Below are 57,671 nucleotides of genomic sequence, written 5' to 3' on the forward strand. Positions count from 1 at the left end.
CAGAATGCGTTGAATTTTCCTTAAAAACACAATTGTATATGAAATTTCATATACAAATGGTCGACGTCACTCCAAAGGTCAACTTATTCGAAACTCTATACAGTACCGCTCGGCGTTTCCTCTTATCAAGAAGTTTGCAATGGAAGCGAGACAGTTACCTGGACAGACGTTCCGCTAAAGCACGAAAATAAGTCAAAATGCCAATTAAAAGGACAGACGTTCCGCTATTGCTCAAAAAACAGCCGATAAACGGCGGAAATTGGGCTGATAGCGGAACGTCTGTCCGCGAAACTTCGAAAATCGTATTTTTGGGGCCAATAACGGAACGAGTGTCCTCTAACACCGCAAACGAAGCTTGTTGCTTAGCATGGAATCTTCCAGCACTAGCCCAGCTGCACGTTTGATTTGCTTCTCAGCATGGTATCTTCCAGCACAAGCCTAGCCGCACGTTTGATTTGCTATCTTGGCACGGCATCTTCCAGCACAAGCTCAGCTGCACGTTTGATTTGTTTCTTAGCACGGAATCTTCCAGCACAAGCTCAGCTGCACGTTTGATTTGCTATCTTAGCACGGAATCTTCCGGCACAAGACCGGTCGCACGTTTGATTGCTTCTTAGCACGGCATCTTCCGGCACAAGCCCGGTCGCACGTTTGATTGCTTCTTAGCACGGCATCTTCCGGCACAAGCCCGGTCGCACGTTTGATTTACTTTATGCTCTCATACAACGCTTCAACATAAGCATCGGCGAGACGCGATAAGGTTACGTTTTTATGCGAAATCCAGCCTACATCGATCTGATCGTCAAGCTCGAGCGGAACGGGGATAATATCATTACCGTTCAAATCCTTGCTCAGCACACCCGTTGAAATTGTATATCCGTTAAGGCCGATCAACAGATTAAACAAGGTTGCCCTATCCGTTACACGAATGCTTTTCGGTCTGGATAAGGTGCTCAGAATCTCCTCCGAGAAGTAGAATGAATTATACTCGCCTTGATCAAACGACAAATAAGGGTATTGCTCCAGCTGCTCGATCGTTACGCTCTTCTGCCTCGCAAGCGGATTATAAACGCTAATAAAAATATGCGGGTCCGCTACAAACAAGCGCGTGAAGTTCAGATTAGCTTCCTTCAACAGCTTTGTAATTACTTTTCGGTTGAATTCATTCATAAACAAAATGCCGATTTCGCTCCGCATCGTCCTTACATCTTCAATAATGTCGTACGTTTTCGTTTCTCTTAAAGACAGCTCATATTCTTCTTGACCATGCTCGCGTACTAGCTTTACGAATGCGTTAACTGCGAATGCATAGTGCTGTGTCGACACAGAAAAATGCTGGCGCGACGGCTTCACGTTCAAATAACGACTCTCAAGCAGCTCTGCCTGCTCTACAACCTGCCTCGCGTAGCTTAAAAATTCAACGCCTTCCTTCGTTAGCGATATCCCTTTATTCGTCCGCTCAAAGATCGTCAAGTTAAGCTCAACCTCAAGCTCTTTGACAGCGTTGGACAAGCTCGGCTGTGAAATGAACAGATGCTTGGCCGCTTCATTCATTGAGCCGCGCTTATTAATTTCCAGCACATATTTCAGCTGCTGCAGCGTCATTGCTTTCTATTCCTCCCAAGAATAAACGGCTTCGCCGTCCTTCGCTTGAACGAAGGAGGCGCGTTTATCGATGAAATATAGGAACAGGTATAAGAGTGAAAACTTATACTTTCCTATATCTCAAGCAAATTACTTATATCTCAAGCAAATTACCTATATTTCAAGCAAACTACTTATATTTCAAGAAAATTACTTAAATTAATTTATGCTTATACCACTTATCGCCTCTCAAGCGCCATAAGAAAAATACGCCTCGAGCTGCCCATTCTCCTGTCATCGCTAGCCATATCCCCATTAAACCATATCCGAGCACGATTCCCAAATAATAGCCAAGCCCGATGCGAAGCAGCCACATCGTCAGCAAGGATACTAAAGATGTATACTTTGAATCGCCCGCCGAACGGAGGGCAGAAGGCAATATAAAGCTGCACGCCCACAGCAGCGGCTGAGATATCGAAATCAACACGATCAGTTCAAAAATCATTGGCACAATATCGGACGGCGGCGAGTAGAGCTTAACAAGCCATGGGAATAAAGGCAAAATGATAGCCGTTGCAATGACAAAAATAATGCTGGCAAGCCATAGAAATGATTTAATGAATTTTCGGGCATCCCCAATATTTTTACTGCCGATGCTTTGCCCCACTACTGTTACGATGCCTATGCTAAGCGCCATTCCGCCTATTTGGTACAGCATAGCAATCGAGTTGCCGATCGCATTAGCAGTAATGGAATACGTACCAAGCTGTACAATAAAGGTTTGCGTAAGCAGCTTTCCTCCATTGAAAAACAGCTGCTCCGCGGCAAACGGCAAGCCGATATACATAATCTTTTTTAACAAATCTATATTTGTTCTAAATGCATGCTTGATACGAAAGCGAAGGGTCTGATTATAACGCAATAGGTAGAATAACGAAATGAGCATTCCGAATATTCTTGCTGTAATCATGGAGATAGCAAGGCCAAGCACCCCCAAATCGCAAGCAATGATTAGAATATAATTCAATACGACAGCTGTTAAATTCATGATGACAGACAGCATCAAGCTTGCCTTCGTCTCGGCTACGCCGCGCAGCGCGCCTAATACAGCTTGATAGACAGCAAAGAACGGATAAGAAATACATATGCCTACCAGGTAAACTCTTGCATTTTGAAAAACGTCCGCCTCCGCATTGCCGAACAGCATCTGCAGCGTCCAGTTATGAAATATAATAACAAGCAGACTAATCACTAACGATACAGCCGCAACTGCCGAGATGGATTGCGCCGCTGCTTTGGAAACCATATCCGCGTTGCCGCTGCCCTTATACTGGGCTACTATTACGGTACCGCCCGTTGCAATCGCAACAAACAGGCTTATGATGAACATATTAAGAGAATCGACCATGCTCACGGCACTAATTGCCGCTATGCCTGAGGAACTGACCATCGCTGTGTTGAGCAGCGCCATTAGGACGATAAAAGCCTGATCCACAAAAATCGGAATTAATATTGAGAAAATTTGCTTGTAATCCATCGATTGCCCAGATAAATATTTGTTAAGGATTGTACTTTTCTTATGCTTCAATGCTGAGCCTATTCCAGACATCGACTATTCACTTCTTTATCTTTTTAGTTTAGCTATGTTCAGCTGTATTATTTACATTATAGCACCGTCTCTATGAAACTGCTGATTAAAACCAAAAAAAGCTCATACTCAGCCCAATTCGACTGAACACAAGCTTACTATTAATTACAATTGAAGAAGACGGCATCGTTACCCCAATGAATCAACTGTCTCATACGATTCCACTAATTCGACTTCCGTTACATGAAAAGGATGCAGCGTTTTTAGCAGCGCCATGCGGCGCAGTTCATAGAACGAGCTTTCAGCAGCAGACTTGTTTGCATAGCGAATTTCGATTCTGCCTTTTCCGTCTGAAAATTGCACACTGACAAGCTCAGAATGTGCTGGAAATACATTAGTCATATTATCCCGTCGTGCTTGCAATAAAGCAAAAATTGCATGTATACGAGGCGCAGCAATCGACGTTTCATTCGTATACGTTTGCTCGACAGCTGCAAGCTCATTATTCTCGAGCATATATACGGTATAGGTCTCTACAGTCTGCTCATTTTTCATCAGCTTTTCTGATTTCATAAATACACCTTCATTAAGCTGGTCTATATGTTGAATAATGACCTCGGTCTCTGCGAATCCTTCAACCCGATACAGCTCCTCGCCGCCATCATTGAGAAATAAAGTAGTCGGATTTTTTTTAATTCTAAAGTCATTTGCTTCCTGAGCGCTTAATTCCACATAAATCGTATCGATTTGCAGAGATGCATAGCGTCCCTGCACTTCATTCATTACCATGCCCATCGATTTTCCAAGAGGACATGCGCTGAGCGTAAACAGCTTTAAGGCCGTCACATTATTTTCCATATCTTTTTCACTCCTTCTTCTATATCTATTAGCTAAATATTGATAAAAGTATATTTTGCAAAAAAAGCGCTTATTTTTTGCAGTTGACCCGTAAATACGAGCAGTCCCATACCAATAAGAAGCCAGCCATTAATTTTGGACAGCAAGGGCAGCCAGCGGTTTATTTTTTTCAAAATAGACAGTGAATAAGTTAGTGCTAATGATATTAACAAAAAAGGAATGCCAAGTCCAATCGAATATATAAACAGCAGCCACATTCCGCTGTACAATGTTTCTGAGGAGCTGGCAAGCAACAAAATCGAGGATAAAGCGAGCCCGACACATGGCGTCCAGCCTGATCCGAACGCAAGCCCAAGAATAAAGGAGCTAATATTGCCTTTCCCCGAGCCCTTAGCCTGAAACAGCTTTTTATCGAACATTAGAAATCGCAGCGACAGCATGCCTGCCATTTGTAAGCCAAATATAACGATAAGCAAACCGCTTATTTTTTCGATCAAAATACGATTTCCTGTAAAAAATTGGCCCAGCAAGCTTGCTGACGCTCCCATAACGACAAAAATAATACTAAAACCCGCTATAAAAAAGACCGAGCGCATCATAAGCAGCTTTTTCTCTGCCTTTATTTTATTGTCCTGCACCAGCGCGCCTGTCAAATGTGAAACATATGCAGGCAGAAGCGGAAATACGCATGGCGATAAAAAAGATAAAACTCCTGCTAACAGCGCTACGAATATAGTTGCATTTTCCATCTTATATTTCACTTCCTCCTTGTTTAGAGCTATGTTGCTGAAGGGGAATGCTGAACCAGAACGAATGCCGGTTTCTATCCGTTTGAAGTCCCGCCTTACCGCTATGCAGCTTAACAATTTCATTCACAATAGCTAGCCCAAGGCCCGATCCGCCAGCTTCCCTGCGGCGTGAAGCGTCCAGCCGAATCAACCGGTTAAAAATAAGCTCCGCCTTGGAAGGCGGAATAGACTCCCCTTCATTGGTTATGGTTACCTTATAATCATGACCTGTTTTCTCGCCAGAAATATGAATCCAATCGCTCATATTGTACTGAATCGCATTATCTATTAGATTAATGAGCACCTGTCTGATTCCCGTCTCATTGCCTTCCACTTCTGCCGTTTCAATCGTGAGCTGACAGCTTATATGCTTGCTCGCAAGCTCCAGCTCAAAACTGCTCAACGCCTGATGGATCAGCTTATGCATGTCTACGATGTGCCAAATGGGCGTGGAAGCCTGCTTCATTTCCCACACAGCCAGCTGATGCATTTGATCAACCAGCTTAGTCAAATGCAGAGATTCCTCGTGCAGTGATTTGTACAGCTCCACATCTCCCTTAACTACCCCGGAGCTTAGTGCCTCCAAGTAACCGTTCAAATTGCTGAGCGGAGTTCGCAGCTCATGCGACAGATCGCCCAGCAGCTGCTTCCTGCTTTGCTCCGCTTGACGCAATGAATCTACCATTTGATTGAAATGATGACTAAGCTGTCCTACTTCATCATCTGATTTTACTTCAATTGGCTGCGGGTACTGCCCGGCCATCATCAGCTTGGTAGAGCCGTTCAGCTTGCGCAGCGGTACAAATATTTTTTTCATCAGCATGTAATAGATAATAATGCCCACAAAAACAGCAATTACGCTCGCACGCACCAAATAAAAATGCATAGTACTATTAAAAAAGCTCTGCTTTTCAGCATCCATATACTCATATTGTCCGACGAGCAAACAGGCAAAATCTTTTACAGATACACCTACAAGCCATATGACTACACCAATAACAAGCCCATTAACAAGCATCAGCTTCCATAAAATACTTTTTCGCCAGAAAAACAGCCTGTAATGCGCAATACCATCCAACGATTTAAAATGCAACAAAACGATACCCCATTCCTCTGATTGTTTCGATGAACTCTGGAGTGTCTTCTGTCAATTTCAATTTTTCTCTGAGCTTGCTCACATGCACGTCTACTGTTCGTTCTATGACGATTTTCTCGTCATTTGGATAAAGCTGCTCCAATATTTGTTCGCGAGTTACGATTTGGTTAGGGTGCTGCATGACATAATGCAAAAGACGGAATTCATGCTGCGTCAGCGGAATAAGTACGCCATTATATTTCGCTTCTCCGCGAATTGGCTTTACCGTTAAGCCTCTATAGCTGATTTTGCTGCAGCGATGCGCCGTTCTCCGCAATACCGTCTCCACCCTTGCGACGAGTTCCTTGGGACTGAAGGGTTTCGTTACATAGTCATCTGCCCCGATTTGCAGCCCATTGATTTTTTCCTGTTCATCCACCTTGGCCGTAAGCATAATAATCGGCACATCACTTCGCTGCTCACCGCGAATCCAAGTGCAAAGCTGCTCGCCGCTTTGTCCCGGTAGCATTAAATCCATAATGATAAAGCAGGGATCATAGGCATCAAATAACTGCTGTGCCTCCAGCCCGTCTCCTGTCTCCCAAATTTCAAAGCCTGCTTGCTCCAAATAGATTTTAATAAGCTGCCTAATCTTTTTATCATCCTCGACAACCAGGATCGTTTTCCCTCGTAATGACATTCCGATAATCCCCCGCTTTCCCTAAAACCTACTGCATCAACTGCTCCATGATCTCCAAATTCATTGGACCAATGATTTTTTGCTCAATTTCGCCTTCTGCATTCAATATATACGTTGTTGGAATTTGAAACACCTCATATCGGCTAGACACCTGATCGTCAGAATCAAGCAAAATAGGAAAGGACAGACCATTTCTTTGCACGAAGTTTTCTATATTTTCCATCGATTTCTCAGACGAAGTTAAATTAACGGCAAATATTTCCATATCATCGGATTGATACTGCTCATAATAGGCCTGCATATCCGGCATTTCCTCTCTGCATGGCGGACACCAAGTGGCCCATAGATTCACCATAACCTTTTTGCCTCTGTAGTCCGACAGCTTGCGTTTCTCTCCATCAAGCGACTCGAGTATGAAATCAGGGGCTACATTGCCCTTTTTCAGTCCAATTACAGGCACCTTCTTCTCTTTCTCCGCAATCGAAGCTTCCTCATTCAGCCCTCCTTTTATAAGCGGTGATACGTCCTGCTGCTTGTTTTGCTCTAATATTTTCTTTTCTTGCTCCTGCTGCAGCGAAGCTGCTTCCTTATCACGTGCTTGCTTGTCTTGTATATCCAAATAGCCCCATACAGCAAGTGCAACTATTGCGGCCGATACAACAGCTGTTCTTATTTTTTTCAAAACGGCACCTCCTTTATATGTAAGCCACATTATAGCAGTGCTTTGTTAAGATTCGTTAAAGCAGCCTTTCATCTACATCATTCCCATGATCCGCCCCCTGTAAAAGCGCCTTTATGCAGACAACGTAAGAAGCTGCCTCCAAGGACGAATTACACCCTTTGAGACAGCTTCCGACTGTTTACTGTTATTTTATTTTTACGAAATAAGTCAATTGACTTTCAAAAATTGATCTAAACGTTGATTAAACTTTTCTGCATGCTCCCAAAACATCAAATGACCGCCAAATACTTCCACTTCAGTCTTCGGAGCAATACGGTTCATAAACGCCTTTGCTGTATCGCCCCAATGCTCTGCTGCAATAGCAAGCGTCGGAACAGCTTCACTGGCAAGCTTGGCTTCTTCCCGATAATCAGAAAACATGCCTGAGGCAAATAAATTAGCCGCTATGTAGTGCGGCGTATTCATCGATTGGCTCACAAGCCAGTTCAATTCCTGCGGCTCAACCTCACGCTGAATCATTACGCCGGTTACATAGGCTTCGACAAATTCTCGCTGCTTGGCAGCATCCTGCGTGTATAAGCTGTAAGCCCCTGCAATATCATCGAGCGGTCCTTCCACCCAATCCTCTTCATGATTAGTAGAGAGCGGCTTTGGTGACAAGTCGATTTGCACAACAGCCTTTACTTTATCCAGCCCGTATTGTCTAATATATTCCCAAACAGCCAGACAGCCAAAGGACCAGCCGACCATAGTCACCTTATCCAGCTGCAATGCCTCGATTAGCTTGCCAATATCCGACCCATGTGTAACATAATTATTGCCATGCAGTGCGATGGATGATTTGCCCTGGCTTCTTGGATCTACGGCAATTACACGATTCGTTTTACTGTAATGCGCAAGCTGATGCTCAAAAACCTCACCTGTAAAAGTCCAGCCAGGAATAAACAAAATCGGCTCCCCGCTCCCGATATCTTGAATAAACAGCTCGACTCCTGAATCCATTTGAATATATTGGCCTGCACGCTCCGTCATAGCAATTCCTCCCATAAATGTATTACAGGTATAATTCTATGACTATTCCGATAAACCTGCTGGCATTGTCGATTTTTCAATCTTTTTGTATTAAAATTTGTAGGTCCAAAAACGCTCCTGACCAAATCTCTCCACGATTTGCTCATCATTTAATTGCTTGTTGCCCAGCAATTCAGCAGCTTGAAATTGAGAGCGATGAGCGGTAATGGAAGCAACCTTTTGCGGCAAATATTCACGAACATCATGGATAACGTCCGCCTTGCCGATTGCCTGCTCATGATTATTGGCAAAAGCTATACAGTGTACAGTTGGCCGCAAATGCGCAGGCAGCTTGGCGATTGTTCGAATAACAGCCGCACCGCATGCATCATGATCGGGATGAACCGCATACCCCGGATAAAAGGTAACGACCAGATCGGGAGAAAGCTCCTCAAGCAAATCTTCAATGCAGCCATCCAGTACCGCCGGGTCTTCAAATTCAATTGTTTTATCGTGGAATCCCATCAAACGAAGGTCCTGTATCCCTATTGCCCGGCAGGATTGCTCCAGCTCCAGCTTGCGGATGCCTGGCAACGTTACTCTTGTAGCGAACGGCGGCACGCCCATATTGCGCCCCATTTCTCCAAGCGTAAGGCAAGCGTATGTTACATGAGCGCCATGATCGATATACATGGCGAGCGTTCCCGCAAGGCCGAAAGCCTCGTCATCGGGATGCGGCAATATTACTAATACCTGTTTATATGACATATTGTCCTCTCTCCCAACTATTAGAATGGCTCTTTACTAAGCTGCAGGGCTACGACAAGCTTCCCTTGACTATCGTGACCGGCCAAAATTAATCTCTCGGTCTCACTTTCATCATAATGCGTCAAACCTTCTGAATAAATCCAGCCATATGCCATTTTGAGCCCTACTCGATAAGGGCCATTGCCGGAAATCGATCCATGCGAATAGCATATTTTTGTATTCGTTATAAAAGTGGCAGCGGGATGCTTGGTGCTGTCAAAGTGCGCGGCATATGCCCCTGTCGTCATTTCCAAATGAATATATAAATCCTGGTTTTTCAACTCTTCAATTCTGCGCTGTATTTCGTTAAGCTCAATAAGCTGCATCTGGATCCCTCCCTGTTCGGTTCCACTTCTCTCAATAGGTTGCTTACTTTACTTATTATAGTGTTTCTCGAAAAGTCCTTCAACACTTGCTTGTTCAAAAAAAAACGACTCCTGATGAACTCAGAAGCCGCATGCAGCCTTCCCCAACTATCGTCAACACCAGTTCAAGCAATGAAAAAGGTGGGCACTACGATCAAGTTTGGGCTTCCGACCGCTGTGGTACGCCAAGTTTTTCAGATTGCATAAAACCTATAAAGGTTAAAATTGGCCTACAAAGGCGGACGCTGCCGCTTCTCCAGTCCCAATCTTGCTCTCCGTTCCCCTTCTTATTGCTTGCCTACGTTAGCTCAAAGAGCCGTTTTATTAGTATATTTATTCTGCTGTAGTACGTTTAATTTTAACGAATAACGAGATAACGTAAGATATTAACAGCAGCCCTAAAGGAACGATACAGATCAAATAACGGAATGTCGCCTCTGGATCAGGTCCCGGATTATCGCCGCTTTCGTAGCCGAAAATAATGCCAACAATAAAGAAAGCGAGTGCGGCAATCAATCCGCTGGAACGCGTAATAAAGCCGGCCACTGCCGTATAGATGCCTTCACGCTTGCTGCCGGTTTTCTTGAAATCTTCATCAATAATAATACCTGTTACGACTGGAGGGGTTACTAAAAATCCTGCCAGTCCGAAGCCGACAAGCACCCCTGCCGCCACGCCCGTCAGCAAACTGTTCCCAAACCATAATGGAATGACAGACAGAGCATAAGCAATAAGCGATATGCGCCAGCCCTTCAGCGGATCCATTCGGCGAATCAGCCAATACCATACGAAAACTAGCGGAATAACGGAAACAAATATGGAAGCAAGCAATATAGATACTTGGGCATCCGGAATACGCAGCACATATTTTGCATAGAAAGGAATCGTCGAGCTTAGCAAACCGTTTACTGTCTGTGCAAAAGAATTCGCTATATTAAATATCCAGAATGGGCGATTTTTTAATGTCTCTGCGAAAGCTTTCTTGAATTTTAGCTGCGGCAGCTTTATCGCTTCCTTGTCTTCCTGCACATTTCGCAAAAACAGCAGCATGAACAAGGCGAAGACGACGGCATAAATAACTGACATATAACCGAAGCCCAGCGCATTAAAAATAACTGGCGTCAAGGCTGTGCCGATGAGCAGCGCAACGATTTGATAGCCTTGCTGAATAGCTGACGCTTTCGTACGCAGCTGATCCCCGCGGAATAACTCCGGGAATAATGCTCCGTAGTTGACCCAAATGACGGTCGCTACTGCTTCGTATAAAATTAACGCAACCAGAAACCAAGTAAACAATCCATATTCGCTCATGCCGTTGGGCGGAGAGAATACCATAATAAAAGTGAGCATAAACAGCGGAACCGCGCCGTACAGCCAAGGCTTTCTGCGCCCGTATTTCGTATTTGTACGATCCGAATAATAGCCAAAGAGCGGCTGATTTACAGCATCCCATATTAAAAATACGGTTCTGGCAATCGTAATTAATGCTAACGACATGCCAAGCTTATCCGAATAAAAGAAAATATAAAACGAGCTGAACGCTTGGCTTGGAATCATCATCGCCAGCATTCCGAACGCGTACATCATCGGAGTATTAACATATTTACCTCGCATCCTTTGACCCCCCCATATAATATATTGCTAGTCAATTCGACATATGCCGCCTTTGCTCCTGCCAATACATGCCAATACGCATAAAAAAATACACAGCATACGCATATTAGCGGTATGCTGTGTATTGAACAGCGACTTAAATTATGATCTGCAAGAAACTGTTGATCAATTGCAGACGCAGCTACATAGCTGCTATAGCCGCTGTCAAACCTCCCGGCTTCTGTCTCATACTGAACTTATCTACTTCAAATTGAAGAGCATTTTTTCCATTCAGCTCAAAAGACTTAGCACGAATCAGTTCCTTCTTGCCATCAGTATATTCGATGTAAACGCCAAGCTGTTTCGAGTTAGCAGCACTTTGCAAATTTGAATCTGTCGGAATGGTTATAGTGATCGGCCGGTTATGCAAATTCGAATATATCGTTAAAGGCTGAGCAGCAATCGTTATTTTTGCATTTTTAGCTGCTTTTTTAATCGCTTTATCCTTGTTTGCTCTAGTCTCAAGATCCGATTTTACATTCGCATCACTTACAGGCATGATCCGAATGTATATATCTTCTTTTGGACCTTGCAAGGATAAGCCGGGAATTGCAACCTGCCCTTCGCTGCCAGCTGCAACCAGCTCTACCTTCGCTTTGGATAGTAATTTTGCAGCTTCTGATGTAATAACAATGTTACGATCGTGAACACCTGCCAGGTGATCTGGCAAAGTAATGACAATAGAAGATTGCTTCTTCGCCAGTTGCCCGAGCAATTCGTTTACTTTACTTTCATCAAGCGTCATTTCATCCTTGGCCTTTCCTGCAGCATCCACATCTCGAGTCAGCTGCACGTTTATGCCATTTACGTTGGTGGCTGCTTCAAGCGTTATCGGATAAACAGGCGGAATTGGCTTAACTAGTGCAGGATCGCTGTATTTCATTAATAAGCTGCCATATTTGAAGTAGAAATTGCCGTAATCATCCTGCATTAATTTATCGACATTACTTTCAAATATAATCGTCATCTTTTTGGTCACTCTATCAATTTTAAACATCTTGCTCGTATAAGTGTTGTCAGCAACATAGCCTGTATACATAGAACCGTATACATTGTTATCCTTGCCTACTTGCAGCCGTGCGTTGCTATGAGAGTAATCTGCAGTTGGGAATATATCATCCTGATAAATAACTGTTTTAGTGACAGGATCAAAAATGAATAGAGTCCCTAAAGCCATCCCCCAAATGTTGCCGTCAGGCCCCCACATTAATGAGGCAATCGCTTTTTTGCCTGCAACTGGTACATGAGAGCTTACAATCTGGTTCGTCGCAATGTCATAAACTGCTAACTGGGCAGATCCGCCGTTCATAGCGCCAGTACCCATATACAGCAGTCCATCCTTATATACCATCGTATTAATGGAATGGTCTTGAACAATATTGCGTTTTACATCAAAAGTACGCGTAACCGGATCAAATATCGACAATGCTCCGCCGATTTGACCTGCCTTAGGATAGGTACCAATAAACAGCTTGTTTACAGACTCTACGCCTACCATAGCAATTGGACGATCCTGCTCGAGGCCAAGCGGCCCAATGCGAAGCGGATTCATCGGTTTACTCGAATCCGTCCGATTCCATTCTTGCGCTGAATCGTATTCAAACAAGACAGCATTTGGATATATGCCAAAATAAGTTTTTCCATTCAAGTTCGCATAGCCTTCTACTTGCCCAAGCAACGGCTTTAATTCTGTTGTATCCGTATCAGGAGAATAAATACCGAGTCCGCCGCCGGAAATAAACCCGGATGTTAATATATTGCCATCCAATCCTTTTCCGATATTATGAATTTCAGCAAATTGTGAAGGCAATGGCAGCTCCAATGTTTTCACATTGCCATTTTGCAAATTGTACCAGAAAGACATGCCATTATTGCCTGCCATTCCGACTAATGAAACGCCAGGGAAATCAGGGTCCTCCAGCTCTACATAGCCATAAGCAACTGCTACCCCTTTTACATTTACATCAATTGGTCCATATGCATTTGTATTTACATTATATTGGTAAAGCTTGAACTGCGTTGTTCCGTCCTGATTGGCAACTGGGAAAGTATAAAACACTCTATTATCAGGAGATACAGGCGAGAAGCCGCGAGCGTTATACTGATTATTTCCTTGCATATCCCACTGATCAGCAGCCGGATCGTATACATACATTAGCGGTCCTGCATCCACACGTACAAATAACTTACCGCCGGCAAACTCAAGATCATAGACGGAGGTTTTGCCGCTGCTGTTAGGAATCGGGATCAATGTAGAATTACCTGTTACCGTATCAATACGGTATAGCTTTGCTACATCGGCAGCGCCTGCGTATAGAACTTTATTGACAGGATCATAGGCTAAGCTGCGTATATGCTGGTCTGGCTTTACCCCTCCGAATGATTTTAAAATTTTCATACCATTGCCAGTTGTTGCGTTTGGATCGTATTCAAAAATGGACTGGGAATAACCCGTACCGCCATAAATTTTGCCGTTGTCACCTGACTCCAGTACCCAAATAACAGTATCATTAGGAACCGGTTTTCCTAATGTTTTCAATTCATCTGTCACAGGATCAAATTGAAACAGCGTTCCATTTGGCGTACTGCCCATATAGGCTTTACCGTCTGTCGCAACTGTTACTCCCCAAGCAGCAGTAACGTCGCTGCCATCAAGCGCTCTAAGCTGATGTCTTCCCATCAAAGTATTATTATTTACATCAATAATAGCTAGCTCAGCAGGCGAGCCTTGAACGACTGTATACAACACATCGCGCCCTTTATACTTGCCGTAAGCACCGTACATCGCTGTTGTTGTCATGGATTGCGGCCCTAAATTTTTAATATAGGACGCTTCCGTCGTCTGCTTCACTTGTAAGTTTAGCTCATCTGCATAAAACACACCTTGCTCCGTTCCAGGGAAATGCATCGCTGTTTGCACCTTTGCCGCATTGAGGGGAGCTGACGCAACAACCCGAGCAGAGTCCCATTCTCTCACTGGACCATTAATTTTAGTGCTTACAATAGACAATATTTTATTGTCAGCATCATAGAAGCGCAGATCAATTTTACCGCCAGAACCAGCATACACCATCGTCTCGGCAGTGAACTCTACATTTTGGAATGGTACAACCGACTGCAAACCGCCCAAAATTTCTTTCTGAGCAGCATTCGAACTGTCAACCTTAACCGCAGTTTGCGGAATTTCAACCGGATCCGGATCATTTGCCTGGACTAGTGATATATTGTCCAAATTATATTTGTAATTAGTGGTCGCACTGCGCGATGTGATCAATTTAATATCTAGCGTGCTGCCGCCTGCAGGAACGAGGAAACGTTCTTCAACGCTGGTCCACTCGTTTTTTGGAACTTTTACAACACCGCTGACATCATTCAAGGTTCTTCTTACGAATAGTGTAAAATCTCCGCCCGTAGTGTTTTTAATAATATTCCCTTGGCTATCATAAACGTACACATAAAATCCCGCCAAATCTCCTCTTTCCAAATATAAATCCATTGACAATATATACTCTTTTGCACCTGTCACATTAACTCTATCGCTGCTCATCGTCACGCCGACAGTATTCGTATCTTCTTTAATAATTCTGAGGCTTTGCTGCCCCTCGGTTTTAAGTACGGTGTTTAAGCTTACTCTCTCTGCTCCTTGGGTAATTGTCCAGCCCGGCAAGTTGCCGTTAATTAGTTGTCCTTCAAACCCGCCATTGGAGATAATAGTCCCATTCGAAGCTAGTGCGCCCATCGTGTTTAATAGTGAGAACATTAATAGCAATGTTAATGCGATAATTAAATTTCGTTTGATTTTTCGGTACATAAAAAAACCTCCTCTTTCCTAAATGAATTTCCAATAGATAGTCTAAAGACGTTAATAGATTCTGGTCCTCCCCTCCTCACTTGTATCCGCTTTCATAACAAAACTCATTTAGGACTATAGCATAGAAATTTTAAATGTACAAGAGAAAAATATACAGGTAATATACAGGTATCTTTTTGTGTACATATATAAATATAGCGCCGTTCCAAGCGCAGTGCGGCATTATCCAGTATGTATGAAAACATTTTCAATTTTCATATTGACAGCCCGTAATGTAATCGGTTAAAGTTGAATTGCATACAGGTAAAATACAGGTATTAAGAGGTGGGTCTATTGTGACAAAATTAGTAAACAGAATGAAGCGGGAAAAATTTATTTATCTCTTGCTGCTGCCCGGAATTTTATACTTTATTGTATATCGCTACATTCCAATGGCCGGGCTAGTTATAGCCTTTCAGGATTACAATCCGTTTGTCGGCTTTACCGGCAGTGATTGGGTAGGATTGAAGCACTTCAAACATCTATTTGACAGTCCCGAAGTAATCCGAGTGCTTACCAATACGATTCAAATATCGTTATTGCAAATCTTTGTTGCATTTCCAGTTTCCATCATTCTCGCACTTATGCTTAACGAACTTCGCAACGAAACCTATAAACGTTTTATTCAATCGATGGTTTACTTGCCTCACTTCTTATCATGGGTAGTTGTTGTTGGAATATTTGTGGTGTTCCTGCGTGGAGAAGGTTTGATTAACTCAGTACTTACCAGCATGGGATTGGAAACGATTCCATTCCTGACGGATCCGGCTTTCTTCAAGCCAATCGTCATTCTTCAAGTTATTTGGAAAGAAGCCGGCTGGGGAACGATTATTTTCCTTGCTGCACTAGCAGGCGTCAATCCGCAATTGTACGAAGCAGCCGTCATTGATGGCGCATCGCGCTGGAGACAGCTATGGCATATTACTTTGCCTGCCATTCGCAGCGTTATTATCATTCTCTTTATTCTAAGACTAGGCAACGTAATGGAAACAGGCTTCGAGCAAATCTTCCTAATGCTAAATCCATTTAATATGGACTCCGGAAACGTGCTTGACACTTATGTTTACTTTAAAGGTATTCAGCAAGGCAATATCAGTTTTGCAACTGCTGTAGGCATGTTCAAGGGATTAGTAGGACTTATTCTTGTAGTCGGCGCAAATCGACTGGCCAAGAAATTTGGAGAAGACGGTTTATATTAATAACTGCTCCTGAATTTGGAGTAGAAGTAGGAAGAAGGCGAATACATTCATGAATAAAAAATCAGGGCTGGATCGAGTCGTTGATTTTATCAATATTATCGTCCTGGCAATTATAGCAGCCTTAATGCTGATTCCATTTGTACACATATTCTCTGTGTCATTCTCATCTTTGCAGGACGTCCTTCAAAAAAAGTTTATATTATGGCCGACGCATTGGGCCAGCGAAGCTTATCAAACTATATTTGCATCCGGTCACTTTATCCGTTCCCTATGGGTGACGGTATACATTACTGCTATCGGTACTGCAATCAGCTTGACGCTTACCGCTACAATGGCATACGGTCTTACACGCAACGTGCTTGGTCAACGCGTCATGCTATTGCTTGTAGTATTTACAATCCTGTTTAATGCAGGAATGATTCCCATGTATCTAATCGTTAAAGAAACGATGCTTATGAACAGCATCTTTGCCCTTATTATTCCAACGGCAATAAGCTCATTTAATCTTATCGTTATTCGTCAGTTTTTCCTAAGCATTCCAAATGAGCTTAATGAAGCTGCCTTAATTGATGGCGCTAACGAGCTAAGATCGTTCTGGTCCGTTATTTTGCCGCTATCCAAACCATCATTGGCTGCATTCGGTCTTTTCTACGCCGTTAACTATTGGAATAAATATTTTGAAGGTATTTTGTACCTTGATGATGCTGCCAAGTGGCCGATTCAAGTTGTACTGCGGCAAATCGTTATTTTGAACGAAACAACGTCCGCGATAGGCTCTGATGTCATGCTAATGCTAGAAAATCCGCCGCCTCCTGTAACGATACAAATGGCTGCCATTCTAGTTGCAACATTGCCAATATTATTAGTTTACCCGTTTGTACAAAAACACTTTGCCAAGGGGGTGATGATCGGCTCGGTAAAAGGTTAACACCAACAACGGCAATGCCGTTCAGCCTTGCAAGAGCAAATCACCGTATCCCTATACTTTGAAACATGTTTTATCAGGTTTAAACATTATGCTTACAAATTAATGGAGGGGATCTAGACAATGAAGTTTAAAAAATCTCTTATGCTTGCAGCAGCAGCAACGCTGGTATTTACAGCAGCTTGTTCATCCAAGCCGGCACCAGCGCCTTCAAGCTCGCCAAATGCCAGCGAAGGAAGCAGCTCGGCAGCACCTGAAGAAACCAAAAAACCTGAAGAAAAATACAAAATTACCGGTGCAACATACATCTTCGGCAATCCGCCGCCAAAAGACGGCCGCGGCCAGCAAATGCTGAATGAAAAATTCAACGTTGATTATTTTGCAGAAAAAATACCTAACGAAAACTTTGTAGAAAAAATTACAGCCATGGTTGCTGGCGGCAACATGCCGGACCAAATCGCTTTCCGTAATACGAATATGGATCTATTCAACCGTTGGGCGAACCAAAAAGCATTTTTACCGCTTAACGATTTCATCGAAGAGTTTGACTACTTGAAGGAAATTCCGGATGAGCTGTGGCTTCCATTCACAATTGACGGCAAAATCTACGGTATCCCTACTTGGGCGCCGGTAGAATCGCAATCCTTCTTCGTACGTAAAGACTGGCTCGATAACCTGAGCCTACCAGTTCCAACTAGCTACGAAGAGCTGAAAGAAGTAGCGATCGCGTTTACTAAAAACGACCCGGATAAAAACAATAAAAACGACACTTACGGTCTGGCAATGGGTCAAGACATTAACCCTACCTTCTCTATGGGACCTTACTGGCAGCATGATACTTGGTATCACCAAGATGCTGAAGGCAACTACATCCCTGGTTTAATTTCCGAAGGCAGAAAAGATCTGATTCAATTTTTTAATGATCTGTACAAAGAAAAAGCAATTACAAATGATTTCGCAGTTGTGAACTGGGCTGACACGAACAATGAGTTCTACTCCGGCAAAGCTGGCGTCTTTCTAATTGCGCCGCGCGGTATGTCCCAAGACTATATGAAGGCTCTTCTTGAAATTAATACAGGCGCTGAGTTCGTGGTTCTTGAGCCATTCAAAGCACCGGACGGTTCTCAAGGCTTTACAGCAGGCACCGGCTTCGCCAAAATGCTTGCAATTAACGCCAAGCTTGCTGACAACCCGGATAAAGTTCGCAAAATGCTGGAAATTCACGGTTTCTCTCGTCAATACTACCAGCCGTCCAAAAACTCTTCGGACAATAAAGACTTTGACTGGTTCTACGGAAATGAAGGTGTAGGCTACAAGCTTGATGAGAACAAAGTGCGTGTTGCTCTAAATGATCCTGCAGCAGGTACGGAGCCATTCTTGTACTTCCTTGACAACACGAACTGGATTACAGCTAATGATGACCCTGAATATCCGAATGCTTATGCCGTTCCACAATTAAAGGAAGCTACACAACAGCTAGTTGATATCAACAAAAAGTTTAAGCTTTACTATCCACCTCATGTAGGCATTATCTCCCCTGCTGAAAGAGAAGTTGGTGCTGAATTGCAACAGTTCCTTATGAACGAGCAAACAAAAATGATTACCGGCAACCGCCCTATCTCTGATTGGGATGCTGTAGTGAAAGAATATATGGATCGCGGCGGCTCCAAAATTATTGCTGAATACAACGCTGAAATCAAAGCTCGCGGCTACACAGAGCGTATCTGGAAGTAAGCCTGCATTATTCAAAAAATATGTTGGGCTTTGTAAGCCCAACATATTTTTTATCATCAAATCCAAAGGTTGTGACAACGATGCCTATGGCTCGAATAGGAGTATGGATAGACAAAGAAGCTGAGGAACATAGACACCGCTATGGCGTCAACGTCTTTCAACATTATATTCAAGAAGTGCTGAATCATAGAGGCATTGCATTTGCTGTTATTGATTCCGCATCGCAAATTAAGCTTGAAGAGCTTGATATCGTCATTGCTGCACTTCCAAGCGAAAGCAAGGATGATGCAGAATTCGTATGGGATTACATGCAGCAAGGCGGTATCGTCATCTCGCTTGCCAATCTTTCTGCATTTGCTAATCGGCTGGGCTTTCGCCCTGCAAGGGCAATTACAACAGGATATGCCAACCTAAAAGCTGCATGGCTAGCTGAATCCACTCCCCTGCTTCGCGGATTCGATTACAAGCCTTGGGCTTCTTTGGAGCTTCAAGGGCAAGGAGAGGCTATCGGAAGTATTCATGAGCATGAGCCCGATGGCAAGCATGCAGGTTCTGTATTAAACAGCTTTCCGGTTGGCAATGGCCGATTTGAACGCTGGGCAATCGATATTCCGGCGGCTGTAGTCAGATTGCAGCAAGGAGCTGTGCCGATCGTAACGGATGGCATCCCTGCTCCAGACGGAACAGGTGCGGTAGATGACTGGATTTTGAAAGCTGACGATGATTTGCAGCAGGACTGGGAATACGATCGCCTTGCAACTGCGTCAGGCATGTCCTATTTTGCCTATCCTTACGCTGATTTTTGGAGAGACGCATGGATTGGGCATCTGCTTCATACCGCTGCCAAGCAAGGCCTGACAATCCCGTTTATCGGCTATTGGCCGGATGGAATCGAGCAGGTTGCTATGATCTCGCATGACAGCGATCATAATATCGATGAATCGGCTGAAATTACGATGAAGGTTTTAAAAGAAGAAAATGTGCAGTCGACCTGGTGCATGATCGAACCGGGCTATTCCCCGCATATATACGATAAAATGAGAGAAGACGGTCACGAGGTAGCATTCCATTATAATGCACTTCCTCTGGACAAAGGGTTTTGGGACGAACAGGAGTTTGAAAGACAGCTGAACTGGCTGAAATCAGCAGCTCATATGTCTGAAGTAACCTCAAATAAAAATCACTATACGCGCTTTGAAGGCTGGGGCGAGCTGTTCGACTGGTGCGAACGCTATAATATCGCTTCTGACCAATCACGCGGGCCAAGTAAAAAAGGCAATATCGGATTTACATTCGGCACCTGCCACCCCTATTATCCGATTGCATGGTCCGATCAAAAAAACCGGATGTATAACGTTTTGGAAATTGGCTTCCTCACTCAGGATTTAGATCATAGCACGCTGGCAGACAGCAGTGTCATTGCGCCATTTCTCGAAGGAGTGAAGCAAGTGAACGGGGTTGCCCACTTCCTGTTTCATCAGGTTCATATTTTGCAGCAGCCTAAAGTAAGAGAAGCCATTATTTCTGTTATTAAACAATCAAAAGCCGCAGGCTTTGTATTCTGGACCGGAAAACAAATTACGGATTGGACGCAGGCCAAGCGCCAGCTGAAAATCAACAGCGTGAGCGATAATGGTGAAATTAAAGTGCTTAACCCGGCACAAGCGAGCAATGCGGTCGTGTGGACGCCAGTAATTTCCGGTCTCGATAATAGCGCTCAGAGCGAGCTGACGTTGATTTACGGCTTGCCTTGCAGAAAAACAATCATTAACTAAAATTCAACCATACTGTTATTAAATAGGATGAGGTGACTTACGTGGAGAAGGAAAACACTCTAGCTATTTTAGGCGGACAAAAAACGAAAACTACGCCATTTGGCACAGGCAAGCGTTTTGGGGAAGAAGAATTAAAGCAATTAGCTGAAGCTTTGGAGCAAAATACGCTCTTCTATCATTTCGGCCACAAGGTTCAGCAATTTTTGTCTGATTTCAACGCTATGTACCAAGTGCCTTATAGTGTAGCCGCCTCCTCAGGCACAGCAGCTATTCATGTAGCGCTAGGCGCGGCCGGTGTTACTGTTGGCGACGAGGTTATTACCAGCCCAATTACAGATCAAGGTACTGTGATCGGCATTTTATATCAAAATGCGATACCTGTTTTTGCAGATTTAGAGCCGAATTCGTACAATTTGGATCCCAAATCTGTTGAAGCGCGAATTACTCCTCGTACAAAAGCAATCGTTGTTGTTCATCTTGCTGGCAATCCATGCGATATGGATCCTATAATGGCAATAGCGAAGAAATATAATCTGAAAGTTATAGAAGATTGCGCACAAGCTTATTTAACGACTTATAAAGGAAAGCTTGTCGGCACAATCGGTGACTACGGCTGCTTCAGCACAAATGATTTCAAGCATATTTCCACAGGCGATGGCGGTATTGTCACGGTAAACTCCGGCCTTGAAGATGATTATCATCGCACCCATGCTTTCGCAGATAAAAACTATCGCCGCATGGGCAACGATCTTAACCGGACTCCAAGCAGCCTGGCGCCCAATTACCGCATGACAGAGCTGCAGGGCGCTGTCGGCATAGCACAGCTGAAAAAGCTGCCTTGGATTTGCGAAAGAAGAAACGTGCTGGGTGAAGCTCTAAATGAAGGCTTGCGCGATTTGGATGAGCTGACTGTCATGAAAATTCCTGCAGACAGCACTTGCACCTACTGGTTCTATATGTTCAGAATGAAAGACGGCGCTTTGAACTGCTCACGCGAGCAGTTTTGTGAAGCTCTTTCTGCAGAAGGCATTGCAAATCGCATGGGTTATATTCCTGACGTTGTGTACATGCAGCCTATGTTCCAAAATAAACAAGCCTACTTGGGCAGTCATTTCCCATTTGACCAATCTGATATTCAGTATAACCGCGGAGATTGCCCGGAGGCCGAAAATATTTTGCGCACTGCAGTACAAGTGCCTATTAGCGAGTTTTATAGCGACGAAGATATTCAAGAGACGATTGCGGCGATCCGCAAAGTCGTCCGCCATTATAAGAAACATTAATGAAGAAAGAGGTTGCCAGCATGGAATTTGTTGATTTAGGCATTCCAGTCGATGCTGTTGAATCCAGGACAGCAGCGGTATGCACCAATTTACAAGGAGAAAGCCGTATCGTTATTGCTGCCAAGGGCTTCCTGGTCGTCGTCCAGCCTGAATCAGGCGAGTGCCGGCAACTTCCCTTTCCTAACGAGCATGATGATTATCCCTATGATACGTTCAGCTGCAGCAAAGGTATGCTGTATATGGGCGCAGGCGTTATGTTCTATGCTTTCGATCCATTCAAGCTGGAATATGTGGCCGCTATGCAAACCGATGCTGCAGATGAGCTTTGCGGCTTCAGCTATGCAGAAAGCGCAGATGGGCTGATCTATGTGACGACCTATCCGCGCAGCCAGCTTTATCAATATAATCCTTCAACACAAGCATTCAAATCATTAGGCAGCGTTGACAGTGAACAAAAGTATCCGTCCCATATGGCAGTCGATAAGGATGGCTGGGTATACGTAGGAACTGGGACGGTACAGAAAAATATAATGGCTTTGCATCCGGAGAAAAATGGACAAATCAATCAGCTTCTGCCCGAGCAATATCGGGGTAACGGAATCGGACTTGTACGGCAAGGACCAAACAATCAAGTCTTTGCCCAAATGGGCGATGATTGGTTCCGGCTGCAAGAAGGGATTATTCGCGAAAAAATAGAAGAGATTATTCTTCCTCCCTCACTCTATCATGGCAGCAGCTTTAGCAAATTCCATAGACAGCTGCCTGGCAATTGGAAGCTCGTATCGCATAGCTTGTCCGACTATGAGCTCATTTTGAAAAACGATCAAACACAGGATGTAAAAGTAATAAAGCTTCAATACCAATCTAATGGCGCCATGCTATCGCCTCTCGTGATTGGACCCGATCAAATTATTTACGGCACCTCCAATCATCCGCTGCATTTCTTTTCCGTTGATCCAAAGGAAAAGAAGCCAGCGGCAACAAATTGGGGCGCTAAAGCTATCGAGCACGGCGCAGGCGGCAATATAGCAGCTTACGCTGTGCAAGGAAATATAATCGCTGGAGCCGCCTATACTCATGGAAGGCTTCACTTGATAGACACTTCAAAACCGCTTCAAATTGAAAATAACAATGCTGCTGGGCGCAATCCAAAATGCGTAACAGAGCATATAGAGATACATCGTCCGCGCAGCGCTGTCGCGCTCAGTGACGGAGAGCATATTGCTTATGGCGGTTTTCCAGGCTATGGCATGGTCGGCGGCGGTCTGGCAATCTATCATTTGCCAACTGGCAAGGAAGTCGTATTGCAGCATGATCAATTGGTAGCTAAGCAAAGTACAGTAGCGCTTTCCGAGATGCCGCAAGGCTTTATTATCGGTGGAACAAGTGTAGAAACGCCCGGCGGCGCTGAGCCGGCTTCCGATACAGCTTTTATTTATCAGCTGAATTGGCGTACACTGGAAGTCCATAAGCGCTGGGCGCTGCGCAGCGGTATTCGCGAATACTCTATGCTGCTGGTTGATGGGCTTGGCAGAATTCATACGTTAACATCATGCTCTAGATATATGGTATGGGATCCCGTGAATGAGCAGCTGCTTCACGAACAGGATTTATCTGCATGGGGCAGCATCGTCAGACAAAGCTGGCAGCTGGATAAAGAGGAAAATAAAATTTACGGCGTGTTGAGCAAAGGTATTTTCACTATTTCTTTAGCTACGCTGGAGCCAGAGCTGCTGGCCGTGCCGCCAGGCATTATTACGGCAGGTTTCGTCAAATATAAGCAACGATTATTTTTTGCAATTTCCACGCATTTGTGGAGCTATACGATTTGAATGAGGTGAAATTACGATGGGCTATACCCTGTCTGAGCTGACGGAGCATACCTTCCCCCGCTTGATTGATAATTGTCCTGACGCGGAGGCTTGGCATGAAAAGCGCAGCCGGATTGCACATAATTGGAACAAATATATTGGCTATATGCCTGAATTGATTGCTCCCGTCTATACGATCCATTCCGAACAACAAGAAAAGGACCATGTCAGGCTGCATTTATCTTATGATACAGGTTTTGGCGACCGGGTAACCGCCTTTTTGCTTGTTCCAGGCACTAGCGTCAAGCTTCATGGCGCACAGAAGAAATATCCGACGATCCTTGCCCTTCACCCTACCGATGCGCTTGGCAAGGCGGATATCGCTACTGAGCAAGGCAGAGACAATCGCCGTTACGCGCTGGAGCTGGTTGCCAGAGGCTACGTCGTGCTGGCGCCGGATACGATAACAGCTGGCGAAAGGATTTATGAAGGCGCAGAAGCATTTCAAACTGCTCCCTTCTATAAAGCCTTTCCTCAATCCACAGCTGTAGGCAAAATGATTCACGATCACCAGCAAGGCCTCGAGCTGCTGCAAACCTTCCCTTTTGTCGACAGCAGCCGGATAGGCGCTATTGGGCATTCGTTAGGCGCATATAATGCTTACTTCCTGGCGGCGGTTGATGATCGCATCAAAGCAGTCGTATCCAGCTGCGGATTTTGCCCCTTTATGCAGGACCCTGAACCGAACCGCTGGGGCCAGCGGGATTGGTTTTCACATATACCGGCTTTGACCGATGATATTAATAAGAATCAGATTCCATTCGAATATCACGAAATTATGGCACTAGCTGCTCCCAAGCCGATCTTCAACTGGTTTACACAAAATGATCGTATTTTTCCAAATTGGCAAGCAGCTGCCTTCGCTTCTCTGGACGTTCACAGATTATATGAATGGCTGGGCAAAGCGGAATGCTATACTTCCTTGCTAGGCAATGAGGGGCATGATTTCCCGGCCTCTATCCGTGAGCAAAGCTACCGCTTTTTAGACCATTGGTTGCAGGAAGATTTTAGTATATAATAGAAGGAAGCTGATTCAAAGTATAGGAGCGGGTTAATTGTGCTACGTAGAAAAGATGATTTCACCGTACGATATCAAAGATTTAAAGATGATCTCCGCGGCGAAATATTAAGCGGAACGATTAAACCAGATGAATTTATTTTACCTGAGAACACTCTTAGTGAGAAATATGAGCTTAGTCGTGTTTCCGTTCGCAAAGTGCTGGCCGAATTAGTTGAAGAAGGCCTTATTGAAAAAATTTCCGGCAAAGGAAATCGAGTCATCGCTCCGCAAAATGGCCTGGCTGTTAAAGAAACAATCAAGCTGGCCTGGTTCTCTTCTTCATACGAGATTGATATTGTTCGTGAAATCATTAAAAAGTATGAAGCGTCGCAGCCATTTGCCAATGTCGAGCTGACTATCATTTCTGAAGCCGGTTATATAGACACCCTTGTTCATATGATTGAAAGCGGCGAAGGCCCGGACGTCTTCATGGTATCGGACAGCCAATATCGGCAGCTGCTGGATATAAACAAGACGGAGCTGCTGCACCCTTATCTTTCGGATCATCTGAATCCGGAGACTGACAGCTATCCACAAATATTCGATCTGTTCAAATATGATGGCCAAACCATTATGACACCATTCTTGTTCTCGCCAGTCGTCATATGCTATAACGAAGCATTATTTGAGAAAGCAGGCATTAAGGAGCCATTCTCTATCGCCAACTGGCAAGAGCTGCTGGAAACTGCCAAGCAATGCACGATGGATCAGGATGGCGACAATCGAATCGATCATTTCGGATTTTGCTTCTCCTCCTCCCAGCATCGCTGGCCTGTATTTATGCTGCAGAACGAAGGCAGCATGGCCGCCGAGGATGGCAGCTGCACGATTAACAATCCCGGCACGATTGAAGCGCTGCAGTTCTGTCTCGATCTGATGTATAAGGATCAAGTTTCGCCCATCTATTCCCATGGCAGCGAATTTCTTGCCGAGACGATCTTCGTTAAAGAAAGAGTTGCAATGATACTCACTACTTACTACTTTATGAACGAATTCAGAGGCAGCTCAATCAGATGGAATGTAAGTGCTGTTCCAAAGCAGCGTACGGAAGGCACATTGCTGCTTGGCGGCGGACTCGGTATTAATAAGCATAGCAACCGCATCAAGCTTGTTCAAAGCTTCGTCGATTATATGGTTAACGAAGAAGCGCAAACGCTGATTAAGCAGATGGGCTGTACGATCCCGGCCCGCAAGCAGGTTGCCGAAAACGATAATTTGCTCAATCCGCAAATACATCCTAAGGACTACAATATTTTTAAGGAAATCCTTCCTTACGCCAAGCCGCTTGTCGACCTCCATCTGTCCATTAGCCAAATGGAGCGCATACGAGATGAAATGCAGCTGATGTGGATGAATATTGAAAGCCCTGAGGATGCGTGCGAGCGTATTGCAGAGCTTATTAATGAGAAGCCTGCCATCCATTCCTAACAAGATAAGCCCTCCTTAGACGTCAGTGTGAGCTGCAGTTTAAGGAGGGCTTTTTTAGTTTATCATTGACTAACCACTTAACGGCACCTGGTATATTCGTATTCAAGTTCATATTCAAGTTCATATTCATGTTAATGTTCTAGCTCATGTTCATGTAGAATACATCAAGTAAGCTACGCCCCTATGCCTTCTATACTGATTTCATGTAGTTAGTTTTGATAAAATTGGCTTTTTTGGAATTCTAAAAGGAAAAGATGCATGAAATGCATTTAGCGTCTTTTTTCGATAAGCCTACCAAAGGAAAAAGGAGATTTCGTATGTAGAACCTGAACTTTTCAACTTTGGGTTCCAATAATGAAGCGAAAATACATTATATTTCTCCATTTTGTTGCTATCAGCCCAAAATTCTGCGATTATGCAGGATTTATAGGGGTGTAAATCCCTTTTTAGATAAAAAAGAAAAAAATTATGTATATTTGCAGGGTCCCCTCTTCAAACTGAGTCAATTCTAAAAAAATGATGCACTTTTACAGGCTTACCCCTACCAGGTTACACCAGGTCGTACGAAGATACACTTGTTTCTATTCCAGCATTCGTCAGAGCGCCCAAACGTACTCACTTGTGCTTATCTAATGAAAATACGGATATTAAAATTAAATCTACTAACATTTAAATGTGTTCTGCTCTCTATGTATTCTATGAATCTGTGTTCTGCTTTCTATGATCTGTGTAATATATTCTATGTCTAGGTTCTATGGTCTGCGATCTGTGCCCTGTCTTCAGCCTTCTAGTATCCACTGCGGATGATCAAGCAGATTGCCCAGCACTAACGCTGCTGCGCCAACCAATGTTTGCTCGTTGCCATACGAAGACGGTTCGATTCGAATACGATCGACCATAAATTCATGCACGCGCGCCTTCACACTTTCTGTTACAGCATCCATATAGGGAACTATGTATGGGTAAAGCTTGCCGCCAAGCACAAGAACATCAGGATCATACACATTATACAAAGTAACTAGTGCTGCCTCCAGCATACGCAGTGTATCCTCCCACACCTTTACCGCCGCTGGCTTCTTCTCTCCAACCTCTTCCATAAAAACTGTAATGTCTCCCTCGTTACCCCACCGTCTCAAAATCCCGGGAATAGAAGCCAAGTCCTCCCAGCAGCCATGATTGGGACTAATGCCAGCTGCAGGCGCATCCAGCATCAGGCTCATCTGTCCAATCTGACCGTACAAACCGTTTGTTCCCCGCAATACATGACCGTTATGGATAATTCCCCCACCTATTCCCATACCCATCGATACGAATACAATGTTTTTGTCTTTTTTTCCGTCTTTGCTAATGCCGAGCCATCGTTCAGCCAGCGCTGACGTTCTCGAATCGTCCTCAATGATGACTCTCCTGCCAAATTTCTTCTCCAATACTGAACGAATGGGATAATGAGCCCAATTTCCAAAATTAGGAGGGCTTTGCAGCTTGCCTGCAGCCAGATCCATCGGCCCCGGTATACTTACGCCAATACCAATAATACTGTGATTATCCAATACAACCTGCTTCAATAACTTATGAACAAATGGCTCTACTAAAGCCAGCACTTCCTCTGGATCGTCCATCTCCTCCGTGCTGTATTCTACTTTTTCTATAATATGCCCGCTAAGATCACTCAAAGCTGCGCCGATCGATGTGCGGCTAATATCAAGAGCAATAATAAAATACCGGCTATTATCAAAGCGCAAATTAACACGTTTACGCCCAACTGATTCCGAAACAGCCTCCGACTCTTTAATCAACCCGTATGTGATAAGCTCATGCGTTAAATTTGTAATCGTGCCTGAAGTGAGACCCGTCAGCTGCACCAGCTCAATTCTCGACACGGCCTCATTTTCCCATATTTTGTACAATACATTAGATATATTATTGAACTTCACCTTTTGCAAATAGATTGCCTTCGATTCAGACATAGTTGTTTTCACCCTTATATACAAAATAAACCATTGTCGTTGCAAAGTACTTGTCGCAGTTTTCAACCGTGTGTACCTCCTTACAGTTTAACACAAGCATATCTTATCCGTATTCATACTGCCTTTAAGACTACTTAAAGACATACGCTTTTATTGTCGAGCTGTGTACGGGCAGTTACAATAGAGTCAGAAAGTAGAGACTTGCAGCCAGAAACTCAGCAAACTTCGTTAGAAAGCGGGGAGTAAAAATTGGGTTATACAGTAGCAGTCGTTGGTGCAGGAGGTATTTCAGCGCAGCATTTCGAGGCATGTCAAATGATGGATCAGCTGCAGGCGGTTGCCGTTGCTGATCTGTCTCAGGAGAGAGCAAATGATGTCGCACAGCGATATGGAATCAAGCCGTATACGGACTACAAACAGATGCTGGAGGTAGAAAAGCCGGATATCGCAGTCATTACGCTCCCTCATTTCCTTCATAAGGAGGCTGCCTTATTCGCTGCTTCGCAAGGCTGTCATATCCTATTGGAAAAGCCTATGGCAATGAATGCGGCAGAATGTGACGATATTATTGAGGCAGTAAAAGCTGCAGGTGTCAAATTGATGATCGGACATACGCAGCATTATATCCCGGAAAATCTGGCAGCCAAAGCTATTATTGATTCCGGAGAGCTGGGCCAGCTCGTTATGATCCAAGATACGCGACATGTTAATTATTACGCGGATAAAAGACCTGCATGGTTTTTCGAAAAAAACAAAGCCGGCGGAGGCATCTTCATGAATCTCGGCTCGCACTCCATTGATAAAATTCAACTGCTCACTGGAAGCCGAATTGTAGAAGCAAAAGCATCCGTAAGCTATTACGGAAGCAAAGGCGATATCGAAGGAAGCGGTATTGCATGGGTGAGAACAAAAAGCGGCATTCCAGCAACGATATGCCAATCCGGCTATAAAGGCGCATCAAAAAATGAGACAGAAATCATATTTACCGATGGAAAGCTAAAGCTGCTCACAAGTGAAAGCTTATGGATCAGCAAAGATCAAAAATATGAAGAAGTCACTGTCGACCGCTCCACTCCACCCTTCGTCCTGCAATTTAATGATTTAATTCGATACATAGAGGAAGGTATCGCGCCAAGCGCTTCGATGGAGTATTCACGCAGCATCATTGCCGTTGTGGAAGCGATGTACCGTTCTGAGGAAACGAGTCACGATCAAGCGATTGCCGATTAAGGATTGCCTTAGCAGCAGCCGCATGATAGTATCAAGCCAAGTATGATTAATGTATCCATTAGTTCTGCTTGGGGGCGAGCTTTATGCTTATAGTGAATCGAAGCGACAAACGACCGATTTGGCAGCAGTTGCTGGACCAAGCCATTCATAATATAACAACCGGCAAATGGCCGCCTGGAGAATTGCTGCTTCCTACTCGTGAGCTCGCTGAGCAAGTTGGCGTATCCCGCTCCACTATCCAGATTGTGTACGAAGAGCTGTTTAGCCGGGGTTATACCGTTACTTCAAGGCGGGGCGGAACAAGAATAAGCGATTGGACATATTTGAGCAGCTTCAGGGACGCCAATTCCGAGCAAGAGCCGGCATCGCCTGAGCTGCCTGATCTGAAGGATGCCTTGGGACAATTTCAAAATTGGTTTCGAGGAAAGCCTGAGCACCCTGTTCATATCGACTTTACTCCGCATGAGCCTTATTTGGACGAGCAATTTCAAAAAAACTGGCGGCATGCCTTTAATAAAGCAGCTGCTGCAAATGATGTCTCCGTCTGGTCCTATGGCAACACGTTCGGATATTTGCCGCTGCGCGAGCAAATTCAGCGCTATCTGTCGCTAGAACGCGGCATTCACGTTCATACCGATCAAATCATGATTACATCGGGTGCACAGCATAGCATGGATTTGATCGCACAGGCGCTCTTACATGAAGGCGATGTCGTATCTGTTGAGGATCCGGGCTTTCCAGCTGCCTGGATTACGATGAATAACAGGCGGATGAATGTCATATCTGTGCCTGTAGATGAGTATGGATTGCAAGTGGATCGAATTGACCCGCGAACGAAGCTTGCCTTTGTTACGCCTTCCCATCAATGTGCCGCAGGCGTCATTATGACGGAGCCGCGCAGGCAGCAGCTGCTTCATATGGCATCGTCGAAGCAATTCTGGATCGTTGAGGATGATTATGACAGTGAATTCCGATATCGAGGAGATCCGCTGCCCACCTTGTTCAGCCAGCAGCCGCACAATACTTTGTATATGATGAGCTTCTCCAAAATGGTTGCACCAGGTATTCGCATGTCGGCGATTGTTGGACCAAAGGCTGCCATCCGCCAATTAGGACATATTCACGAACTGACCTATCGTCATCTTCCTATTATGGAGCAAATAACACTGGCTCATTTCATTGACCGCGGTCATTTCATGCGCCATATGCGGCGGGTTCGCAACATCTATCGCCGCAGGCATGAAGCGATGTCACGAGCGATTATCGCAACTGGCCTGGCTGATCGTTTTCGATTAAGCGGCGTAGAAGCTGGTTTGCATATGCTGCTGGAGGCAGAGGAGTCATTTGATGAGGAATCGGTTACGAACGAGGCGCTCAAGCAGGGCATACGCGTGTATCCGCTCAGCACATACTGCCTTGAGAGTAATCGTAAAGGCTGGGTGCTTGGCTTTGCCAAGGTTGATGAATCACAAATCGAAGAAGGTATTTATAAATTCGCAGAGCTGCTTCTACAATAGAAGCAGCTCTTTATGTTACAACTATTTACTGGCCGCGATCCTGCATTCGCTCATGCTCTCTCAAGCTTGATATTTCAATTCCTTTCATCGGTGTTCCCAAGTTTTTCGATACTTTTGCAATTAATGCAAAGTCATCATAATGTGTTGTAGCTTCTACGATCGCGCGTGCGAACTTTTCTGGACTATCAGACTTGAATATGCCTGAGCCTACAAATACGCCGTCAGCGCCCAGATGCATCATCAAGGCAGCATCGGATGGCGTCGCTACGCCGCCCGCAGCAAAGTTGACGACTGGCAGCTTGCCAGTTTCATGTACCTTGAGCAGCAGCTCATACGGAACGCCAAGCTGTTTGGCTTCATGATAAAGCTCATCCCTGGAAAGCGACTGCACCTTGCGAATTTGTCCATTCACCAGGCGCAAATGCCGCACAGCCTCGACAATGTTGCCTGTCCCCGGCTCCCCTTTCGTGCGCAGCATAGCCGCTCCCTCCTGTACGCGGCGCAGCGCTTCGCCAAGATCTTTGGCCCCGCACACAAAAGGAACGGTAAATTCTTTTTTGCTAATATGAAAAATATCATCCGCTGGCGTCAGCACTTCACTCTCGTCGATATAGTCTGCTCCTAAGGCTTCAAGCACTTTTGCCTCTACATAGTGGCCAATCCGCGCCTTGGCCATAACTGGAATAGAAACAACCTTCATAACCTCTTCCAAAATCGTCGGATCAGCCATACGGGCAACTCCCCCGGCCGCACGAATATCGGAAGGCACCCGCTCCAGCGCCATAACTGCTGTAGCGCCGGCTGCTTCTGCAATTTTAGCTTGCTCCGCATTCATAACGTCCATAATGACGCCGCCTTTTTGCATTTCTGCCATGCCTCTTTTTACTGTATCTGTACCTGTATTCATTTGTATTTCCCCCTGTTTTTTAGGATAAATGCTTTATGTTATTTCATTTAATCGTCAATTCGAGCATGCTCATTCCAATAATAGCTGTCAGGCAAATAGCGCTGCCCGAATACGCTTGTCCCGACTCTAATAATCGTAGCCCCCTCTTCGATAGCTACCTTGAAGTCGCCTGACATTCCCATAGACAGAACGTCCATTTCAACACGAGGGAAATTTCTGCCTATAATTTGCTCTTGAATGGACCTCAGCAAGCGAAAGCAATGCCTCGTCTCATCGTTTGTGGCGTTGAGTTTTCCAATCGTCATCAAGCCTTTAATGTTCAATGTATCAAACTGTGCTAATTGCTCCACCAGCTCGAGAGCCATCTCTGGCGGTGCGCCGAATTTGCTCTCCTCATAGGACGTATTGATTTGTACTAAAATATCCATCGTCCTGTTTTCTTTTTGCAACTGCTGATGCAAGGCCAGACCTAATTTCAACCGATCAACGGAATGGATCATCGTCACATACTTAACAACATCCTTAACCTTATTCGTCTGCAGATGGCCGATAAAATGCCACTCCACTTTATTGTATTGCTCCATAAGCGGGAATTTGCCGCGCAGCTCCTGGGCTTTATTTTCGCCAAATAGCACTTCACCCGCTTGCATCGCAATTTTCAGCTTTTCCAATGTAACGGTTTTTGTCGCCAGCAAAAGCTTAACTTCCTCAATGTTCCGGCCTGCAGCATGGCACGCCGCTTCCATCTCGCGCTTTACTGTTCTAAGATTTTCGACTACGAGATGCTCCATATTCTCTCCACCCTTCCTATCTATCTGCATACAAAGGAGTATGCTGCCGCTTTTCCTGTTCCAACTGTTCTACAGGCTGCAGTACACGCTCCAAAGCAGCTAAAAACGTATCATTTTGCTCGGTACTGCCAACCGAAACCCGTATACAGGATGGGAAGCCAAGTGCATGACCTCCGCGCACAATAATTCCTTTTTCCAGCAGTTCCTGGAACACTTCCTCAGCCGGACGCTTAACATCTACCAATACAAAATTGGCATGCGATTCATAATAGGACAAACCTAAACGGTCAAACCCGGAGTAAAGCTGAATGAGACCTTGCCAATTACGCTTTCGGCACTCGGTAATAAAAAACTGATCCTCAAGTGCAGCCAGTGCTGCCGCCTGCGCGAATCTGCTCGTATTAAAGGGCTCTCTTACCTGCTGAATCGTTTGAATAACATCCGGCCGACCAATTGCATAGCCAATACGCATAGAAGCAAGCCCGTATATTTTAGAAAAGGTTCTTAAAATAACGAGATTCGGATATTCATTTAGCAAGCTTAGCCCTTCCGGGTAATCTGCGCTATTGCAATATTCATTATAAGCTTCATCCATAACGACGAGCACATTTGAGGGTGCTCGCTTTAGAAAGCTTTCCACCTCAGTCTGTGTCACAATCTTGCCGGTCGGATTATTCGGATTACAAATCCATACGATCTTGGTTCGGTTTGTAATTCGTGCCAGCATCCCCTCCAGATTTTGCCGGCCGTCTGGCGTAAGCGGAACTTCGATACAAACCGCGTTTTCTATCTCTGAATTATGCTTGTACTGAGGGAAGGTAGGCACCGACATAATCGTTTCATCCCCTGCCGCCAAATAAGTGCGAACCAGCATCAATATAATTTCATCGGAGCCTGCGCCGCAAATAATTTGCTCAGGCTTTACGTGTAATTTTTCAGCAAGCTTATGCGTTAGGTTATAGGCTCTACCGTCCGGATACAGGTGAGTATGCTCCAGTTCCTTTTGGATTGCTTCCATAGCTTTGGGCGAGCTGCCAAACGGATTTTCATTGGATGCCAGCTTGACGATATCCGTTAAGCCGTACTGTCGCTTAACCTCATCTATCTGCATGCCAGGCTGGTAAATAGGCAGTTGAGCAATATTGGGTTTGGGCTTTAGCATGGTTATTATACCTCCTGTCATTTCGCGCTGATGCCGATTCTTGGAAAGTCTCGATGCGTTGACACGAGTATATCAGTTAATGGATATAATAAAACGGTCCAAAATGAAGTTGCTGAGCAATCCATAACTTGAATAAGCTATCAAAAAAACGCCTGATCGGCGTCTTTTAGAATGGCGCATTTGTCGCCATTATTTATGATTTCAGGCTTCTAAATGTAATATCTTATTAAGCCAGTGTTTTTAGCTGCTCCTGTCTAACCTCGCCATCCAATGGTTCGCCGTTCAAGTATCTTTCCAGCTCGCGAACCGCATATTCTCCAATTCTATACAAGCCATTATTGACCGCTCCTGCAATATGAGAGGTTAAAATAACATTCGGAAGGGTACGGAACGGCGAACCGACCGTTGGCGGTTCTGGATTGGTAACGTCCAGGCAAGCGAAAAATCTTCCTTTTTGAAGCTCTTCAATCAGGTCCTCCTCATCTATTAAAGCACCTCTAGCTGTGTTGACGATTACGCAATCGTCCTTCATCAATGAAAACGCCCGCTTATTAAACATTTTCTCCGTCTCAGGCAACGTCGGAGCATGAATAGAAATTAAATCCGAAGCAGCAAGCAGTTCATCCAGTTCAACCTTTACTCCGCCAAGCTCTGCGATTTGCTCTGCTGAACGAACGGGATCATAGACCATAATATCGACATCGAAATGGCGTAAAAGATTAATATAATAGATGCCTGCGCGACCTGCGCCAACTACGCCTATTTTCAGCCCATACAGTTCACGGACTCGATTCAACTCGCCCCAGCCGCCGGCTTTCGTATGATCAACAATTCTCCACATATCCTTAAGCGCGCTTATCGTAAGCCCAAGCGCCGTCTCGGCAACGCCTTTTGCCAATGGATCATTGCAGGAGATAACACGGATGCCTTTGTCATACATCTCATCGGATACGAGCCCCTTCACGGTTCCTGCGGCATGCAGCACTAGTTTCAAATTAGGTGCTTGGCCGAGAATCTCTGCATCCAGCTTGTCTACTCCCCAGGAAGTAATCGCTATATCAGCATCCTTTATTTGTGCAATTAATTGCTCTCTTGTTAAGAAATCTTCCCATTGATGCAGTACAACATCCCCAAGCTGACGAAGCTTGTTCATATGCGACTCGTTAAACACGCGGTCAATTAACGTCTTTCTTTGTAAAAAAACAATTTTCAGTCTGCTCAAATCGCTTCACCCGTCCTTTATTGATCTTATATGAATAGCAAATGAAATCTTTTTGACAATGGGTCACTTAGGGTCATTATATTTATTATCTTACCAAAATGTCAACCGTAATTTTTTATAAAAATATGATCCAGTAGATCAAAATCTGATATAATAAACATGTATGAAAACCATTTGAACCTATAACAGCAATTTATGAATAGAGCTAGGAGAAAGATCATGGATAACAATAAACAGACAAAGCAAGCTCCCGTCAGACCTACTTCAAGATTCAGACTGGAGGCTATGCTCACCACGCTTCGAGAAGAGATCGTAAGCGGAACTAGACAAATCGGCAGCTTCCTGCCATCCTTGCCGGAGCTCGGAGCCGAATACAGCTTAAGTAAAAATACGCTTCGTAAAGGGCTCGAAGTGCTTGTTCAAGAAGGGCTGATCGAGAATATCCCGCGGATTGGCGCAAAGGTGATCGCAAACAGCAGCACGAGTGTAACAACAATTAAATTCGGTTACTATCAATCGCTGCTTAATGAAGCCAAAATTTTACACTTGATTGATCAATTCCATCAGCAGCAGCCTAATATTCGAGTAGTGCCAATTCGTATTAATGATCCCGCCAAGTTACAGAAATCTGCGCTTGAGGATTTATTGCCAAATCTTGATTTGCTTACGATTAATTTGACTGACTATGACCACCTGCCAACTAAAGAGCAGCTACTAGAGCCATTAAATCTGTCGGATGATGTTTACTCCTTTTTGCAGGAGCCATTTTTAAAGGATGACTGTTTATATGTACAGCCTTTTATTTTTAGCCCACTAGTCCTTTGCTACAACAAAGAGCATCTGCGGGAAAAGCATGTTCCCGAGCCGAATAGCAGCTGGACCTGGGAGGATGTTCAGCGCTGGGGCCGTGCCTTGTCCGAGCCGCCCGGACGCTACGGCTTGTTTTTTCATGTACCATCAGAAAATCGCTGGCCGATCTTTTTAATGCAAAACAATTTCAGCTTCAGACCAAATGATGCTTATACAAGCCTCGATGATCCTTTATTTCGGCAAAGCTTTGAGCAATACAACAGGCTGATTCAAGACGATCAGCTATTTCCGAATTACTTTTCAGAAAATGATGCCGATGTGGAAACGTTGTTTTTAAATGAAAAAGTTTCGATGATTATTGCAAGCTATTTGCGATTAAATGCTATTTCAGAAGCTGCCTTTGAATATGACATTTCACCGCTGCCCTACTTGAATGATCCGAAAACGTTGCTAATTATTATCGGGCTTGCTGTTAGCAAAGCTTCAGACCAAAAACCGGCCGTCAAAATGTTTTATGACTTTTTAATGTCTTATGATTCACAGCTGTATATCAGACAGCAAACATTAAGTATTCCTGCGCTCGCTTCAGCCGCAGAATGGTCGGGCAAAGAAAAGCTGAAAAACAGGCCTTCGCGGTTTTCGATGTATCGCGAGATTATTCCGACGTTTTCAACCTACAAGGAGTTGAATATAGCGTCTGAGCTGCTTATGCTCATTCGTGAAGAGCTTAAATTGTATTGGGCTAAAATGGTTAGCTGGGAGGCTGTTGTTGAACGAATTAAGCTGAAGATAAAGGCACAGCTTGAAGCGCATGACAGTAAATCGTAGAGTAAAGCCGAGGGCCGCGACAAAAAATAACAATCGTTTAAAAAAGGGGCCATCCCCGTCATGTTCATGACTTATAGGACAGCCCCTATTTATTTTATAAGCAACAATTATTACTGCCTTTCATTTAAGGCTGAATTTCGTAAATTTGGTAAATCTCATCCAACATCAGATTTGCAGCAAGCACGCCGCCAGCCGTGTTCCAAATCGCATCGCTCACGCGAATCGCTTTGTTATTTTTCACTGCATCAAGGCTTTGCCATAGCGGATCCTTCAGCATTTCCTGCTCCATCTCCGTGCCTTTGCCGTCTCCTGTTTCATAAGTAAAGTAGAAGATAAGGTCTGCATCTGCTTCAGGCAAACGCTCTTTCGTAATTTCTTCAACAAAAGTGTCTGTATATTTGTCCTGGTGCTCTGGACGGGTAATACCCAGCTTAGAAAATGCCACACCAGTAAATGTATCTTTTAAGTAAATACGTGTTTTGCCTGCCATGAAACGAACAACTGATACTTTTTGATTCAGCTTGTCGCCAGCTTTTGCTTTAAAGTCAGCTGTTCGCTTATCATAATCAGCAATTATTCGTTCACCTTCTGCTTTTTTGCCAAGCGCATCTGCATATAGAATAAAGTTTGATTGCCATTCACCGCGCAATGTTTCAGAGAACACGGTTGGTGCAATTCCGTTTAATTGATCATAAACTTTTTCTTGACGCAATTTATTGCCAATAATCAAATCAGGCTCAAGACTAGCAATCAGCTCCAGGTTCGGCTGGCTTTCATCCCCAACGACGGTTACGCCTTCCATCTCTGCGCTAATATGATCATACCAAGGGTCTCCTGTCCATGACTTTACTGCTCCGACAGGCTTGACACCAAGTGCCAGCAAAGCTTCTGTTCCTTCATTAGTAAGGATTACGACACGGCTAGGTGTTCCTGTAATAGGTGTAGTGCCCATCGCGTGTGTAATTTGACGCGCTTCTCCTGCATTTGGACTGCTGCTCGGTTCAGATGAAGCTCCTTTATTATTGGATGTGCCTGATTGACCGCAGCCTGATGCGATAATTGCTATTGCCAGCATTGTTGCAACGGCCGTCCAGTTCATTCTTTTTTTAAGTACGGACAACATGATATTGCCAACTCCCTCTCCCTTATGAAAATCATTCTCAATAGTAACAAGCTAAATAATAATAACAAGCAACTTTTCTATTGTCAATATTAATTTGATAATGATTCTCATAATTATTGACACTGAGCCCATCTTAGCCTAGAATGACTAAAGTATTATTGCTTCTATTAATAACATCAAAGTAACTTTAACAGGATAAGAGGGAATTTTTGTGACGAATTCACTGCTTCATACGCGCAGTCTTAAAATAGTGGGGCTGCTGCTCGGAATCGTCTTATTTATCTGTGGGATGGTCTGCAGTGTGGCATTCGGAGTAACGAATATAAGCTGGAATACGATTGTTCAATCCTATACACAATTCAATGGTTCACAAGAGCATTTGATAGTACAGACAGCAAGAGTGCCGCGTGCTTTAATTGCTGCTTTTGCAGGAGGCGGCCTTGCCGTCGCCGGAGCGCTTATGCAGGGCATTACTAGAAATCCTATTGCATCTCCCAGCATATTTGGAATAAATGCAGGTGCTGCCTTTTTTATCGTTACAGGCTCGGCCTTCTTCGGCGCAAGCAGCATGTCCACCTTTGCCGGACTGGCATTTGCCGGTGCTGCGTTTACTGCGCTCATCGTCTATATACTCGGCTCGATTGGCAGCGATGGCCTGACGCCAATCAAAATAACACTGGCAGGAGCAGCCATGACGGCATTTTTCTCCTCCTTGTCATTAGGTATTTTGCTGACTGGCGGACAAACCTTTGACCAGGTTCTGTTTTGGTTTGTCGGTTCGGTTGCCGGCCGTGATTTGAGTCTTTTTACAACAGCTGCTCCATACATGGGCATCGCATTTGTTGGCGCTTATATTATTGCACGTCACATGAACCTGCTTGCGCTAGGCGAAGACGTTGCAACAGGCCTCGGCCAAAAAACAATTTTTATCAAGCTTGCTGCTGGTGTCATCATTGTTCTGCTTGCTGGGGGTTCGGTATCCATCGCAGGCCCCATCGCTTTTGTCGGCATAATTATTCCTCATATTACACGTTATTTGGTTGGCATTGATTACCGCTGGGTCATTCCGTATTGTGCTGTGCTAGGCGGCGTTCTGCTGCTTGCTGCTGATATTGGCTCAAGATATATTTCTTTTCCAAAGGAAGTTCCTGTTGGCGTCATGACAGCAATTATTGGTGTTCCTTTCTTTGTTTATATCGCTAGAAGAGGGGAGCGCGGTTAATTTGCAAGGTAAACTTATCATTCGTATTGCTGGCATGTCCTTTGCCATGGAACGCCGCACCTTAGTGATCATGGCTTCTCTTCTTATACTTAATATTGCCGCTATAATTGTATGTGTCGGGTTAGGGAGCAAAGTAATTCATCCCTTTGATGTTATCCGTACCCTGTTCGACGGGGGCGATTCAGCCGATAGCAGAATTATCAAAACGCTGCGCATGCCGCGTGTGCTTATTGCAGTTATGGTTGGCGCCGCGCTTGCAGTATCCGGGGCCTTGCTGCAAGGCATAGTACGTAATCCGCTGACCTCGCCGGACATAATTGGCATTACAGGCGGCGCTTCACTCGGTACCGTAATTTTCATACTATATTTTTCACATGTCAGCATTCGTTTTATGCCGATCAGTTCCATTGCGGGTGCTTTTTTTGCCGCATTTCTCATTTATTTATTTGCTTATCGGCGCGGCATAACGCCGCTTCGCCTCGTCCTGATCGGGATCGGCATGGCAACGGCTTTAACGGCCTTCACCTATATGCTCATTTTAACGGCTTCCTTTACGCCAACAGCAGTAGCGGTTAAAGCCTTCACATTTATGACAGGCAGCATATATGGCGTATCCTGGGAACGCGATGTGTACACATTGCTGCCCTGGATTGCCGTGCTTCTGCCTATCGCATTTATCTTCGCGCGGCATTTGAATGTGCAGGAGCTGGGCGATGATGTCGCGTCCAGCGTAGGCAGCTCTGTTCATGCCAAAAGAACAATTTTGCTCATCATAAGCGTTGCGCTTGCAGGAGTTGCAGTCGCCATCGGCGGTGCAATCAATTTTATTGGCCTGATGGCCCCTCATATTGCAAGAAAGCTTGTCGGTCCAGCCTATGGAGGCGTCATTCCGGTATCAGCGCTGATTGGTTCTTTAGTTTTGTTATTATCTGATCTTGTGGCAAGAGTGGCCTTTATTCCGCTGGATATTCCCGCGGGTGTGTTTACAGCAGCTATCGGAGCGCCATTCTTTATTTACCTGCTGTATCGCCACCGCAGATCGTGAGGAGTAGTACGATGTCTATTATACAAGCCAACGGTCTTACATTATCTTATGGCAAAAAGCCGATTTTCTCTAATTTGGATTTACTTATTCCTAAAGGCAAAACAACCGTTTTTATCGGCAGCAACGGCTGCGGCAAATCGACACTGCTCCGTTCGCTTGCGCGGCTGCTTAAGCCTCAGGAGGGCGCAATCATTTTGGACGGTCAGCAAATCGCCAAGCTTTCAAGCAAAGAAATTGCCCGCCGACTTGCTATTTTGCCGCAAGGACCGATAGCGCCGGAGGGGCTTACTGTACAGCAGCTTGTCAAACAAGGCCGATATCCTTACCAAAGCTTCCTGCAGCAATGGTCGCATGAAGATGAGAAGATGGTAAAAAAAGCGCTGCAGGTTACACATATGGATGAATTTGCTGATCGCTCGGTAGATTCTTTATCTGGCGGTCAGCGGCAGCGGGCATGGATCGCAATGACACTTGCGCAAAATACGGCAACTATTTTGCTGGACGAGCCTACAACCTACCTTGATATGACCCACCAAATCGAAATTCTCGATTTACTGTATGACTTGAATCAAGATGAGCATAGAACGATCGTTATGGTGCTGCACGATATTAACCTGGCCTGCCGCTATGCGCATCATATTGTCGCCGTTAAGGACGGGCAAATTTATGCTCAAGGCGCGCCAGAGCTAATCGTCAATGAGAAATTGATCGACGACGTATTTGATATGAAATGCCAGATTACACAAGATCCGATATTCGGCACGCCATTATGCATCCCTTACGGCAAAGGCCGCAAAATTAATTAGATGCTTAACGGGCGGGGCGGCTAGTGATGGGGTGCGGACTTGAGGTTATTTGCACGGCTTTGCGTACGAGTGCAGCAATGCAGTGCGCGAATCTGTAACGAATCTGAGGAAGGTGCCGATTCATTGCGGACATACAATGATAGGCACGGCAGCCTTGAACAAAGCCTACCTCGCGAATCTGCTCTAACGGTTGTCAGCGAGGCTATTTCGATTATTTTAGCTCGTCTGAACATCTAACGGTTGCTATGAGCGTTATTGCACCATATTTCGAAGAAATCAGCGATTTTTTGGGGAATAGGCTCAATGGCAACCATTAGAAAATTTAATCCGTGATTTTAGCTCGATTAGCGTTTGTGGCAACCGTTAGAAGTCATCAATGTTCCATATTACGCAAATAAATAGGATTGCTCATAGCAGCCAGCAGCGTTAGTTTAACCTCATCAAAATAACGCCAAACTTCTATACGATAAAACTTTCTATTCTCTAGCTCCCAACTATAATGCAGTTCACCGCTTACAACAACTTCGACAACTTCCTCTACGCCAACGTCAGATATAATTTTAATTTGATCACCCGCCATCACATTACTTAGCGTTAGGTTGGAAACTACCGCACTGGGATTACGACAAGTATCGTTAACTGGCACATCTAGTTGTGAAGCTAGTTGTTTTTCAGACTGCTCATTTACTTGCTCTCGAGTTTGTTCATTTAATTGTTCAGTTAGTTGTTCTTTAGATTGTTCATTTACTTTCTCTTGAGCTTGCTCCTTTACTTGCCCTTTAGCCGGCTCTTTACGTTGTTCCCCCTCCTCCCCCTCAATGCAATCTCCTATCATAAAACTTCCAATCGTATGCTCAATGATCGGCCCGTCTGGCGAATAGCTCAAAAAAACATGTCCCTGCCCAATTCCTTGCAGGATGCCATGAATGGTGCGGGACTCGCTGTACACCCATGTCGTAGGCATGGCATGCTTCATGTAAATATGCGGTCGATGCACATCGCTTCCTCCTACTGCAACAAGCCGCCTCCCGCTTGCCAGCTGCTCCTGCCACCAGTCGAGCGCCCGTTGATTGCGCTCTGTCCATGGCCCGTTCCATACTTCTACCCAATCATAGTCATGCTCAAAGCCCCACTCCCACGGACAATACTCGCAATGCGGATGGTTAAGCACAACTTTAGCTTCTTGCTCCTTAGCCGCTTGAATATGCTCTGCCATATCCTCAGACTGCCTTACGCGAAAATCTTTCACCGGATCGGCCACGCCAAGAAAGTTAATATGTCCGCGATTAGTTGTCAGCTCTATACCAGGAATGAATACAAGGCTGCTCTCTTTGGGGTGCGCAAAGTTTTGGCTGACGGTATTGTGATCGGTCGTCGCAATAAAATCACAGCCTAGCTGCTCCATTATCTCTCCAGCTTCCTGAAGCGTATAAGTGCCATCGCTATGCTGAGTGTGGCTGTGCAAATCGCCTTTCAGCCATCTCTTGACCATATGCTCACAGCGAATATGCACCTTCACCTCACAGCCAGCGTTCGGAATGCGATAGGCGCCAAGAAGGATATGCCATATCCCCTTGTTAAGCGGTCCTGGCAAATAACCAGGAGTTGCCTTTTCAAGGCCAACATAAAATTCCTTCCTGGCGCCGCCGCTCCAGCCGCGCACACGCTCAGGACTGCAAATGCCAAGATCAATCGTAACCGCTCCTTCCCCAAGCGGTGTATATTCCATACTGACATGAATCATTTCTGTTTGCTCCGGCACCTCAAAAGGCAGCTCTATATAATAGGCCCGCTGCTCTTCTTGCTTAATTACTCTATTGATCTCTATCCTACTCCAATTACTGTTGGAGCTTTCATTATAACGTTTGGTTGCCTCCATGCCTTCGTGCCCGCTCATTGCGCTTCCTCCTTACTCCTTCACAGATCCAAGCATAATCCCGTGGATAAAATAACGCTGCAAAAATGGATATACCAGCAAAATCGGAAGCATCGACACCATTATTTTCGCTGCATTTAATGTTTTATCAGACATTTTGGCAAGCAGCTCGGCGTTAGAGGAATCGATCAGCTCTGGCGAAAGTTGAACGACCAGCTGCTGAATATACGTTTGCAGCGGATAATTTTCGACACTGCGCATAAAAATCATGCCGTCAAAGAAGGAATTCCAATGGTTGACGACACTGAACAGTGTGACCGTCGCCATTGCAGGCAGCGATAGCGGCAAAAACACCTTGAACAGCATATACCACGGTCCTGCCCCGTCGATCAGTCCTGCCTCGCTTAATTCCTTTGGTAAATTTCTAAAAAAATTCATGAGCAAAATAACATTGAACACCGGCACAGCGCCAGGCAGCACAAGCGCCCAAAGCGTATTAAACATGCCGAGCGATTTGACAACCAAATACAATGGGATAATCCCGCCCGTAAACAGCATATTGAATAAAATAAACCACATATAGTAATGTCTCATCTTAAATTCCTTCCCGCTTCGCGAGAGCGGATAAGCAATTAATACCGTCAATATAAAGTTAATCGAACCGCCGAGCAGCACTCTTTTGAGCGATACTAGAAAGGCATTAAGGAAATGCGGATCATCAATAATTTTACGATAGGACTCAATATTGAACCCAACCGGCCAAAAGGTGACGAAGCCTCCCGCCGCTGCCGACATATCACTGAAGGAAACGGCTATCGTATGAATGACAGGCGCAAGCGAACTAAACGATATAGCAGCCATCATTGCGATCAAAATCCAGTTCCAGGCGCGCGCGGAAATTGTTTTATCTTGTACCAATTACAGAACACCTCCCGTCAGTCATGCACAATTTAAAAAATGCGATAATTAGCAAATTGATAAGCCAGCCGATACGATACAATAATGAGCACAAATCCAATGCCGGACTTAAGCAGCCCAACAGCAGTGGCGAAACCGTACTGTGCTTGAACGAGCCCCACCCGGTAAACATACGTATCGATTACGTCACCCGAAGGATATACAAGCGGATTATACAAATTAAAAATTTGATCAAAGCCTGCGTTCAAAATATTGCCGATGCTAAGTGTTGCCAGCAAAATAATTGTTGGCACCAAGCTTGGCATCGTAATGTAACGGATTTTTTGGAAGCGGCTTGCGCCATCTATTTCAGCAGCCTCATACAGGGTTGGATCTATGCCGGCAAGCGCGGCCAAATAAATAATAGCTCCGAAGCCGAAATCCTTCCAAGTGTCTGAGCCGATAATAATCCAAGGAAACCAGTCATTGCTCGCGAGAAACATAATTTTCTTTCCGCCCATTGCTTCAATGGCGCCGTTTATGATGCCGTCCATAGACAGCATTTCAATCAGCACGCCTGCGAGAATAACCCAGGATATAAAGTGCGGCAAATAAACGATCGTCTGCACCCATCTTTTGAAAATAGCATTTCTTAACTCATTAAGCAGCACAGCGAAAATAACGGGCACGACCAGCCCCGCAACGATTTTACCCGTAGCGATGAATACGGTATTAAAAAAGATGACTCTGCTGTCTTTGATTTGAAACAGATAGGTGAAGTTTTCAAGCCCAATCCAAGGTGAGTTTTTTATTCCCTGTCCTATATTAAAATCTTGAAAGGCGATCATAACGCCAAAGAGCGGTATCGTGGAAAAGATGATCAGTAGAACGATACCTGGAAACAGCATCATATGATAATGCTTCTGAAAGCTTTTCATCGTATCCTCCCTGCCTCGCTGTAGAAGTAGAAAAGCATCACCAGATCTGCTCGTGATGATGCTTTTCTGATATCACTCTTATTTCATTTCGTCATTGATTTCCTTCGTAATTTCGTCGCCGCCCTGAGATTTCCAATCTGCAACAAACTTATCGAAATCATCCAGCGGCTTATTGCCCATAACGATTGCAAAGAACATTTCATCCTCTAATTTTTTCAGATTTGCCCATTTGCGGTCCATCGTCTTGGTCGTAATTGTAAATTCATTAAACAGCGAGTTCATCGGCAGCTTCAGCATTTCCGCAGGCTCTGTATAGCCCCAGAACTTGCCCCAGCCTGCCAGGTCGGCTCTAGGCGCTGCTTCATCTGCTTTGGCAAAATCATAAAGAATTTTCATCTCTGGCGCCAAAGTACCCGCATCAACGCGTCCGGCAAGCGCATCTGCCAATATATTCGACTTTCTTTCTACAGCATCCGCATAGTCGAATGTCCCGTTGCCAATTGGCCAAAACTCTGTGCTGATCGTCGTATCCAGCTTCGTTGCATCCGGATCAGCTTTTCGTTCTGCCCGAATATAATTGTTGGCGTATACGACTGCCGCCTCAGGATGCTTGAAGCCCTTCTTCACTACGATAAACTTCTGGCTGACCGGCACCTGTAAATTGTTAATTTGTCCTTTTTCATCCTCCAGCATATACACTTTAAATACAGCATTCGGATCATTGGCATACGTGTCGCGAACGACGCCGCCCGACCACCATGGGCCAAAGAACATGCCTGCTTTGCCGGAAATAACCGTCTGATCCGTATCCTTGCGCAGCGCGAATTCCTTATCAATTAAGCCGGTCTCATACATTTCGCGGATTTTGCCAAGCGCTTGCTTCGTTTCCGGCTGAATTGAGCCATAGACGATATTGCCGCCGGCATCCTTAATCCAGTTGCCAGGATAAGCGCGGAAAGTAGCATACAGCCCTTTCAAATTATGACGGCCCGCTTTTTGCAGAACATCCAGTCCGTCCGCAGTAAGCCCGATTGTATTGTCGCCGCCCATTTTGTTATCCACAAATGCCTTCGCTATTTTCTCTACATCAGCGAGTGTTTTAGGCCCTTCAAGCTGCAGTTTGTCTAGCCAGTCCTGGCGTACAAACAGCATGCTTACGGAGTCTGCCTGCACAGATATGTTCGGAATGGCAAGCAGCTTGCCGTCAATCGTTGCTTTTTCAATCGCCTTATTGTTAGTGGAAGCGTACAGCTCCTTTGTAAGCGGAGCCTGGTACTTCTCAAATACTTCTGTCAAGTCCTCTAATTGGCCGGCGCGGGCGAGCGTGCGGAACGTTTGCTCGTCTACGATCATTACATCGGGGATATCGCCGCTGCCAATCGACAGCTTGGATTTTTGCTCAAAATCATTGCCTGAGGCGTACCATAATATTTTGACGGAAATATTGGACTTTTCTTTTAAATACCTCGAGTATTGATTGTCCTCTACTGTATCGCCTGACGGCAGCTTAGCATCCGCCCCGACATGCTTGAACGTTGTGAACTCAACAGGCTCAGGCAGACGGTAAGGATCGATCTGCACCTCGGCATCAGGCTTTTTGGTCTCTGCTGCTTGCGTGGAAGCAGGGGCCGGGCTTTTTTCACCGCTACTCGTACTGGTTGGTATCTTTTCACCAGAACAAGCTGCCAACAATAAAGATAAAACGAGCATTGCACAAATGAATCCGAGCATTTTAGATTTTATCAACTTAAACCCTCCTCACTTGTAATCGCTTTCAAATGTATTATATAAAACAAAAATGCCCGCAGGTGCTATTATACGTCCTGAGTTGCGGCTCAAAACGTCTCATTACTGCCTGCAGGCGAACCTTTTAAAAGATCATATTGCACTTTATTGAAGATTATTTGTGACTTTTCTGCCCAGCTTTCCGGTAATCTCTTGGCAACAGCCCTGTAGTCTGCCGGAATACTTTTCCAAAATACCGTTCATTTGGATAGCCGGATTGCGAAGCGATCCAGCTTATGGAACGATTGGTCTGGCTAAGCAAGGTTTTGGCATGCTCAACTCTTATATCTCTTACAAAATCCTGAAAAGTCGTGCCGACAATATCACGAAAGCAGCGGCTGAAGTAGCTGCGGCTCATACAAACCCTTCTGGCAATGTCGGGAAGCTGAATGTCATGCTTGAGTTCCTGCTTCACATAGTCGACAGCCTTCATAATACTGGCTACTACCTCCTCCGAATAAGGCAGCCCGCCGCCTTCCTGCTGCATGCGCTGTCGCATCATCTCAAGCCAGTCCACCCATTCCTGCCATATTTGCGGCTTGCGCTGCTCATCAAAACCGATAATCGACCGGTCGAAGTATTTGCTCCATTCCTCCATCGCAATATACAGCATTTGCTCCAACTGGCCTAATGGCAGCCGAATAGCTGCGGTTTGCTCCAGCAATCGTTCAAACAATTCCTTATCCGTTATCCAGGAAAGCTGCGACCAGGAAACGCCTAACTGTGTAACGTCCTCCTTGCTCACTTGCTGTACGTCCTGCAAACAGTCGACAGGCAGCTCATAGTAGTGCTTGCCCGCTTGAAACTCATAAAACATTAATCGCTCTCCGTCCATGCGCAGCCTTCCCAGCAGCTGTTCCTTCTGCAGCCCTTTTACGCCTTGCCACATCACGTACACTTGATCCAGAGCATGTTTATCTTTTTGCCCCGTCGCTCCCTGCCATGCCTCTTTTTGCAATTCATTCACATCTTTACCCTCAATGATCGTCCATACTAGCTCTTTCTCCTGAGGCAGCAGCCTGGATACCGTACATATCGCATCTTGCTCCATCACAGAGTCCATATGAGCCTGAGATTGGGTATGGACAGGCAATTGCTGGTCATCGATGCGGCTCACAATCCGCTGCAAAATAGACTCCATCTGATCGCCTTCAAGCTCCAGCTTTGTAATATAATCCAATGCCCCAAGTCGAAGCGCATCCCGGATCAGCTCAAATTCATGATGAAAGGTCAACACAACCATATGAATACGCGGATACCGTACTTTAACCTGCTTCATCAGCTCCAGTCCCGTCATAACAGGCATCGCCAAATCGGTTATAAGCAAATCTACCGTATGCTTTTCAAGCAGCTCCAAAGCTTCCAGCCCATTGCTTGCCTCGCAGGTCACGGCCATGCCGAATCGCTCCCAAGGCATAATTCGAATAAACCCCTGTCTTACCAAATAATCATCATCAACGACCATCACGTTACGCACCTTGCTCTTCCCCCTTTACAACGATCGGCAAACATAAAGTAATAATCGTTCCCTTGCCCAAGCTGCTTTGTATATCCATACTGGCTGTACCGGGAAAATTCAGCTCAAGCATGCGTCTTACATATTGCCAGCCGATTCCCATGCCCGTTCTGCTCGCGATACCGTCCTCTCCTGCCAGCATGCGCTCAACCTCATCTTCCGTCATGCCATAGCCATTATCGCGTACGGCAATTGTAATATGCGTGGCGTTTTCCTCTCGAACGATAACTTCAATAACCCCCTGATCTCCGCCCTTATTTTTCAACCCATGAGAAATAGAGTTCTCAACAAGCGGCTGTAAAATAAATCTTGGGACTGGCAGCTTCAGCAGGTCAGGATCTGCTTGTATCTGCACATCAAACTGGAAGTTATAGCGTACCCCCTGCAGCATGACATAATTTTTGAGCGCTGCTATTTCCTCCTCGATCGGTGCCATTTGCCCTTTTCCAAGATTATAATGAAGCAATCTATTCAATGTAGAAACGAGCTTGTCTGTCTCATGCTGCCCGTTGACTCTCGCCTGCCAGCGAATTGTATCTAGCGTATTATGTATAAAATGAGGGTTGATTTTATACAAAAGATTTTCGATTTCCAGCAGCCTGCGGCTCTCTGCATTGTGATCAATATCTGTAATCAGCTCATCGATACGCAGCCGCATCGTTGAAAACTCATGATGAATTTCTGCAAATTCCAAAGCAACATTTTCCTTCAGGCTCGGGAGCTCTGACATTCGGCCGTTTTTTAACCGCCGTATATTTTTTTGCAAATGCAGAAGCGGCGAATAAATCATCCGCCAAATAATAAACGCAAGCAAACAGCCGACAATAAGTGACAATGCTGCAAAAAATACAAACTGGCTGATCCAGCGATTAATTTCGCGCTCATAGGTTGATTTGGATATCGCCGCTACAATCCTCCACGATTGATTGCTCAGCTCTTCAAAAACATAATAATCCTTTTGCATACTCGCTTCCTGGTAAGACATATCGATCAGGCTGCCTGCTGGGAAATCTTCCTCATTCTCGCTATAGGCGATGCGACCGTTCGTATCCACAAAAAAATAAAACGTATCCTTGACCATATCGTCTGTATTCAATATGCGATCCGTCAATTTAAAATCAGTTTCCATATACAAATAAACATCATCACGATTGGGAAATTCCACCTTGCGCACAACAGAAAGCACCTTGTAGCCATCCAGCGGATTAAGGGACAGATGCGGCCCGTAATAAGTAAATTTCAATTGCTCCGCCAGCAGCGGCAGCTCAAAAATATTAAAATCTTCTCGGACATGTGAGTTTTGAAATATCGTTTCATTCGTTTCGGCGATATAATAAAAAATTAAGCCAAGGGAAGGATTTGTGAAGTGGATTAAGCTAATCTCGCTCTCGATTTCTTCGTATAGCTGTTTCTTCTCAAACAAGTTGCTGGTCGTAAGATAGGCATTGATTTTATTGCCTATGCGGCCTTCAAACACAAGCTGCTGAGATGCATGGTTCAATTGACTGAGCGTATTTTCAAAGGAAAGACGGACATTATGAAGATTGCTCGTAATACCTTTCTCGGATCTGTTTTTCAAAATAGCATACATGGAGGAATAGGTAATGGAACCGATAAAAACTAGCGGAAACAAGGAGCAGAGCAGGAGAAGCACGATAAGTCTATTTTTCAACGTTTTAGGAAAAAGCATCTGGCGACCTACTTTCCTTAATAGAAGTCGAAGAATAATGCGAAAAGGCGCTGAATAGAATTATTTGCATAATACACCAAGGAATACAATCTTTCAACAATAATAACTAGATACTAGGTTAAACGGCTCTACCGTCCTTCGCTTTAACGAAGGCGAGTTTACCGATAAGATATAGGACAAGTATAAGGTGAAAACTTGCAGTTGTTTCAATATTTTAGAAAGCACCGATTCGTATGGCAAAACACACCCTCATAATCTACTGCCATAATTGCTTACGGTTGCCAGAGAGGCTATTTCGATTATTTTAGCTTATTTGAGAATGTAATGGTTGTCACGAGCGCTATTATACCCTTTCTCAAGCAAAATCAGTGCTTTTTGGGAAATTAAGCGCAATTGCAACCGTTAGAAAATTTAAACCATCAAATTTGCACGAATAGCGTTTGTGGCAACCCTTAGAAGTTCATCAATTGCGAAAGTTGAGTTAAAATTATTAGAATTTAATAAAAAAATATCCTCTGCCCAGGGAGCAAAAGAATATTTTTGACTGTTATTGCTTCTACTATTTTTCTTCAAAGCTATTGATTTTCCACTGGCCGTTCTCGCGCACAACCGTCAATTCTACTTCTATTTTGCCCGCTTCGCCTGTGCTCGCCATCCCTATTATATTCCCTTTTACAAGGCAAGAGTCTTCGCCCTCTATAGCAATAGAATCGATATCAATTCTTTCCGGCCAAGGACTGGATAGCTCCCTGCCTGGGACAAGCTCCATATTTTGCTTCCACTTCGCCATCTGCTCAGCTGTGACATAAGGCGCATAAAATTGATCCATCAACGCTTCGGTCTGTTCTGCAGGCACGGTTGCAATTCTGACTTGCTTTAAGCTTTGGCCAAAGCCTTCAACAACCGCCGTTACTTGATCCTGAACAACCCTTTCATCCGCTTTTTTAGCAAACTCCTCAAATTCTTCGCTTTTTTCTGTTGCTTCAAAAAGCGGCTGCTCCACTTGCGCTTGCGCCCACTCCCTTGTGTAGAACAAGCTGCTCTCTTCCGGTTCATCTTTGATTTGAAACACAATCTCCCCTGCATTGCCAATCAAACCGAACATCAGCAGCGCATTTCGATGAAATTCAGGCGCAGCGAGCGCTAGCTGCTGAGCAGGAGTTAGCCCGTTAGCAGCGGCTGCAGCTTCTTCGTTTATTGCAATATATACGGTCAAGCCGAATGGCTCTTTTTCGGTTTGAAGCTGAATATGGTCATATTTGAAAGGCGCTGGATATGGCAGTCCGCCGCTAATGCTGCTGACCTTCCCTCCATTGCCGATATAAGGAGTCCGATTCTTCCAGGCCTGTTCATACTGTCCTGCCGGCTCCATAGCTCGCAAAGGATTCGATAACAGACTGACGGCAAAAATAATAAGTAGCGCGGCAGCCAGACTGCCCAGCCAAATAACAGGTTTTTTATAGCTCATAATATTTCTGATCCTTCCTTTTACATCGCTTTCGCCAAAAGAGATCGGGCTTGGAAAACCGCTTTGCTTGGCTGCCATAGACAGCAAGGCGTAAGAATATGCGGCGCGTGCATCTCCCTTGGACTTTTTCATTACACTCTCGTCACAAGACATTTCCATATCCTTGATCATCCAATTGTAGGATAGCCAGGCTAGTGGATTAAACCAATGAATAATCGTGATTAAAAAAGCAATCGGTTTCGTCAAGTAATCGAACCTGCGAATATGGGTCTGTTCATGCTGCACAATGTATGACAGCTGTTCTCCTGATAATCCAAGCGGTAAATAAATTTTTGGCTTAATCAGACCCAGCACGAAAGGCGCACTAATCCGATCCGACTCAAACACATTGCCCTGCACCTTTGTCGCTGTCGAAAGCTTCCTATACAGTCTTACATACGAAATGAAAGCATACGTCGCCAAAACAGCTATTCCAGTCAGCCATACGAAAGCTGCCGCATACAAAATAATATCGATTGGGTCTATAGAATTGGCTGGTTGCGCAGCAGGCAGTGAGGATTCGATCACCTTGTTCACGGATTGATCGATTACGGCGATGCCAGAATCAATACTTGGTGCAGTTGAATATTGATAAGGAATCGTATTGGTGTTGATTGGCATCATACTGACATTACTTTCGAACGACAGCGGAATAATTAAACGAATGAACACAATAGCCCACAGCGCATAAGCAAACACAGTCGGCAGTTTCAGCTTCTTTAATACAAAGCCGGCAATCATGACAAGTATAGCGGTATAGCTTGCCACAATACTCAAATTCAGCACCGCAATGAACAGCTCTGTCATTTGACTGCACCCTCAATCATTTTCTTAATTTCCTCCGCCTCTGCCTTAGAGAGCTTCTTATCCTTCAAAAATGCAGCAATAAAAGTAGGCAAGGAATTGTCAAAAGCTTTTTCCAGCAAAGCCTCGCTTTCGTACTTCTGAATCTGCTCGCGCTTTACGAGTGATGTGACAGTCGCTTGCTCATTTTGCAAAAGGCCTCTCTCGACAAGCTTGCGGATCATATTATAAGTCGTTGATTTCTTCCAGCCCAGCTCCTGCAAGCAAAGCTTGGACAGCTCAGTTGAATTGAGCGGCTCATGCTCCCACACTAAACTAATAAACTTATACTCCGCATCGAATAATTTGTGCTCCTCCATATTTTCTCCCCCCAATCTCAATCAAGGATAAACGGCTCCGCCGTCCTTCGCTTGAACGAAGGAGGCGCGTTTACCCATGAAGTATAGGAACAGGTATAAGGTGAAAACTTATACTTTCCTATACTTCAAAAAAGGTTTATTACAACAAACCATCTATGGATAGTTTGTCACAACAAACCTCTTCCGTCAAGCACATTTTTTCAAAAAGAAAACCGCCCACTTTAAAGTCGGCGGTGTCATGGCGTAAAGTACATTATTAATAATTTACGTTTGCGTCAGGAGCTTTGTCCGCTACGAGATTCAATATGATATTATGTTCCAGCAGCGCCTTCAGTCCGCAGAGCACAATCATGTATCCGCCCATATCATCAACAGCTCGATTTACGATTTCGTTTCCATTTCCTGTATATCCTGAGCTAGTAATCGCAACTAAGGTTTCGTTTTCAGTTCTAGAGGTAAATATCCACTCGGTCTCTGTGCTATCCGACCATTGGATTCGAATTCGCTTATTATTCTCGATTTCTTTTACAAATATATCATCGGAAACACCGTACATTTCCCAGTCCCATCTTACTCGGCTTCCCGCTTCTAATCTTCCGCTGCTTTTTGTAAACCAAAATTTTGTAGTCATAGACGGGTCGGTAAAAGCCTCAAAAACCTGTTCAACAGACTTTCTAATCATCATTTGTGCAGTAACAACTGGTATATGATTCAAGGTTGCCATTACGGTTGCCCCTTTCGTTATTCTAAAGATTGTTCTACTATAGCATTTCCTTCCGTTTGCTGTCTAAACCAGCAAGCAAACGTAAGGCTCGGAACGATTAACCACTTGTCATTTCATCAGCCATTGCAACCAGCTTATTCATTGTTTTCCAATTGCGCGTCGTTGCTGTTGTTCCCAGCTTATCCATTTGTATCGAAAGCTTGGAATTGCGAACGCTTTGGTCAAACAACAAATACACATCCCTGCCCCGAATAACGAATTGCTCGCCTGGAGCCTCCACATGCTTTAGCTTGTCCACTTTTTCTTGCACAGGCATGCCAAGCAGCATCGTCACATACAAGCTTTGAAACTCTGAAGCACCATCGGCTTGGACAATTTGTTCATCCATAAACGGGCAATCTGCAACAATTTTTTTTAATTCATCTGCATTTCTAATGACAACCTTTATCGACAGCTTGAACGCCTCTGCGATCATCGCTTCAAGACGATCTCTCAGCTCATTCTCGCTTTCATTAGAGGTAAGAACGATATTGCCGCTTTGGATATACGTTTGGGCATTGGCATACCCCAGCTTCACCAGCTCTTGCTTTAAATCGGCCATCTTGATTTTATTGTTTCCTCCAACATTAATGCCCCGCAAAAGAGCTATGTAAGTCGTCATTTAGCGATCACTCCCAAAATGGAATTATTTTCATCATACCTAAAGATGAGTGAGCTCGCAATAAGTCAAGGATTCTAACCATCTGCCACATAATAAAAGCTATCCGGCCAGTTTGCGGGAAACTGATCAGATAGCTCAATAGCCAGAAGTTTGAGTTTGATTGTTGCATACAGCTTATTTACTTGTGCATTGCTACTCGTCCTTGAATTTAAAGCTGCGAGCGATATAAATAATAGGCGTTGAAGCAACTGAAATAACAAATTTAATTAAAAAGGTCGTTATAAATATTTGCCACCATATATCGAAGCTGTAATCCCATGCAAACGCTATTGTGCAAAAGACGAGGGAATCTACCAATTGGCTTACGCTCGTGCTTCCATTGTTGCGAATCCATAGCTGGTGCGGCTTTGGAAACATCCGTTTGAGCATGGAGAACAGTCGAACATCGAGAAACTGGCTTGTAAAATAAGCAGCTAAGCTTGCTATCATCAGCTTTGGCAGCATGCCGAAAATCACTTCCAAATGCTCTTGGGCAAAATCTTCCGCCTGCGGCTGAAACACAAGCGCCATCTGCATCACAATCGTTGTCATAATTAAGGTGAAAAAGCCGAACCAAACCGCCTTGCGCGCCTCTTTTTCCCCATACTTCTCATTCAGCAAATCCGTCGTTAAATAAATCGTACCGTACATCGTGTTACCGAGCGTCATTACTAAGGTGAACATTTCAATCGTCTTTGTCACTTGAATATTCGCCAGCACAGTGGCAATTCCTACCCAAGCATACAAGCCATTGCGCCCAAACATGCGATAGCAAATAAGAAACAGCGCAAAATTGACGAGGACAAAAAATACACCCCATCCAAAATTAAACATCTATACCTTTCCTCCTAGTTTTGGTTACGCGGGAGTTTTCGAACCGCGCTTGGCGATGCCAAGTCATATTAAGACTTCATGTATAACGGGCCGGTTTATCCGAGTCGATCTGGCAGTTCGATGCCCAAGTAATAGAATAACTTTGCACAGGCCCAAAAAGCAAGCCTTGTTTCCAATAAAGTGCCTCCAAGTAATCCCAAACTGGCTAAGCTTAATATTGTTTATTATCAATCCTTTTCACCAAGCTGTTATAATTATGAAAAAAAGAGAGGACTTCTACTATAAGCCCTCCCCGGTTTCTAGCTACTTTAGTTTATTGCTTAACGTTTCAAGATGATTGGCTTCTGAAAGCCGCAAGTAATCATCAATCCGTATAAAATCAAATTCCTTCGCTAAATCCTGAACAGTGAACTCATTGCTTTCACTGGATATCAGCACTGCGCCTAAATTGCCTGGATCAACAACCTTTACCTTACGGCCGTACTTTTCTCGCATCTGATGCAATTTATCATAATGGTTATCAAGATGTATAACGGCACAATCCAAATTGACAGCTTGCGTTACGTAATCATAATAATTAGTCGATGCAGCAAGCTGTTCGCCAAGCGGTGATAAAATGGTACTGAGAGGCTCGAATGCAATGGCCCCTACAAAGTGCGCGCGGCAAGAATAAGCCCAGTATGCCTGCATCAAGCCGCCATGGTACATAGAACTGAATACGATCAAATCTGGACGCAGCATCTCATATTTGCGGCGCAGCGCATCATAGTTAAGATCGAAGCAAATGGCAAAGCCGACTGTGCCAAAATCACATTGCAGCACTACAGCATCTGTTCCCGCGACTATCCCATCAGATTCGGTTTCACTTGGGACGACTGGGTAATTTTTGTCATAATAGCCCACTGTCCTGCCATTTCTATCAATTAATGCTGCAGAATTGCGATAAGTGCCGTCATCAAGCTCTCTGCAATGAGGATACACGATATAACACTCATTACTTCTGGCAAGCTCAGATAGAGCATTCAGCACGCGATTGCCTCTCGCTTTATAAAATGCCTTTTTTTGCTCGCTTGTAAATCGGTCTGGCTTATCGCATAATTCAGGCAAAACAATAAGATCCGGCTGGTCTGGCAGCACCTGCTGTATTTTCGAGGATAGGTGCTCGATCACGATAGGAACAGCCTCTTCCATCGACAGCTCTGGTGCAACTATCGCACTGTAAGGGCCTATCGTACTAATCGTTACATATCTGGACATGTGTTCCCTCCTGCCATGCATATATTATTTACTCAGCATGTTGTTGCGAATCAGGCAATCGATGATAAGTGCTCACGCTTCACTTCCCCGTGCAGCAGTTTGTTTTCCATAAAGCTGGCCAGTTCGTGCATCAAATATTTTCCAATACGATAGAGGCCATTATTTACAGCTCCTGCTATATGCGAAGTCAAGATGACATTTGGCAAGCAGCGGAAAGGATGGTCCAACGCCGGCGGCTCAGGTTCAGTCACATCCAAGCACGCAAAAAATCTGCCTTTCTCAAGCTCCTTAACGAAAGCTTCCTCATCAATGACTGCACCTCTGGATGTATTAATAATAATACAATTATCCTTCATCAGTGAAAAGGCTTGTTCATTTAACTCTCTGAGCTTATTCAAAGCATCCTCCTTACTTTTGGATACGGTCATTGAACGGCTCGAACAAAAGCTGACAAATCAGGAATAAGCTTTAGAATACGCACAAAAAGAAGATCGCCTCCCGCCTTAATAAACAGGCAGTGGAGGCGATCTTCTTTTTCTTGTATCAGAGCTTACATATACATGCCGTTAAACTGCGGCAATTTCATTGCTTTCGCCACGTTCGTTGCGATGTCTGATAATAAAGTACGTCAGCGTCAGCGCTGCGAACACAACCGCATAAATGCCAAGCATTCCTGCATCGCCCCACATGCGAGATATATCGCCACTGGAGATAACATCCTTGAGACCGGCTACGGAATACGTCATCGGCAGCCAAGGCGTTACATACTGCAGCCAGCCAGGGATCAGCTCAAGCGGGAATGTGCCGGCAGAGCTGGTAAGCTGGAGAATCAGCAGCACGATCGCTACGAAACGTCCAGGGTTGCCCATCGATGCGACAAAGAACTGGATCAGCATCATGAATGTGATGCTTGTTACAATTGAGAACAGGATGAACATGCCCATGTTCTGTACTTCCAGGTTCAAGAGGAAGATCAGCGCGGCATCCGCAATCAGCGCCTGAATCGCACCGACCAGCATCAGCGTCAGCGCCTTGCTCCAGAACCAGCTCCAGCCGTTGGCTGGCTTGATAGCCGGTTCGCGTACCGAATAAACAATCGTGATCAGCAAAGCTCCGACATACAAGCCCAGAGACAAGAAGTAAGGCGCAAAGCCTGTGCCGTAGTTTGGAACCTCTGTGACACGGTCTACATCTAGCTGGATCGGTTCAGCAAACATGCCGACCATATCGTCCGTCAGCGACAACTCCGAAGTTTGCGTGGTAGCGTCGCTCAATTTTGAGGACAGCTCATGCGTGCCGTCTTCCAGTTCAACCAAGCCGGATGTCATTTTAGTTGCGCCTTCTTCAAGCTGCTTCGCTCCAGAAGTCATGGAGCCGACGGATTCGGCAAGCTTGCTCAGGCCTGCGGACATTTCAGCAGTACCTCCTTGCAGCTTCCCAAGTCCGCCGCTCAATGTGGTTGCTCCAGCCTTGGCTTCGCCTAGTTTGGTTTGCAGGGTGCCCGCTCCGCTAGCCAATTGCTTCAAGCCGGCTTCCAGATTGTTTGCGCCCGCCAGCAGCTCTTGCTGGCCCGCCGCCGATTTCTCCAAACCGCCCGCCAGCCCTTTGCTTGCAGCAAGCAGTGCCTGGAAGTTCGGGTCGCTGGCCAATGCTTCGTTGTTAGCGGCCATTCCTTCAAGTCCTGCCGCCAGGTTTGCTGCACCTTGCTTCAATTCCTCCGTACCGTTTGCGGAAGCCGTCAAGCCGCCCGCCAATTTCGATGCGCCGTCCTGCGCGTTTGCAGCGCCGCCAACAAGCTGTCCGCTAGCATCCGTCAACTGCCCAAGGCCGCCTTCCAGCGCCGCAGCCCCATCCTTCAAATCGGAGGCTCCGCTTTGAAGCTGCTTGCCCGCTTCATTCAGCTTGGCTGCCCCATCCT

General features: G+C 44.9%; 46 protein-coding genes (1 of these 46 running past the window's edge). 14 read left to right on the top strand and 32 right to left on the bottom strand.

Annotation, left to right across the window (positions count from 1 at the left end; genetic code table 11):
- Positions 1-705: 705 nt before the first annotated feature.
- The 12 genes from V1L65_RS06810 to V1L65_RS06865 all read right to left on the bottom strand — a co-directional run bounded on the left by V1L65_RS06810 (position 706) and on the right by V1L65_RS06865 (position 14,922).
- Positions 706-1,605 (bottom strand): LysR family transcriptional regulator, encoded by a 900-nt coding sequence (locus V1L65_RS06810; RefSeq protein ID WP_331698357.1) that lies wholly within the window; start codon positions 1,603-1,605, stop codon positions 706-708.
- Positions 1,606-1,798: 193 nt separating this feature from the next.
- Positions 1,799-3,193 carry an MATE family efflux transporter gene (locus V1L65_RS06815; protein ID WP_331698358.1) on the bottom strand — a complete coding sequence of 465 codons (1,395 nt, stop codon included), beginning with the start codon at positions 3,191-3,193 and terminating at the stop codon, positions 1,799-1,801.
- 168 nt (positions 3,194-3,361) lie between these two features.
- On the bottom strand, positions 3,362-4,030 hold the full coding sequence (locus V1L65_RS06820) for a hypothetical protein (protein WP_331698359.1): 669 nt from the start codon (positions 4,028-4,030) through the stop codon (positions 3,362-3,364).
- 32 nt (positions 4,031-4,062) lie between these two features.
- On the bottom strand, positions 4,063-4,779 hold the full coding sequence (locus tag V1L65_RS06825; RefSeq protein WP_331698360.1) for a cytochrome c biogenesis CcdA family protein: 717 nt from the start codon (positions 4,777-4,779) through the stop codon (positions 4,063-4,065).
- A 1-nt stretch (position 4,780) separates the two neighbouring features.
- Positions 4,781-5,914, bottom strand: coding sequence for a sensor histidine kinase (locus V1L65_RS06830; protein WP_331698361.1), 1,134 nt, complete (start codon positions 5,912-5,914; stop codon positions 4,781-4,783).
- Positions 5,901-6,593, bottom strand: coding sequence for a response regulator transcription factor (locus tag V1L65_RS06835; RefSeq protein WP_331698362.1), 693 nt, complete (start codon positions 6,591-6,593; stop codon positions 5,901-5,903). Before V1L65_RS06835 ends, V1L65_RS06830 begins: the two co-directional genes overlap by 14 nt.
- A 28-nt stretch (positions 6,594-6,621) precedes the next feature.
- On the bottom strand, positions 6,622-7,275 hold the full coding sequence (locus V1L65_RS06840; RefSeq protein ID WP_331698363.1) for a redoxin domain-containing protein: 654 nt from the start codon (positions 7,273-7,275) through the stop codon (positions 6,622-6,624).
- Between the two features lie 207 nt (positions 7,276-7,482).
- Positions 7,483-8,307 (bottom strand): alpha/beta fold hydrolase, encoded by an 825-nt coding sequence (locus V1L65_RS06845; RefSeq protein ID WP_331698364.1) that lies wholly within the window; start codon positions 8,305-8,307, stop codon positions 7,483-7,485.
- 90 nt (positions 8,308-8,397) lie between these two features.
- Complete coding sequence (gene bshB2, locus V1L65_RS06850) at positions 8,398-9,054, bottom strand: bacillithiol biosynthesis deacetylase BshB2 (protein WP_331698365.1); 657 nt, start codon at positions 9,052-9,054, stop codon at positions 8,398-8,400.
- 20 nt (positions 9,055-9,074) lie between these two features.
- The gene (locus V1L65_RS06855) at positions 9,075-9,419 is read right to left on the bottom strand and encodes a YojF family protein (RefSeq protein ID WP_331698366.1); all 345 of its coding nucleotides are present in this window, start codon (positions 9,417-9,419) and stop codon (positions 9,075-9,077) included.
- 372 nt (positions 9,420-9,791) lie between these two features.
- Positions 9,792-11,072 (bottom strand): MFS transporter, encoded by a 1,281-nt coding sequence (locus tag V1L65_RS06860; RefSeq protein ID WP_331698367.1) that lies wholly within the window; start codon positions 11,070-11,072, stop codon positions 9,792-9,794.
- A gap of 181 nt (positions 11,073-11,253) precedes the next feature.
- Positions 11,254-14,922, bottom strand: a complete 3,669-nt coding sequence (locus tag V1L65_RS06865) for a carbohydrate binding domain-containing protein (protein WP_331698368.1) — start codon at positions 14,920-14,922, stop codon at positions 11,254-11,256.
- Between the two features lie 356 nt (positions 14,923-15,278).
- Here V1L65_RS06865 and V1L65_RS06870 point away from each other — a divergent pair, with 356 nt between their 5' ends.
- The 8 genes from V1L65_RS06870 (at position 15,279) to V1L65_RS06905 (ending at position 26,236) form a co-directional block, all read left to right on the top strand.
- Positions 15,279-16,160, top strand: a complete 882-nt coding sequence (locus tag V1L65_RS06870) for an ABC transporter permease (RefSeq protein WP_331698540.1) — start codon at positions 15,279-15,281, stop codon at positions 16,158-16,160.
- Between the two features lie 49 nt (positions 16,161-16,209).
- Positions 16,210-17,088 (top strand): carbohydrate ABC transporter permease, encoded by an 879-nt coding sequence (locus tag V1L65_RS06875; RefSeq protein WP_331698369.1) that lies wholly within the window; start codon positions 16,210-16,212, stop codon positions 17,086-17,088.
- 120 nt (positions 17,089-17,208) lie between these two features.
- Positions 17,209-18,819, top strand: a complete 1,611-nt coding sequence (locus V1L65_RS06880; RefSeq protein WP_331698370.1) for an ABC transporter substrate-binding protein — start codon at positions 17,209-17,211, stop codon at positions 18,817-18,819.
- 86 nt (positions 18,820-18,905) lie between these two features.
- Positions 18,906-20,594 carry a hypothetical protein gene (locus V1L65_RS06885; protein ID WP_331698371.1) on the top strand — a complete coding sequence of 563 codons (1,689 nt, stop codon included), beginning with the start codon at positions 18,906-18,908 and terminating at the stop codon, positions 20,592-20,594.
- 41 nt (positions 20,595-20,635) lie between these two features.
- On the top strand, positions 20,636-21,877 hold the full coding sequence (locus tag V1L65_RS06890; protein WP_331698372.1) for a DegT/DnrJ/EryC1/StrS family aminotransferase: 1,242 nt from the start codon (positions 20,636-20,638) through the stop codon (positions 21,875-21,877).
- Positions 21,878-21,897: 20 nt separating this feature from the next.
- Entirely contained in the window at positions 21,898-23,709 is a 1,812-nt protein-coding gene (locus V1L65_RS06895; RefSeq protein ID WP_331698373.1) for a hypothetical protein, read from the top strand.
- Between the two features lie 16 nt (positions 23,710-23,725).
- On the top strand, positions 23,726-24,766 hold the full coding sequence (locus V1L65_RS06900) for a dienelactone hydrolase family protein (RefSeq protein ID WP_331698374.1): 1,041 nt from the start codon (positions 23,726-23,728) through the stop codon (positions 24,764-24,766).
- A gap of 39 nt (positions 24,767-24,805) precedes the next feature.
- The gene (locus V1L65_RS06905; RefSeq protein ID WP_331698375.1) at positions 24,806-26,236 is read left to right on the top strand and encodes an extracellular solute-binding protein; all 1,431 of its coding nucleotides are present in this window, start codon (positions 24,806-24,808) and stop codon (positions 26,234-26,236) included.
- Positions 26,237-27,015: 779 nt separating this feature from the next.
- On the opposite strand, the gene V1L65_RS06910 is transcribed toward V1L65_RS06905, so the two are convergent.
- Positions 27,016-28,269, bottom strand: coding sequence for an ROK family transcriptional regulator (locus V1L65_RS06910; RefSeq protein WP_331698376.1), 1,254 nt, complete (start codon positions 28,267-28,269; stop codon positions 27,016-27,018).
- Between the two features lie 183 nt (positions 28,270-28,452).
- Between V1L65_RS06910 and V1L65_RS06915 the strand changes: the two genes are divergently transcribed.
- Together V1L65_RS06915 and pdxR are read left to right on the top strand one after the other, a co-directional pair.
- Positions 28,453-29,433, top strand: coding sequence for a Gfo/Idh/MocA family protein (locus V1L65_RS06915; RefSeq protein ID WP_331698377.1), 981 nt, complete (start codon positions 28,453-28,455; stop codon positions 29,431-29,433).
- Between the two features lie 83 nt (positions 29,434-29,516).
- Entirely contained in the window at positions 29,517-30,950 is a 1,434-nt protein-coding gene (pdxR, locus tag V1L65_RS06920) for a MocR-like pyridoxine biosynthesis transcription factor PdxR (protein ID WP_331698378.1), read from the top strand.
- A 25-nt stretch (positions 30,951-30,975) separates the two neighbouring features.
- Here the strand turns inward: pdxR and pdxS are convergent, their stop codons facing one another.
- The 4 genes from pdxS to V1L65_RS06940 form a co-directional block, all read right to left on the bottom strand.
- The gene (gene pdxS, locus V1L65_RS06925; RefSeq protein ID WP_331698379.1) at positions 30,976-31,857 is read right to left on the bottom strand and encodes a pyridoxal 5'-phosphate synthase lyase subunit PdxS; all 882 of its coding nucleotides are present in this window, start codon (positions 31,855-31,857) and stop codon (positions 30,976-30,978) included.
- A gap of 47 nt (positions 31,858-31,904) precedes the next feature.
- Positions 31,905-32,648, bottom strand: a complete 744-nt coding sequence (locus tag V1L65_RS06930; RefSeq protein ID WP_331698380.1) for a YggS family pyridoxal phosphate-dependent enzyme — start codon at positions 32,646-32,648, stop codon at positions 31,905-31,907.
- Between the two features lie 16 nt (positions 32,649-32,664).
- The gene (hisC, locus tag V1L65_RS06935) at positions 32,665-33,810 is read right to left on the bottom strand and encodes a histidinol-phosphate transaminase (protein ID WP_331698381.1); all 1,146 of its coding nucleotides are present in this window, start codon (positions 33,808-33,810) and stop codon (positions 32,665-32,667) included.
- A gap of 226 nt (positions 33,811-34,036) precedes the next feature.
- A complete protein-coding gene (locus tag V1L65_RS06940) occupies positions 34,037-35,032 on the bottom strand; it encodes a hydroxyacid dehydrogenase (protein WP_331698382.1) in 996 nt (331 codons plus the stop codon).
- A 219-nt stretch (positions 35,033-35,251) separates the two neighbouring features.
- Here V1L65_RS06940 and V1L65_RS06945 point away from each other — a divergent pair, with 219 nt between their 5' ends.
- Complete coding sequence (locus tag V1L65_RS06945) at positions 35,252-36,670, top strand: extracellular solute-binding protein (protein WP_331698383.1); 1,419 nt, start codon at positions 35,252-35,254, stop codon at positions 36,668-36,670.
- Positions 36,671-36,794: 124 nt separating this feature from the next.
- Here V1L65_RS06945 and V1L65_RS06950 read toward each other — a convergent pair whose 3' ends face one another.
- Entirely contained in the window at positions 36,795-37,793 is a 999-nt protein-coding gene (locus V1L65_RS06950; RefSeq protein ID WP_331698384.1) for an ABC transporter substrate-binding protein, read from the bottom strand.
- Between the two features lie 223 nt (positions 37,794-38,016).
- Between V1L65_RS06950 and V1L65_RS06955 the strand changes: the two genes are divergently transcribed.
- Genes V1L65_RS06955 through V1L65_RS06965 form a run of 3 tightly spaced genes read left to right on the top strand, consistent with a single transcriptional unit; the run spans position 38,017 to position 40,866 of the window.
- Positions 38,017-39,015, top strand: coding sequence for a FecCD family ABC transporter permease (locus tag V1L65_RS06955; protein ID WP_331698541.1), 999 nt, complete (start codon positions 38,017-38,019; stop codon positions 39,013-39,015).
- A 34-nt stretch (positions 39,016-39,049) separates the two neighbouring features.
- The gene (locus V1L65_RS06960) at positions 39,050-40,060 is read left to right on the top strand and encodes a FecCD family ABC transporter permease (RefSeq protein ID WP_432500467.1); all 1,011 of its coding nucleotides are present in this window, start codon (positions 39,050-39,052) and stop codon (positions 40,058-40,060) included.
- Between the two features lie 11 nt (positions 40,061-40,071).
- Complete coding sequence (locus tag V1L65_RS06965) at positions 40,072-40,866, top strand: ABC transporter ATP-binding protein (RefSeq protein WP_331698385.1); 795 nt, start codon at positions 40,072-40,074, stop codon at positions 40,864-40,866.
- Between the two features lie 373 nt (positions 40,867-41,239).
- Here V1L65_RS06965 and V1L65_RS06970 read toward each other — a convergent pair whose 3' ends face one another.
- The 14 genes from V1L65_RS06970 to V1L65_RS07035 all read right to left on the bottom strand — a co-directional run.
- A complete protein-coding gene (locus V1L65_RS06970) occupies positions 41,240-42,763 on the bottom strand; it encodes a CehA/McbA family metallohydrolase (protein WP_331698386.1) in 1,524 nt (507 codons plus the stop codon).
- Between the two features lie 12 nt (positions 42,764-42,775).
- Positions 42,776-43,660 (bottom strand): carbohydrate ABC transporter permease, encoded by an 885-nt coding sequence (locus V1L65_RS06975; protein WP_331698387.1) that lies wholly within the window; start codon positions 43,658-43,660, stop codon positions 42,776-42,778.
- Positions 43,661-43,692: 32 nt separating this feature from the next.
- The gene (locus V1L65_RS06980; protein WP_331698388.1) at positions 43,693-44,577 is read right to left on the bottom strand and encodes an ABC transporter permease; all 885 of its coding nucleotides are present in this window, start codon (positions 44,575-44,577) and stop codon (positions 43,693-43,695) included.
- A gap of 78 nt (positions 44,578-44,655) precedes the next feature.
- The gene (locus tag V1L65_RS06985; protein WP_331698389.1) at positions 44,656-46,323 is read right to left on the bottom strand and encodes an extracellular solute-binding protein; all 1,668 of its coding nucleotides are present in this window, start codon (positions 46,321-46,323) and stop codon (positions 44,656-44,658) included.
- A 154-nt stretch (positions 46,324-46,477) separates the two neighbouring features.
- The gene (locus tag V1L65_RS06990) at positions 46,478-47,839 is read right to left on the bottom strand and encodes a response regulator transcription factor (RefSeq protein ID WP_331698390.1); all 1,362 of its coding nucleotides are present in this window, start codon (positions 47,837-47,839) and stop codon (positions 46,478-46,480) included.
- The gene (locus V1L65_RS06995) at positions 47,832-49,550 is read right to left on the bottom strand and encodes a sensor histidine kinase (protein WP_331698391.1); all 1,719 of its coding nucleotides are present in this window, start codon (positions 49,548-49,550) and stop codon (positions 47,832-47,834) included. The genes V1L65_RS06990 and V1L65_RS06995 overlap by 8 nt, the downstream gene beginning before the upstream one ends.
- A 577-nt stretch (positions 49,551-50,127) precedes the next feature.
- Positions 50,128-51,882, bottom strand: coding sequence for a M56 family metallopeptidase (locus tag V1L65_RS07000; protein ID WP_331698392.1), 1,755 nt, complete (start codon positions 51,880-51,882; stop codon positions 50,128-50,130).
- On the bottom strand, positions 51,879-52,238 hold the full coding sequence (locus V1L65_RS07005) for a BlaI/MecI/CopY family transcriptional regulator (RefSeq protein WP_331698393.1): 360 nt from the start codon (positions 52,236-52,238) through the stop codon (positions 51,879-51,881). Before V1L65_RS07005 ends, V1L65_RS07000 begins: the two co-directional genes overlap by 4 nt.
- Positions 52,239-52,494: 256 nt before the next feature.
- Positions 52,495-52,962, bottom strand: a complete 468-nt coding sequence (locus tag V1L65_RS07010; protein WP_331698394.1) for an SRPBCC family protein — start codon at positions 52,960-52,962, stop codon at positions 52,495-52,497.
- Between the two features lie 97 nt (positions 52,963-53,059).
- Positions 53,060-53,623 (bottom strand): DUF1697 domain-containing protein, encoded by a 564-nt coding sequence (locus V1L65_RS07015; protein WP_331698395.1) that lies wholly within the window; start codon positions 53,621-53,623, stop codon positions 53,060-53,062.
- A gap of 192 nt (positions 53,624-53,815) precedes the next feature.
- Complete coding sequence (locus V1L65_RS07020; protein WP_331698396.1) at positions 53,816-54,496, bottom strand: queuosine precursor transporter; 681 nt, start codon at positions 54,494-54,496, stop codon at positions 53,816-53,818.
- 303 nt (positions 54,497-54,799) lie between these two features.
- Positions 54,800-55,753 (bottom strand): carbon-nitrogen hydrolase family protein, encoded by a 954-nt coding sequence (locus V1L65_RS07025; protein ID WP_331698397.1) that lies wholly within the window; start codon positions 55,751-55,753, stop codon positions 54,800-54,802.
- Positions 55,754-55,803: 50 nt separating this feature from the next.
- Positions 55,804-56,151 carry an NAD(P)-dependent oxidoreductase gene (locus tag V1L65_RS07030; protein ID WP_331698398.1) on the bottom strand — a complete coding sequence of 116 codons (348 nt, stop codon included), beginning with the start codon at positions 56,149-56,151 and terminating at the stop codon, positions 55,804-55,806.
- Between the two features lie 168 nt (positions 56,152-56,319).
- Positions 56,320-57,671, bottom strand: partial view of a YhgE/Pip domain-containing protein gene (locus V1L65_RS07035; RefSeq protein ID WP_331698399.1) — the 3' portion only. 667 nt of this gene lie beyond the right edge of the window; 1,352 of the gene's 2,019 nt are visible here — the last part of the coding sequence; its start codon lies off the right edge, out of view; it ends in the stop codon at positions 56,320-56,322.

Origin of the sequence: Paenibacillus sp. IITD108, from assembly GCF_036541265.1 — a bacterium.
Lineage (GTDB): Bacteria > Bacillota > Bacilli > Paenibacillales > Paenibacillaceae > Pristimantibacillus.

Bases quoted from the DNA above. Each gene is read 5' to 3' on its own strand.
- V1L65_RS06810 (WP_331698357.1), bottom strand. From the start codon at position 1,605: ATGACGCTGCAGCAGCTGAAATATGTGCTGGAAATTAATAAGCGCGGC.
- V1L65_RS06815 (WP_331698358.1), bottom strand. From the start codon at position 3,193: ATGTCTGGAATAGGCTCAGCATTGAAGCATAAGAAAAGTACAATCCTT.
- V1L65_RS06820 (WP_331698359.1), bottom strand. From the start codon at position 4,030: ATGGAAAATAATGTGACGGCCTTAAAGCTGTTTACGCTCAGCGCATGT.
- V1L65_RS06825 (WP_331698360.1), bottom strand. From the start codon at position 4,779: ATGGAAAATGCAACTATATTCGTAGCGCTGTTAGCAGGAGTTTTATCT.
- V1L65_RS06835 (WP_331698362.1), bottom strand. From the start codon at position 6,593: ATGTCATTACGAGGGAAAACGATCCTGGTTGTCGAGGATGATAAAAAG.
- V1L65_RS06845 (WP_331698364.1), bottom strand. From the start codon at position 8,307: ATGACGGAGCGTGCAGGCCAATATATTCAAATGGATTCAGGAGTCGAG.
- bshB2 (WP_331698365.1), bottom strand. From the start codon at position 9,054: ATGTCATATAAACAGGTATTAGTAATATTGCCGCATCCCGATGACGAG.
- V1L65_RS06855 (WP_331698366.1), bottom strand. From the start codon at position 9,419: ATGCAGCTTATTGAGCTTAACGAAATACAGCGCAGAATTGAAGAGTTG.
- V1L65_RS06860 (WP_331698367.1), bottom strand. From the start codon at position 11,072: ATGCGAGGTAAATATGTTAATACTCCGATGATGTACGCGTTCGGAATG.
- V1L65_RS06865 (WP_331698368.1), bottom strand. From the start codon at position 14,922: ATGTACCGAAAAATCAAACGAAATTTAATTATCGCATTAACATTGCTA.
- V1L65_RS06870 (WP_331698540.1), top strand. From the start codon at position 15,279: ATGAAGCGGGAAAAATTTATTTATCTCTTGCTGCTGCCCGGAATTTTA.
- V1L65_RS06875 (WP_331698369.1), top strand. From the start codon at position 16,210: ATGAATAAAAAATCAGGGCTGGATCGAGTCGTTGATTTTATCAATATT.
- V1L65_RS06880 (WP_331698370.1), top strand. From the start codon at position 17,209: ATGAAGTTTAAAAAATCTCTTATGCTTGCAGCAGCAGCAACGCTGGTA.
- V1L65_RS06885 (WP_331698371.1), top strand. From the start codon at position 18,906: ATGGCTCGAATAGGAGTATGGATAGACAAAGAAGCTGAGGAACATAGA.
- V1L65_RS06895 (WP_331698373.1), top strand. From the start codon at position 21,898: ATGGAATTTGTTGATTTAGGCATTCCAGTCGATGCTGTTGAATCCAGG.
- V1L65_RS06900 (WP_331698374.1), top strand. From the start codon at position 23,726: ATGGGCTATACCCTGTCTGAGCTGACGGAGCATACCTTCCCCCGCTTG.
- pdxR (WP_331698378.1), top strand. From the start codon at position 29,517: ATGCTTATAGTGAATCGAAGCGACAAACGACCGATTTGGCAGCAGTTG.
- pdxS (WP_331698379.1), bottom strand. From the start codon at position 31,857: ATGAATACAGGTACAGATACAGTAAAAAGAGGCATGGCAGAAATGCAA.
- V1L65_RS06930 (WP_331698380.1), bottom strand. From the start codon at position 32,648: ATGGAGCATCTCGTAGTCGAAAATCTTAGAACAGTAAAGCGCGAGATG.
- hisC (WP_331698381.1), bottom strand. From the start codon at position 33,810: ATGCTAAAGCCCAAACCCAATATTGCTCAACTGCCTATTTACCAGCCT.
- V1L65_RS06945 (WP_331698383.1), top strand. From the start codon at position 35,252: ATGGATAACAATAAACAGACAAAGCAAGCTCCCGTCAGACCTACTTCA.
- V1L65_RS06950 (WP_331698384.1), bottom strand. From the start codon at position 37,793: ATGTTGTCCGTACTTAAAAAAAGAATGAACTGGACGGCCGTTGCAACA.
- V1L65_RS06960 (WP_432500467.1), top strand. From the start codon at position 39,050: ATGTCCTTTGCCATGGAACGCCGCACCTTAGTGATCATGGCTTCTCTT.
- V1L65_RS06965 (WP_331698385.1), top strand. From the start codon at position 40,072: ATGTCTATTATACAAGCCAACGGTCTTACATTATCTTATGGCAAAAAG.
- V1L65_RS06970 (WP_331698386.1), bottom strand. From the start codon at position 42,763: ATGAGCGGGCACGAAGGCATGGAGGCAACCAAACGTTATAATGAAAGC.
- V1L65_RS06980 (WP_331698388.1), bottom strand. From the start codon at position 44,577: ATGAAAAGCTTTCAGAAGCATTATCATATGATGCTGTTTCCAGGTATC.
- V1L65_RS07000 (WP_331698392.1), bottom strand. From the start codon at position 51,882: ATGACAGAGCTGTTCATTGCGGTGCTGAATTTGAGTATTGTGGCAAGC.
- V1L65_RS07005 (WP_331698393.1), bottom strand. From the start codon at position 52,238: ATGGAGGAGCACAAATTATTCGATGCGGAGTATAAGTTTATTAGTTTA.
- V1L65_RS07010 (WP_331698394.1), bottom strand. From the start codon at position 52,962: ATGGCAACCTTGAATCATATACCAGTTGTTACTGCACAAATGATGATT.
- V1L65_RS07015 (WP_331698395.1), bottom strand. From the start codon at position 53,623: ATGACGACTTACATAGCTCTTTTGCGGGGCATTAATGTTGGAGGAAAC.
- V1L65_RS07020 (WP_331698396.1), bottom strand. From the start codon at position 54,496: ATGTTTAATTTTGGATGGGGTGTATTTTTTGTCCTCGTCAATTTTGCG.
- V1L65_RS07025 (WP_331698397.1), bottom strand. From the start codon at position 55,753: ATGTCCAGATATGTAACGATTAGTACGATAGGCCCTTACAGTGCGATA.